The following is a 48,448-nucleotide window of genomic DNA, read 5'->3' as shown; positions in this document are numbered from 1 at the left end:
TGCAAGACCTGCGACATCAAGGACCCGACGCAGAACATCGTGTGGGTCACGCCCGAAGGCGGCGGCGGGCCGAATTATCCGAACATGTAATCCGCCGGAACGCGCCGCCACGCGCGGCGCGCTTTTGTGGACCGCCACAAACGAAACGGGGCGCTGCTTGACGCAGCGCCCCGTTTTGCAATCTTGGCAGGCCGTCAGGCGAGACGCCGCGCCCCGCCCCGCTTGCGTCAGGTCGCGCTGCCGGCAATCTTCGGCGTCGACGTCTCGACATCGCCGCACTGCGCACGATGGCGCAGCGCGTGATCGATCAGCACCAGTGCGAGCATCGACTCGGCGATCGGCGTCGCACGAATGCCGACGCACGGATCGTGGCGGCCGAACGTCTCGACCGTCGCCTCGTCGCCTGCCTTCGTGATCGAACGGCGCGGCGTACGGATGCTCGACGTCGGCTTGATCGCGATCGACACGGTGATGTCCTGCCCCGTCGAAATCCCGCCGAGCACGCCGCCCGCATGGTTGCCGACGAAGCCGCCCGGCGTCAGTTCGTCGCCGTGCACCGAGCCGCGCTGCGCGACGCTGTCGAAGCCCGCGCCGATCTCGACGCCCTTCACCGCGTTGATGCTCATCATCGCCTTCGCGATATCGGCATCGAGACGGTCGAATACGGGTTCGCCCCAGCCGACCGGCACCCCCGACGCGACGACGTCGATGCGCGCGCCGATCGAATCGCCATCCTTGCGCAGCGCGTCCATGTACGCCTCGAGTTCCGGCACGATCGCCGCATTCGGCGAGAAGAACGGGTTCTCGCGCACGTGCGACCAGTCGACGAACGGCACGTCGATCTCGCCCAAGCCGCTCATGTAGCCGCGCACCTCGACGCCGAAGCGCTCGCGCAGCCACTTCTTCGCGACCGCGCCCGCACCGACGATCGGCGCGGTCAGGCGCGCGGACGAGCGGCCGCCGCCACGGTAGTCGCGGATGCCGTACTTCTGCCAGTAGGTGTAGTCGGCGTGACCGGGACGGAACGTCTCGACGATGTTGCCGTAGTCCTTGCTGCGCTGGTCGGTGTTGCGGATCAGCAGCGCGATCGGCGTGCCGGTCGTCACGCCTTCGAACACGCCCGACAGGATCTCGACCTCGTCGGCCTCCTGCCGTTGCGTCACGTGCCGCGACGTGCCGGGCTTGCGGCGATCGAGTTCGACCTGGATGTCGGCTTCGGTCAGCGCCATCCCCGGCGGGCAGCCGTCGATCACGCAGCCGATCGCGGGACCGTGCGATTCGCCGAAGGTCGTGACAGTGAAAAGCGTGCCGAGGGTATTGCCGGACATGATGGAACCGCCCAAAGAGAAATGGGCAAACCGATGCACTGCCAGGGCCGCAGGCAGGCCGATCCGTTTGCCGGTCGAGAAAAAGAGGTAAACCGCTATTATGCCAGCCGTCCCGGACCCGCGGGCCGTGTGAACCGTTCAGACCACACGGGCCGGCCGCGGATAAGGGAAGGTATGAGGCAAGTAGGCGATCGCGGGCCCTCGGCGTTGCGCCCGGGACCCGCCGAACCGGGGCCGCCATCCCGGCCCGATGCGCGGATCGATCATCCCGCGCCGGACCCGGCACCTGCCTACTTCCGCGCGCCGCGCAGCTCGGTCACCGCCGCCTGCAACAACTCGGGCGTCGCGACCGATGCCGCGATCGGCTCGCCGACCGCCAGCGTCAGCCGGCTCATCACGCCGCGCTTGATGGGGCGCGGCATCCGCGCATCGGAATGCCGCGAGAAATAGCTGCCCCACAGCCCGCGCAGCGCCATCGGGATCACGGGGGCCGGCGTGCGGCCCAGGATCTCGGTGATGCCGTGATGGAACGTATTGATGTCGCCCGTCTTCGTCAGCTTGCCCTCGGGGAAGATGCACACGAGTTCGCCTTCCTTCAGCGCGGCCTCGCACAAGTCGTACGCGCGCGCGAGCATCGCGGGATCCTCGTGGCGCGGCGCGATCGGGATCGCCTTCGCATGCCGGAACACCCAGCTCGCGAAGCGCGTCTTGAAGATCCGGTGATCCATCACGAAACGGATCGGGCGCGGGCTCGCGGCGGCCAGCACGAGCGCGTCGACGTAGCTGACGTGGTTGCACACGAGCACGGCCGCCCCTTCCGCCGGGATCCGCTCCGCATGGACGAGGCGGATCCGGTAGAACGTATGCACGAGCACCCACGCGACGAAGCGCAGCAGGAACTCGGGCACGAGCAGGTAGATATACGTCGCGACGATCACGTTCAGGAGCGCGGTGACGAGGAACAGCCCCGGGATGTCGACGCCGGCCTTGGTCAGCCCCATCGCCATCACGGCCGACAGGATCATGAACAGCGCGTTCAGGATGTTGTTCGCGGCGATGATCCGCGCGCGGTGCGTCGGCGCGCTGCGGCTCTGGATCAGCGCGTACAGCGGCACGCTGTAGAAGCCGCCGAACATCGCGAGCAGGAACAGGTCGGCCAGGATGCGCCAGTGGCGCGCACCGGCCAGGAACTCGCCGACCGACAGCAGGTGGCCAGGCGACGGCAGCGCGTGGCTCGCGAAATACAGCTCGATCGCGAACACGCTGATGCCGATCGAGCCGAGCGGCACGAGGCCGATCTCGACCCGCCGCTGCGACAGCCGCTCGCACAGCAGCGAGCCGAGGCCGATGCCGACCGAGAACGTCGCGAGCAGGATCGTGACGACGTCGGGGCTCGCGGACAGCACGTCCTTCGCAAAATTGAAGAACGACGTGAGGAACGTCGCGCCGACGAACCACAGCCACGAGATGCCGAGCAGGCTGAGGAACACGGTGCGGTTCTGGCGCGCGAGCCCGAGGTTGCGCCATGTTTCGCTGAACGGATTCCAGTTGATCACGAGATCGGGCTGCGGCGCGGGCGTCGACGGCACGCGCTGCGCGACGAGCCGCCCCGCGAGCGCGATTGCCACGACGCTTACCGCGAGCACGCGCTCGCCGGCGCCTTCGATGCCCGCGGCCGCACCGCCGATGATCGTGCCGATCAGGATCGCGATGAACGTGCCCATTTCGACGAGGCCGTTGCCGCCGACCAGCTCATGCTCGCCCAGATGCTGCGGCAGGTACGAATACTTGACGGGCCCGAACAGCGTCGAGTGCATCCCCATCATGAACGTGCACAGATACAGCAGCGTCGCGCTGTGCGTGACGAAACCGGCCGCGCCGACGAGCATCAGCACGATCTCGAAGGTCTTCACGAAGCGCGTGAGGGTCGCCTTGTCGTATTTGTCGGCGATCTGGCCGGACGTCGCCGAGAACAGCACGAACGGCAGAATGAAGATCGCGGAGATCAGGAACGCGGCCGTCTTCGCGTCGACGCCGGAGAACCGTGCGGTGTGATAGGTGACGAGCGACGTGAAGCCGATCTTGAAGACGTTGTCGTTCAGCGCGCCGAGGAACTGGGTCGTGAAGAACGGCGCGAAACGGCGCTCGCGCAGCAGGTCGAACTGCGATGCGTGGGCGCGCCGTTCGTCGCGCCGCCCCGAAGTGGCTTGCGTGTGATCGCTCATGCGGAATACGCGCGCGTCGTCTCGGCGAAGCTGCGCGGGCCTCGTGTTGTCGTTGAAAAAACGGCGGCGCAGGACAAGCCTGCGCCGCCGCGTGCCGGATGGCGGCGCCCATGCATCAAGGTGCCGGGCGCGGCATGGTTCACGGCTTGTGCGCTTCGGCTTCCGATTCCGGCCAGTCGCGGATGTACGCCTTCAGCATCCGGTTCTCGAAGCTCTGCGCCTCGACGACCGTCTTCGCGACGTCGTAGAACGAAATGACGCCCATCAGCACCTTCTTGTCGAGCACCGGCATGTAGCGCGCGTGACGCTCGAGCATCATCCGGCGCACTTCGTTGACGTCGGTTTCCGGCGTACACGTGAGCGGCTCGTCCATCACCTTGCGCACCTGGACGTCGCCGATCGCGCCGCCGTTCACGTGCAGGCGCAGGATGATCTCGCGGAACGTCAGCATCCCGACGAGATCGCCGTACTCCATCACGACCAACGAACCGATATCGTGTTCGGCCATCGTATCGACCGCTTCGCGCAGCGGCTTATCGGGCGTCACCGTAAACAGCGTGTTGCCCTTCACTTTCAGAATATCGCTGACGCGCATCGTAGTCCCCTCATGCTTGAATGCAAAATCTCTTTCGATCCTATCGGAAAGCCTGTCAAAAGGAAAGCGCGGCCCGGCGCGGCGGCCCGCCGCCGCTTGCGGACCCGGGCCGGCCGCCGCACAATGACCCTATCGATGGCGGCCCGAGGAGACGGCCATGGCGCATACGCATTCCGAGCAATTCGCCAGCTTCGCTGATTTCTACCCGTATTACCTGAACGAACACCAGAACCTGACTTCGCGGCGGCTGCACTTCATCGGCTCGCTCGGCGTGATCGGCTGCGTCGCGATGGCGATCGCGACGGGCCACTGGCTGTGGCTGCCGGCGGCGATCGTCTGCGGCTACGGGTTCGCGTGGGTCGGACACTTCTTCTTCGAGAAGAACCGCCCGGCCACGTTCCGGCACCCGATCTACAGCCTGATGGGCGACTGGGTGATGTTCAAGGACATCTGCACCGGCAAGATTCCGCTGTAGCGCCGGGCGCCGCCTTCATGCAGGCCGCGGCGGCCGCGCGTGCGGGTCGGGCACGCCGTCGGGTGCCTGCCCGCCGCTCCCGGCCGGCTGCGCGCCCGCGAGCCGGTGCGCGGCGATCAGCGACGCAAGCGACACGTCGAACCGGTCGCTCGACAGCACCGCGAGCAGCGCCGCGCCTTCGACGTGGCTGCGGCGACGCTGCAGCTGATAGGTCAGCTCCGTGCGGTCGATCACCAGCACGTCGAACAGTTGCGCGAGCGTCAGCTGCTCCGGATTCGCGAGCAGGATGTAGCGCGGCGTGGTCTCGCCGCCGCCTTCGAGCCGCGCAATCCACTCGCGCTCCTCCATCGTCGTCAATAACCGCTGCGCGGTTTCCATGTCGCAGCGCAGCATGGTCGCCAGCCGCATTGCCGTGTAGCCGCGCTTGCCGGCCGCGCGCGCTTCGGCCAGCCGCGCGAGCAGTTCGAGCGCGTCGAGCAGGTCGCTGCCCGGATAGTGAATGCGGTGGAACTGGCCGACGCGGATCGCCGGCAGCGCGGACGCCACCATCGCGCCGAGCAGCGCGATGAACCAGCTCAGGTACACCCACAGCAGGAACACCGGCAGCGCCGCGAACGCGCCGTAGACGGCCGTATAGGTCGGAATGCGCCGCACGTAGTAGCCGAAGCCGCGCTTCGCGAGCTCGAACGCGACGGCCGCGAACAGGCCGCCGATCACCGCGTCGCGCCACGCGACCGCACAGTTCGGCAGGTACACGTACAGCAGCGTGAACGCGAGCACCGTCAGCGGCAGCGAGACGAGCGCGAGCAGCCACTCGACGATCGACGTGGACGGCCCCGCGCCGGTGAATGCGAGCGACTGCGTGAACAGGTACGACGAGATCGACAGGCTCACGCCGAACAGCAAGGGCCCAAGCGTGATCAGCGCCCAGTACGCGAGCACGCGCTGCGCGAACGGCCGCGGCTTGCGCACGCGCCAGATCAGGTTGAACGCCGATTCGATCGTCATCATCGTCATCACCGACGTGACGACGAGCACGATCAGGCCGGCCGTCGTCAGCCCCTTGGCCTTCGACGCGAACTGGTTCAGGTACTTGAAGATCTGGACGTTGAACTGCGCAGGCATCAGGTGATCCGCGAGGAAGCCCTGCAGCGAGATCTGGAACGACGCGAACATCGGGAACGCGGTGAACAGCGCGAACGCGACCGTCACGAGCGGCACGAGCGCCAGCATCGTCGTGAAGGTCAGGCTGCCCGCCACTTGCGGGATGCGATCCTCGGCGCTGCGCCGGGCCGCGAACTGCGCGAGGCGCTTGAGGGTGTCGAGATCGACGCTCAACTTCGGCAAACGACTTCTCCTTCCTGATGCCGCGCGCCTCATGGCGCGCCGCCGCCGCGCTGCGCGACGGCTTCAGCCCCTATAATAGCCGCTCGATTCCAGCAGGGGCCGACTGCACCGGGCACGCGCGCGGCCGCATGCGGCTCCGTAGCCCATGAAAGACATCCTCGTCCTCTATTACAGCCGTCACGGCGCCACGCGCGATCTCGCGCTCGCGATCGCAAACGGCATCGACAGCGTGCCGGGCATGCAGGCGCGCATCCGCACCGTGCCGCCCGTGTCGACCGTCTGCGAAGCGACTGCCCCCGACATCCCCGCCGACGGCCCGCCGTACGCCGAGCTGCGCGATCTCGAGGAATGCGCGGGCCTCGCGCTCGGCTCGCCGACGCGCTTCGGCAACATGGCCGCATCGCTCAAGTATTTCCTCGACGGTACGACGCCGCAATGGCTGTCGGGCGCGCTGACCGGCAAGCCGGCGAGCGTGTTCACGTCGACGGGCAGCCTGCACGGCGGCCAGGAATCGACGTTGCTGTCGATGATGCTGCCGCTGCTGCATCACGGGATGATGATCGTCGGGATCCCGTACACGGAATCGGCGCTCAGCACGACGCGCACCGGCGGCACGCCGTACGGCGCGTCGCATGTCGCGCACCACGACCGCACGGCGCCCGGCGGGCTGTCCGCGGAGGAGAAGGCGCTCGCGGCCGCGCTCGGCGTGCGGCTGGCGCGCGCGGCGGCCGCCCTGTCGGCCGCCCAGGCCGCCGAGGCCGCATGAACACCCCCGCCCGCCCCGCCGTCGCGGCCCGGCCGCGCTACGCGCTGGCCGCCGCCGCATGCCTCGCAGCGCTGATCGCGCTGTCGCTCGCGTGGGAACTGTGGCTTGCGCCGCTGCGCCCGGGCGGCTCCGCGCTGATGCTCAAGGCCGTGCCGCTCGCGCTCGCACTGCCCGGCGTCTGGCGGCGTAACATCTATACGATGCAGTGGGCGAGCATGCTGATCCTCGTCTATTTTGCCGAAGGCATCGTGCGCGGCATGTCCGATCGCGGGCTGTCCGCGACGCTCGGCTGGTGCGAGACCGCGCTTGCCGTCGGCTTCTTCGTGGCGGCGCTGGCCTACGTCGCGCCGTACAAGCGCGCGGCGAAAAAGTCGCGCGCCGCGTCCTGACCCTTACGCGACAAGGTGATGATGTCCTCCGAAGCTTTCGTTTCCGCGTGCCGCGACGCGATCGGCGCCGACCACGTGCTGACCGACCCGCACGATACCGAACCGTTCCTGACCGACTGGCGCCGCCGCTACAAGGGCGCCGCGTGCGCGGTGCTGAAGCCCGCGAACACGGCTGAAGTCGCCGCACTCGTGAAGCTCGCCAACACGCACGGCGTCGCGCTCGTGCCGCAAGGCGGCAACACCGGCCTCGCCGGCGGCGCCACGCCCGACGCGAGCGGCAGCCAGGCCGTGCTGAGCGTCGCGCGCCTGAACCGCGTGCGCGCGCTCGATCCGCACAACAACACGATCACCGTCGAAGCCGGCGTGATCCTCGCCGACGTGCAGGCACGCGCCCGCGAAGGCGGCCGGCTGTTCGCGCTGAGCCTCGCGGCGGAAGGCAGCTGCACGATCGGCGGCAACCTGTCGACCAATGCGGGCGGCACCGCGGTGCTGCGCTACGGCAACGCGCGCGAGCTGTGCCTCGGGCTCGAGGTCGTGACGCCGCAGGGCGAAATCTGGGACGGCCTGCGCGGATTGCGCAAGGACAACACGGGCTATGACCTGCGCGACCTGTTCATCGGCGCGGAAGGCACGCTCGGGATCATCACGGCGGCCGTGATGAAACTGCATCCGCTGCCGGCCGCGCAGGTCACGGCACTCGCCGCGCTCGAATCGCCGCACGCGGCGCTCGACTTCCTGTCGCTCGCGCAGCGCGCGGCCGGGCCGCTCCTGACCGGCTTCGAACTGATGTCGGATTTCTGCATGCAACTGGTCGGCAAGCACTACCCGCAACTGCGCTGCCCGTTCGCGCAGACGCATGCGCAGACGGTGCTGCTCGAACTGTCCGACAACGAAAGCGAAGCGCATGCGCGCGCGCTGTTCGAGAAACTGATGGAAGAAGCGTTCGAAGCGGGGCTCGTGGTCGACGCGGTGGTCGCGGAGAATCTCGCGCAGTCGCGCGCGTTCTGGGACCTGCGCGAGCATATCCCGCTCGCGCAGGCCGACGAAGGGCTCAACATCAAGCACGACATCGCGGTGCCGATCTCGTCGGTCGCACGCTTCATCGACGAGACCGACGCGGCGATCCAGCAGGCCGCGCCCGGTGCACGCATGGTCACGTTCGGCCACCTCGGCGACGGCAACCTCCACTACAACGTGCAGATGCCCGAAGGCGGCGACGCGAAGGCGTTCCTCGCGGCGTTCCAGGCGCCGATCAACCGGATCGTGTACGACAACGTGCACCGCCACCACGGCACGATCAGCGCCGAGCACGGGATCGGCCAGCTGAAGATCGACGACGCGCAGCGCTACAAGGCGCCGGTCGAGACGACGCTGATGCGCACGCTGAAGACCGCGCTCGACCCGCGCGGCCTGATGAATCCCGGCAAGGTCCTGCGCTGAAGCCGCCCACTCCGGAGCCCCGCCCGTGAAAGTCCGCGTCCTGTCCGACCTGCATCTCGAAAGCAACCAGCCCGACGTGATCGCGCATGCCGACGCGGATCTCGTCGTGCTGGCCGGCGACATCCACAATCACGCGGAGGGCCTGCGCTGGGCCGCCGAGACGTTCGATCCCTCCGTGCCGGTGGTCTACGTGCCGGGCAACCACGAGTATTACGACGGGGAATTCGGCGCGCTGGAGACGGCGATGCGCGACGCGGCGCACGCGCTCGACAACGTGCATTACCTGAACAACGGCGTCTACGTCGATCCCGAGCAGCGCTTCCGCGTGCTCGGCACGACGCTCTGGGCCGATTTTTCGCTGTTCGGCCGCGACGAAGCCAGCATGGCCGGCGCGATCGACGCCGCGCTGCGCGTGATGCTCGATTTCAAGGGACTGATCCAGGTGACCTGGCCGCACGACGCGGCGCTGCATGCGGCACCGGGTACGCCGGGTGCGCCTGAACGGGATTTCTCGCCGGCCGACGCGATCGCGCTGCACCGGCAAAGCCGTAAATGGCTGGAAACGCAACTCGCGACGCCGTTCGCGGGCAAGACGATCGTTGTCACCCATCATGCGCCGCACCGGCGCTCGCTGGCGGCACGCTATGCGGAAGATCTTGCGTCGGCGGGGTTTGTGACGGACATGGCGGAACTGGTGCAGCCGCCGGTGGATCTGTGGCTTCACGGCCACACCCATACGTCATTCGACTACGTTGCGGGCGGCGGAACACGCGTGGTGTGCAACCCGCGCGGCTACATCCACCGGCGCACCGGCGAACTCGAAAATCAAGCGTTCGCGTGGGACAAGGTCGTCGAGCTCGGCTGAACGCCGGCCCGCCAGGCCGCGTTGCGCGGCCTTCCCGCCACCGCGCGTGACGGCAGGATCAGCGGCCGCGGCCGCGCGGCTCGCGCACGCGCACCGGAACCGGCTTCATCTGCGCCTTCGCCTTCATCGCGCGCAGCAGGTCGCGGGTCGCCGCGGCGGCAGCGGCTGCGCCCAGCAGGACGCCAAGGCCGATCATCAGGTGCGTATCCATTGCTACTCCGGGGTTGCGTATCTCGTTAATTCCCACAGTATCAAACTGTCTGACACGCGTTCGTAAAAAAATGTTGCGTGAAGGACAAATCTCGTCAGATTGCGGTCAACCGCGCTGTCATGTCGCATGCGTGTACTGCTCGAGCGCGGCTTCGTCCGCTTCGAGCGTGAGCGGCAACTCTTCGCGCAGGAAATCGACCCAGGTGCGAATTTTCGCGTCGAGGTACTGGCGCGACGGATACAGCGCGTAGATGTTCATCACGTGCGACCGGTACGCCGGCATCACGCGCACGATGTGCCCGCTGCGCAGCCAGCCGATCGCCGAATAGAGCGGCAACCCGCCGATCCCCATCCCTTCCCGCACGGCCACCGCGAGCGCCTCGGCGACGTTCACGCGAAACGGCGGCGCCGTGATCGGCACGATCTCGTCGCCGTTCGGCCCCGCCAGCGCCCATTCGTCGAAGTGAAAGCCCGGCGCGACCATCCCGAGGCATACGTGCTGCGCGAGATCGGCCGGCAGCCGCGGCACGCCGTGCGCCTCGACGTAGCCGGGCGACGCGCAGACGACGCTGTAGCTCTCGCCGAGCCGCTGCGACACGAGCCCCGAATCGGGCAGGTCGCGGCCGACGACGATCGCGACGTCGTACCCCTCGTCGAGCAGGTCGGGCATCCGCTGCGCGAGCGTCAGTTCGACATGCACGTCCGGATAGCGCTCGCGGTAGCGCGCGATCGCCGGCACCAGGTAGTGCTGGCCGAGGCTCGTGAAGCAATGGACCTTCAGCTTGCCCGACGGGCGTGCGTGCGCGTCGCCGGCCTCGGCTTCGGCCTGATCGACGTACGCCAGGATCTGCTCGCAGCGCTGCAGGTAGCGCTCGCCGGCTTCGGTCAGCGCGATCCGGCGCGTCGTGCGGTTCAGGAGACGCGTGCGCAGGTGCGCCTCGAGATCCGAGACCGCGCGCGACGCGTAGGCGGTGGTCGAGTTCATCTGCTGGGCAGCCGCGGTAAAGCTTCCCGCGTCGACCACGCGAACGAACACCCGCATGTTTTGTAGCGTATCCATCCCATTACCCGTTTGAATCCGGAGGGATTGTTGCACAGGGGCCAACAAATATTATCTCAGGATTCGTAAAAATGACTTGCACCGTTGTCCATTTATTCAGGAATCACTGAAAAATATAATCGCATCCGACTCATCTATATCCGAAAGGGAGAAAATCGTGCAGTCTCCGGCGACAAAAGGGACGCTCGCACTGGCGGTTCTTGCAGTCTCATTAATAATGGCCGGATGCGCGAGCATGGGCGACAACAACAAGCCGCAATCGGCCCGCCTCGAGGCGAACGCGCTCGACGCCGGCGCCGCGATCCGCGGGGCCGACCGCGACGCGGGCTGGCCCGCGGCCGACTGGTGGCGCGCCTATCGTGATCCGCAACTCGACGCATGGATTGCATCCGCCCAGGCCGGCAATCCGACCCTCGCGGCCGCCGAGGCGCGCGTGCGCGAAGCGCAGGCGATGGCGCGCGTCGCCCGCTCGGCCGAACTGCCGCAGATCAACGGCAACCTGTCGCTGACGCGCGAGCACTGGCCCGACAACGTGTTCTACGGCCCGGGCCCGCTCGCGAACGCCGACACCTGGAACAACACGGGCACGCTCGGCCTGTCGTACCACCTCGACCTGTGGGGCAAGGACAAGAACGCGACCGAACGCGCGCTCGACACAGCGCATGCGACCGCCGCCGACGCGCGTGCGGCGAAGCTCGAACTCGAAGTCAACGTCGTGCGCGCGTATGTCGGCATGTCGATGAACTACGCGCTGCTCGACCTCGCGCATGAAACGTTCGAGCGCCAGCGTTCGCTCGCCGATCTCGCGCGCAAGCGGCTGCAGGCCGGCCTCGGCACGCAGCTCGAAGTGAGCCAGGCGGAATCGACGCTGCCCGACTACGAGCGCCAGATCGACAGCTACGAGGAAGCGATCCAGCTCGCGCGCCATCAGCTCGCCGCGCTGGCCGGCAAGGGCCCGGGCGCCGGCGACGCGCTCAAGCGGCCGCAGCTGTCGCTCGATGCGCCGGCCGGCTTGCCGGCGGCGCTGCCGGCCGACCTGCTCGGCCGCCGCCCCGACGTCGTCGCGGCGCGCTGGACGGTCGACGCGCAGGCACGCGGCATCGACGTCGCGAAAGCGTCGTTCTACCCGAACATCGACCTGCTCGCGACAGTCGGCGGCTTCGGCGTGACCGCGCCGTTCACCGACTTCCTGCGCGCGATGAACGGCGGCTGGACGGCCGGCCCCGCGCTGTCGCTGCCGATCTTCGAAGGCGGCCGGCTGCGTGCGCAGCTCGGCGCGGCGAACGCCGGCTACGACCAGGCGGTCGAGCGTTACAACCAGACGATCGTCGGCGCGCTCAAGGACATCGCCGACCAGGTCGTGCGGATCCGCTCGCTCGATACGCAGAAGAAGGACGCCGCGCGCTCGGTGGCCGCCAATGACCGCAGCTACCAGCTGTCGCGCGAAGGCTTCCGCCGCGGGCTGACCGATTACGTGAACGTGCTGGTCGCGCAACAGCAGTTGCTGCGCGCGCAGGAGACGGCCGCCCGCATCGATGCGGAACGCCTCGCCGCGCATGCGCAGCTGATGGCCGCGCTCGGCGGCGGGGTCGAGACGGGCAAGGATGTGCGGGACGGCCATCCGTCGGGAGGCGATCCGTCGGGCGGCCAACCGCCGAAGGACAAGGCCGCCGCCGCGCCAGCCGCCGCGTCGGGCACGAAGCCCGTGGCAGCCGTCGCCCGGCCCGCGCAGGTCGCGACCGCCGGCGCGTCCGGCGTGACGGCCGCACGGTAACGCGGAGCGACCGCCATGTCTGCCTCCTCCCCCGCTTCCGCGCCCGCCGGCGGCCCGTTCGCGGCCTGGACCGCCGCGTTCGGCGACTGGGCCCGCACCGACGGCGCCGCGTGGCTCTACCTGTTCAAGGCGCTGCTCGCCGCGTTCATCGCGACCGGCGTGTCGATGCGGCTCGACCTGCCCGCGCCGAAAACGGCGATGACGACGGTGTTCATCGTGATGCAGCCGCAAAGCGGCGCAGTGCTCGCGAAGAGCTTCTATCGCGTCGCCGGCACGATCTTCGGGCTCATCGCGACGCTCACGTTCGTCGGGCTCTTCCCGCAGCAGCCGCAGCTGTTCCTGCTGGCCGTCGCGCTGTGGGTCGCGCTGTGCACGGCCGGCGCCGCGCGCAACCGCAACTTCCGCAGCTACGGCTTCCTGCTGGCCGGCTACACGACCGCGCTGATCGGGCTGCCCGCGTCGCAGCACCCGGACGGCGCGTTCATGAGCGCGATGACGCGCGTGGCCGAAATCATGGTCGGGATCGTGTCGGCCGGCGTGGTCTCCGCGCTCGTGTTTCCGCAGACCACGGGCGAGCAGATGCGCACGACGGTGCGCAAGCGCTTCGGCAGCTTCGTCGACTACGTCGCGTCGGCGCTGTCGGGCACGCTCGATCGCGCGCATATCGAAACCATCCATACGCGCTTCGTCGCGGACGTGGTCGGGTTCGAGGCCGCGCGCAGCATGGCCGTGTTCGAGGATCCGGACACGCGGATGCGCAGCGGCCGCCTCGCACGGCTGAACAGCGAATTCATGAGCGCGTCGAGCCGCTTCCATGCGCTGCACCAGTTGATGAACCGGCTGCATGCGGCCGGCGCGCAGGCCGCGATCGACGCGATCGAGCCGTACTTCCGCGAAATCGCGCCGCTGCTGCTGACGCCCGCCGGCGAACCCGTGCGCACGTCGACCGACGCCGGTCATGCGGCCGAGCAGCTGCTCGCCTGGCGCGACGCGCTGCCGCGCCACATCCGTGCGACGCGAGCGGCGCTCGAAACGCAGCCGGACTTTCCGCTGCTCGACTTCGATACGGCCGCCGAGCTGCTGTACCGTTTCATCACCGACCTGCACGAGTACGCGGCGACCTACGCGTCGCTGTCGACCGCGACGCACGAACGCGAACGCTGGATCGAGCGCTACGAGCCGCGCACCAACATGACCGCGATGGTGATCGCGGCGATCCGCACCGCGACCGTGATCCTCGTGCTCGGCTGGTTCTGGATCGAGACCGCGTGGCCGAGCGGCGTGACGATGACGCTGACGGCGGCGGCCACCTGCGCGCTCGCGTCGTCGACGCCGCGTCCGACCGCGATGTCCGCGCAGATGGGCATGGGTACCGCGCTCGCCGTCTGCACGGGTTTCCTGCTGACGTTCGGCATCTATCCGCACATCGACGGCTTCCCGCTGCTGTGCGTCGCGCTCGCGCCGCTGCTCGCGATCGGCATCTTCATGACGCTGAAGCCGAAGCTCGCCGGGTACGGGATGGGCTACCTGATCTTCTTCAGCTTCCTCGCCGGCCCGGACAACATCACGCACTACGACCCGACCAGCTTCATGAACGATGCGCTCGCGCTCGTGCTGTCGATGCTGGTATCGGCGATCGCGTTCGCGGTGCTGTTCCCGCCGACCGCGCCGTGGCTCAAGAAGCGGCTGTTCGCCGACCTGCGCCACCAGGCCGTCGCGGCCGGCCATGCGCGGCTCGCCGGCTTGCGCACACGCTTCGAGAGCGGCGCGCGCGACCTGATGTACCAGGCGCACACGCTGTCGGCCGACCAGCCCGACGTGCAGCGCGACGCACTGCGCTGGATGTTCGCGGTGCTCGAAGCCGGCAACGCGACGATCGACCTGCGCCACGAGCTGGCGACGCTGCCGCCCGACCCGCGCTATGCGCCGGCGATGCCGTGGCGTCGTGCGATCGAGACGATGCGCAGCGCGCTGGCCGCGCTGTTCTCGAAGCCGAACGCCGCGCGTTTCGACGCGACGCTCGCCGCGACCAATGCGGCAATCGACGCGACGCGGCAGGCGCTCGACGCGTTCGAGCCGTCGCGCGAGGAGCGCCACCGGCTGCAGCGCATCCTGAGCCATCTGCATTTCGTGCGCACCGCGCTGCTCGATCCGGAATCGCCGCTCGAGCCGCTCAACCGCAACCGCCCCGTGCGTCCCCAACCAGGAGCCTCGTCATGATGCCGCGTGAAATCGCCATTCTCGATGCCTACATGCCCACGGTGGTGCTGATGTTCGTCCTGGGCGCGCTCGCGACCTGGGCCGTCGACCGCCTGCTCGCCTATACGGGCCTCTACCGTCTCGTCTGGCACCCGTCGCTGTTCCGGGCCTGCCTTCTCGTCTGCATTTGCGGCGGACTGAGTCTCGCCGTTTACCGTTGATTCCGAACCATCATGATTCTCAGAAAACTCTTCGGCTTCGTCGCGACCGCCGTCATCCTTCTCGTCGCGATCCTGATCGGGCGCTCGCTGTGGGTGCACTACATGGACGATCCGTGGACGCGCGACGGGCGCGTGCGCGCCGAGATCGTCAACGTCGCGCCGGACGTGTCGGGCGCGATCGTCGAGCTGCCCGTGCATGACAACCAGCTCGTGAAGAAAGGCGACCTGATCATGCAGATCGACCCGTCGCACTACCAGATCGCGGTCGAGCAGGCGCAGGCGGCCGTCGCCGCCCGCCGCGCGGAACTGCAGATGCGCCGCGACGACGCGGCCCGCCGCGCGGATCTCGATGCGCTCGTCGTGTCGAAGGAAAACCGCGAGAACGCCGCGCACAGTGCGTCGAGCGCCGATGCGCAGTACCAGCAGGCGATCGCCGCGCTGGATGCCGCGAAGCTCAACCTCGAGCGCACGCGCGTGGTCGCGCCGGTCGACGGCTACATCACGAACCTGCAGACGTTCAAGGGCAACTACGCGGTGGCCGGCCAGGCGAAGCTCGCGATCGTCGACAGCCACTCGTTCTGGGTCTACGGCTACTTCGAGGAAACCAAGCTGCCGCGCGTGAAGATCGGCGCGCCGGCCGAAATGCGGCTGATGAGCGGCGGCGTGATGAAGGGCCACGTCGAGAGCATCTCGCGCGGCATCTACGATCGCGACAACCCGCAAAGCCGCGACCTCGTCGCGGACGTGAACCCGACGTTCAACTGGGTGCGCCTCGCACAGCGCGTGCCGGTGCGCATCAAGATCGACGACGTGCCGGCCGACGTGGTGCTGTCGGCGGGCACGACCTGCACGGTCATCATCGATCCGGACAAGCAGAAGAAGTCGTAACGGCCGGACGGCCCGGCGCGCTCAGGCCGCGATGCGGAAACGCCCGACCAGCGACTTCAGCGCCTGAGCCTGCTCGTCGAGCGCGTTGGCGGCAGCGGCCGCCTGCTCGACGAGCGCCGCGTTCTGCTGCGTGCCGGCGTCCATCTGCGTGACCGCGCGACCGATCTCGTCGATCCCGGCGCTCTGCTCGTCCGATGCCGCCGAAATCTCGCCGATGATGTCGGTCACGCGCTTCACCGCGCGCACGACGTCGCCCATCGTGCGGCCCGCGTCGTGCGCGAGCGCCGCGCCGTTCGCCACACGCTCGACCGACGCGCCGATCAGCTCCCTGATCTCCTTTGCCGCGGTCGCCGAGCGCTGCGCGAGCAGGCGCACCTCGCCGGCGACCACCGAGAAGCCGCGCCCCTGTTCGCCGGCGCGCGCGGCCTCGACGGCCGCGTTCAACGCGAGGATGTTGGTCTGGAATGCGATCCCCTCGATCGTGCCGATGATGTCGCGGATGTTCTTCGCGCTGTCGTCGATCTCGCTCATCGTCGCGACCACGCGCCCGACGACCTCCCCGCCCGTCTCCGCCACCGCCGACGCATTGGCCGCGAGCGTGCTCGCCTGCCGCGCGTTCTCGGCGTTCTGCCGCACGGTCGACGTGAGCTGCTCCATGCTGGCCGCGGTACGCTCGAGCGCGACGGCCTGCTGCTCGGTGCGGCGCGACAGGTCGAGGTTGCCGGTCGAGATTTCGCCGGACGCGGCCGCGATGGCCTCGGCGCTCACGGCGATCTCGCCCACGGTGGCCGCGAGCCCCGTCTGCATGTCGGCCAGCGCGCGCACCATGCTGTCGCGATCGTGCCGGCCGAGCGTGATCGGCCGCGTGAGGTCGCCGCGCGCGATGTCCGCGGCAATCTCCTTCGCGAGCGCGGGCTCGCCGCCGAGCTGCGACGCGAGGCGCCGCACGACGCGCTCGGCGATCACGATCGCGAGCACGATCAGCGCGGCCGTCATCGCCGCGATCATCGCGAACGACGACGAAAAGATGGTGGCCGATGCATCGAGCGTCGCCTTCGACTTCTCGCCGCGCGTCTTCACGAGTTCGGCGACGAGCTTCTCGAGCTTGCCGGTCTCGACCAGCAGCGACACGTCCTGCGTGCCGACCTGCCAGTTCATCTGCGACAGGTCGAGCGGCTGCGCGCGCACGAGCGTGACGAAATCGCGCAGATGCGCGCTCCATGTGCCGACGGCCGTCGAGAATGCGCGCAGCCGCGCCAAATCGTCGGCATCGGCCGGATCCGCGTAGCGCTGCAGCGTGCCGAGCGCCTGGCCGATCGACGCGAGCCCCGCGCCGACGTCGGCGCCGAGTTCGTCGCGCTCCTTCGCGGTGGTCGCGGTCAGCAGCATCTTCTGCGCGCGACTCGCACGCAGCACCTCGGCCCGCACCTCCTGCGCCGCGCGGCTCGCGACGTGGCCCTGCTCATAGACCGACGCGATCGACGCGTTCAGCCGGCTGATCTGCCACAACGAAAACACGCCGATCGCGAGCGTGCCGGCCAGCAGGATCGCGAACGCGGCGCGCAACGTCGCCTTGACGGTCCATGGCCGGCGCGCGCGGCGCGCCGCGCGCGGGCGCCGTGCGGCGCGACCGGCGGCAACGTCGGGTGCGGCGGCCGCCGCACCGGGCTGTGGATGCAAAGATGCTGCTTTCATCGAACTATCCCCGTATGGATCACGCTGCCGGAAAGGTCGGTCCCGGCAATCCCGCGATGGCAGGCCATGCCGCGCGTCCTGCGCCCGCCCGGCGGGTAGCCGGCCGGACGCGGCGCGCATGTTGTCATTGGGTCGTTCTACGGCCGCCACCGCCGTTTCTTGAGTCCGGTAAAACACCACCGAGCCCCGGCGCAGCCCTGCTGAAGCGGCGGACGCGCCGCCAGCGTTATACCCGTCCAAAAAAGCACGCAGCGGCCAATCCGTCCGATGAATGTCCGATTCGCGATAAAACTTGGCCTGACATTCTCGATACGCCACATTACACTTCTTTGACGCATCAACGAATCAAAGACGCGCCGATCCCCATCAGAGCGCGCCCTCCACCTCAACTCGTTCAGCTCACATGGAAACCAGCCTCGACTCCCGGGCCGGCGCAGCCGCCGCCCAGCCGTCCGCCCCACCCGTCGCCCGCACCGTCTACCCGGTGCTCGGCGCGATCAGCTTCTCGCACATGCTCAACGACATGATCCAGTCGTTGATCCTCGCGATCTATCCGATGCTCAAGAGCCAGTTCGCGCTGTCGTTCGCGCAGATCGGCCTGATCACCCTCACCTACCAGATCACCGCGTCGCTGCTGCAGCCGCTCGTCGGCCTCTACACCGACAAGCGGCCGAAGCCGTATTCGCTGCCGGTCGGCATGGGCTTCACGCTCGCGGGGCTGCTGCTGATGTCGGCGGCGTCGAGTTTCCCGATGCTGCTGGTGGCCGCGGCGCTCGTCGGCTGCGGCTCGTCGGTGTTCCATCCCGAATCGTCGCGCGTCGCGCGGATGGCGTCGGGCGGCCAGCACGGGCTCGCTCAGTCGGTGTTCCAGGTCGGCGGCAACGCGGGCTCCGCGCTCGGGCCGCTGCTCGCCGCGCTCGTGATCATCCCGCACGGCCAGCACAGCATCGCGTGGTTCTCGGCGGCCGCGCTCGTCGCGATGATCGTGCTCACGCAGATCGGCCACTGGTACAAGAAGCATCCGTCGATGAAGAAAAAGGCCGTGCCGGCCGGCCACCCGACACTGTCGCGCGGCCGCGTGATGGGCGCGATCGGCGTGCTGGTGCTGCTCGTGTTCTCGAAGTACTTCTACCTCGCGAGCATCAACAGCTATTTCACGTTCTACCTGATCGACAAGTTCCACCTGTCGGTGCAAGCCGCGCAGATCCACCTGTTCGTGTTCCTCGCGGCCGTGGCGGCCGGCACGCTGATCGGCGGGCCCGTCGGCGACCGGATCGGCCGCAAGTACGTGATCTGGGTTTCGATCCTCGGCGTCGCGCCGTTCACGCTGCTGCTGCCGTATGCGAACCTGTTCTGGACGAGCGTGCTGACCGTGATCATCGGCATCGTGCTGGCATCGGCATTCGCCGCGATCCTCGTCTATGCGACGGAACTGATGCCCGGCAAGGTCGGGATGGTCGCGGGCCTGTTCTTCGGCTTCGCGTTCGGTCTCGGCGGCGTCGGCGCGGCCGTGCTCGGCCAGCTCGCCGATGCGACGAGCATCACGTTCGTCTACAAGGTGTGCTCGTTCCTGCCGCTGATCGGCGTGCTGACGATCTTCCTGCCGAACCTCGAAAGCAGCCGGCGCAAGAAAGCGTGACAAGCCGGCCGCGGCGTGCGCGCCGCGGCCGGTCGAACGGCTGGGAGGGAGAGTACGACGGCGGCTTCAGGCCGCCGTCGTCGCATGCAGCGTCAGGAAACGCTTGAGGATGCCGGACGAATAGCTGCTCGCGATCGCCGACAGGAAGTGCGAGAACGACTGCGTTGCATGATCGTCGGCCGTATCGGAAACGGTGCGCACGAGCGCGAACGGCACGTCGTGCTCCGCGCACACCTGCGCGATCGCGGCGCCTTCCATTTCGACCGCGAGCGCGTCCGGCAGCGCGTCGCGCAGCGCGACGACCTCGCGCTCGCTCGACACGAAGCGGTCGCCGCTGATGATGAGCCCCGCGTGCAGCGTCGCGCCGGCGAGCCCGAAGCGCTCGGCGAACTGCGCGCCCTCTTCCGCGACGAACAGCGTGCACGCGGCACGCAGGCGCGCCGTCAGTGCCGCGTCGGTCGTGAAGCGCGTGATGCCGAGCAGCGGCACCTCGTAGCGCGGAAAGAGCGGCGATGCGTCGAGATCGTGCTGCAGCAGCGTATCGGCCACGACGACGTCGCCGACCCGCACCGTGCGCGACACGCCGCCCGCGACACCGGTGAACACGACGCCCGACACGCCGAACACGTGGATCAGCGCGCTGACCGTCGCGGCGGCCGCGACCTTGCCGATCCGCGCGAGCGTGACGACGCAGGCCGCGCCCTGCACGGTGCCGACGTGGTAATCGCGGCGGCCGAGCGTGACCGTCTTCATCGCGCCTTCGGCGCGCATCGCGGCGATCAGGTCGCCGAGCTCCTCGGGCAGCGCGGCCAGAATGCCGAGCGGCCGGGCCGCAAGCGTGGAATCCATGTCGATGTCCATCATTCCACCGCCTGCAGTTTCGCGACCGCGAGCGCGAGCCACTTCTCGCCGTGCCGCTTGAACTTCACCTGGGCCTTCGCATCGGTGCCGTTGCCTTCGAGCGCGGTGACCGTGCCTTCGCCGAACTTGGTATGGAACACCTGCTGGCCGACCCGGAAGCCTGCGTCGGCTGCGCGCTGCTTGTCCGCGAACGCGGGCAGCGGCGCGGACACGGCCGCATCGACGATCTGCTCGCGACTGCCGCCGCCCGGCCGCGCGAACCAGTCGCGCCCGTACCCGGCGTTGTCCGAACGCCCGCCCCAGCGCGAACCGGCCTCGACCTTCGGCGTCAGCCACTTCAGCACGTGCTCGGGCAATTCGTCGAAGAAGCGCGAACGCACGTTGTAGCGCGTCTGGCCATGCAGCATCCGGCTCTGCGCGAACGACAGGTAGAGCCGCTCCTTCGCGCGCGTGATCGCGACGTACATCAGCCGGCGCTCTTCCTCGAGGCCGTCGGATTCGAGCACGCTGTTCTCGTGCGGGAACAGCCCTTCCTCGAGGCCCGTGATGAACACGGCCGAGAATTCGAGCCCCTTCGCCGCGTGGACCGTCATCAGCTGCACGGCGTCCTGGCCGGCCTGCGCCTGGTTGTCGCCGGCCTCCAGCGACGCATGCGACAGGAAGCCGGCAAGCGGCGTCATCGTGTCGGGGTTCTGCGCCGGGTCCGCGGGCGACTCGGGGTCGAGCACGTCGACCGCCGGATCGTCGGTCGCGGTGCCGAGCTCGGGTGCCGCGATCGCGCCCGCGCGCAGCGGGATCGAGCGGGCCGGCGTATCGAGCCCGTAGCCTTCCTCGGCGATGAACGCGGTGGCCGCGTTCACGAGTTCCTGCAAGTTCTCGAGGCGGTCCTGGCCTTCGCGCTCGCCCTGGTAGAAATCGGCGAGGCCGCTGGCGCGCACGATGTGCTCGACGGTGTCGGGCAGGTTCATGTGCTGGGTATCGGCGCGCATCTTCGCGACCAGGTTCGCGAACCCGCCGAGGCTCGTGCCGGCCTTGCCCGTCACGTACGGAATCGCGGCGGCCATCGAGCAGCCGTAGAGACGCGCGGCGTCGGCGAGCTGCTCGATCGAGCGCGCGCCGATCCCGCGGGTCGGGAAGTTCACGACGCGCACGAACGCCGTGTCGTCGTTCGGGTTGTCGATCAGGCGCAGGTACGCGAGCGCGTGCTTCACTTCCTGCCGCTCGAAGAAGCGCAGGCCGCCATACACGCGGTACGGGATGCCCGACGACATCAGCGTGTGCTCGATCGAGCGCGACTGCGCGTTGCTGCGGTACAGGACGGCCACTTCGCTGCGCGCCATCCCGGTGTTGATCAGCGAGCGGATCTCCTCGACGATCCAGCCGGCTTCCTGCGAATCGGTGCTCGCCTCGTACACGCGCACGGGCTCGCCGTGGCCGGCGTCGGTGCGCAGGTTCTTGCCGAGGCGGTGCGCGTTGTTCGAGATCAGCTGGTTCGCCGCGTCGAGGATGTTGCCGTGCGACCGGTAGTTCTGCTCGAGCTTGATCAGGTTGCGCACGCGGAATTCGTCTTCGAAGTCGCGCATGTTGCCGACGTTCGCGCCGCGGAACGCATAGATCGACTGGTCGTCGTCGCCGACCGCGAAGATCGCGTTCTCGCCGCCCGCGAGCATCTTGAGCCACGCGTACTGCAGCTTGTTGGTGTCCTGGAACTCGTCGACGAGGATGTGCCGGAAGCGCGCCTGGTAGTGCGCACGCAGCGGCGCGTTGTACGCGAGCAGTTCGTAGCAGCGCAGCAGCAGCTCGGGAAAATCGACGACGCCCTCGCGCTGGCACTGCTGGTCGTACGCCTGGTACAGCTCGACGAACTTGCGGTTGAAGTTGTCGGTCGCGTCGACCTTGTCGGGACGCAGCCCCTGCTCCTTCGCGTTGTTGATGAAGTACTGGACGTTCTTCGGCGGGTACTTTTCGTCGTCGACGTTTGCGGCCTTCATCAGCCGCTTGATCGCGGACAGCTGGTCGGCGGTATCGAGGATCTGGAACGTCTGCGGCAGGCCGGCGTCGCGCCAGTGCGTGCGCAGCATCCGGTTGCACAGGCCGTGGAACGTGCCGATCCACATCCCGCGCGTGTCGATCGGCATCATCGCCGACAGGCGCGCCATCATCTCGCGCGCGGCCTTGTTCGTGAAGGTGACGGCGAGCACGGTGGGCGGCGATGCGTAGCCCTGCTGGATCAGCCACGCGATACGCGTGATCAGCACGCGGGTCTTGCCGCTGCCCGCCCCTGCAAGGATCAGCGCCGGTTCGTTCGGCAACGTGACGGCGGCGAGTTGTTCGGGGTTCAGATTGGCGAGCAGATCGGGCATGGAGCGGCAGCTAACGGGCGAGAAAAATGCGGACCCGACATTATAAGTCGGCCGCGCGATGCCGTTCCCGATCCGTTCGGCCGCGCGTGGCGGGCACGTTGCCGGCACGTTGCGGCCCCGTCTCGGCAGGCCCGTGCCGGCAAGGCGATGGCTGGCCGATGGGCATCCATTTATAATTGTCAGATTCGGCATCCAATTCACGCATTTTTCGGCAGATTTCCAACATGAGCGACAACACGCTTGCGAAGAGCTTCGAGCCCCACACCATCGAGTCCCAATGGGGGCCGGAGTGGGAAAAACGCGGCTACGCCGCCCCGGCTTTCGATCCGTCGCGCCCCGATTTCGCGATCCAGTTGCCGCCGCCGAACGTGACGGGCACGCTGCACATGGGCCACGCGTTCAACCAGACGATCATGGACGGCCTCGCCCGCTACCACCGGATGCTCGGCGAGAACACGCTGTGGGTGCCCGGCACCGACCATGCGGGGATCGCCACGCAGATCGTCGTCGAGCGCCAGCTCGACGCGCAGGGCGTGTCGCGCCACGACCTCGGCCGCGAGCAGTTCGTCGAGCGCGTATGGGAATGGAAGGAAAAGTCCGGCTCGACGATCACGGGCCAGGTGCGCCGCCTCGGCGCGTCGACCGACTGGTCGCGCGAATACTTCACGATGGACGACAAGATGTCGGCCGCCGTGCGCGACGTGTTCGTCACGCTCTATGAACAGGGCCTGATCTACCGCGGCAAGCGCCTCGTCAACTGGGACCCGGTGCTGCTCACCGCCGTGTCGGATCTCGAAGTCGCGAGCGAAGAGGAAAACGGCCACCTGTGGCACATCCGCTATCCGCTCGTCGACGGCTCGGGCTCGCTGACGGTGGCCACCACGCGCCCCGAGACGATGCTCGGCGACGTCGCGCTGATGGTCCACCCGGAAGACGAGCGCTACGCGCACCTGATCGGCAAGCTCGTCACGCTGCCGCTGACGGGCCGCGAGATCCCGGTGATCGCCGACGACTACGTCGACCGCGAGTTCGGCACGGGCGTCGTGAAGGTCACGCCCGCGCACGACTTCAACGACTACCAGGTCGGCCTGCGCCACAACCTCGCGCCGATCGAGATCCTGACGCTCGACGCGAAGATCAACGACAACGGCCCCGAGCAGTATCGCGGCCTCGACCGTTTCGACGCGCGCAAGGCGATCGTCGCCGACCTCGACGCGCAGGGCTTCCTCGACTCCGTGAAGCCGCACAGGCTGATGGTGCCGCGCGGCGACCGCACGGGCGTCGTGATCGAGCCGATGCTGACCGACCAGTGGTTCGTCGCGATGACGAAGCCGGCGCCGGAAGGCACGTTCAACCCCGGCAAGTCGATCACCGAGACGTCGCTCGACGTGGTGCGCAACGGCCAGATCAAGTTCGTGCCGGAAAACTGGACGACCACCTACTATCAGTGGCTCGAAAATATCCAGGACTGGTGCATCTCGCGCCAGCTGTGGTGGGGCCACCAGATTCCCGCGTGGTACGGCGAAAACGGCGAGGTATTCGTCGCGCGCAACGAGGAGGACGCACGCGCGCAGGCCGCCGCGAAGGGTTATGCGGGCGCGCTGAAGCGCGACGAGGACGTGCTCGACACGTGGTTCTCGTCGGCGCTCGTGCCGTTCTCGTCGCTCGGCTGGCCCAACGAAACGCCTGAACTGCAGCATTTCCTGCCGTCGTCGGTGCTCGTCACGGGCTTCGACATCATCTTCTTCTGGGTCGCCCGGATGGTGATGATGACGACGCACTTCACCGGCAAGGTGCCGTTCCATACCGTCTACGTGCACGGCCTCGTGCGCGACGCGGAAGGCCAGAAGATGTCGAAGAGCAAGGGCAACACGCTCGACCCGATCGACATCGTCGACGGCATCGACCTCGAGACGCTGGTCGCGAAGCGCACCACCGGCCTGATGAACCCGAAGCAGGCCGCGACGATCGAGAAGAAGACGCGCAAGGAATTCCCGGACGGCATCGCCGCATTCGGCACCGACGCGCTGCGCTTCACGATGGCGTCGATGGCGACGCTCGGCCGCAACGTGAACTTCGACCTCGCGCGCTGCGAAGGCTATCGCAACTTCTGCAACAAGCTGTGGAACGCGACGCGCTTCGTGCTGATGAACTGCGAAGGCCACGACTGCGGCGCCGACAAGCCGGAAGTGTGCGGCGCGGGCGACTGCGGCCCCGGCGGCTACCTCGATTTCTCGGCGGCCGACCGCTGGATCGTGTCGCTGCTGCAGCGCACCGAAGCGGACATCGCGAAGGGCTTCGCCGATTACCGCTTCGACAACATCGCCAGCAGCATCTACAAGTTCGTGTGGGACGAGTACTGCGACTGGTACCTCGAGCTCGCGAAGGTGCAGATCCAGAACGGCACGCCGGAACAGCAGCGCGCGACGCGCCGCACGCTGTTGCGCGTGCTGGAAACGGTGTTGCGCCTCGCGCACCCGGTCATCCCGTTCATCACCGAAGCGCTCTGGCAGAAGGTCGCGCCGCTCGCCGGCCGCTATCCGCAAGGCAAGGCGGAAGGCGAAGCGTCGCTGATGACGCAGCCGTACCCGGTCGCGAACCTGCAGAAGCTCGACGAGGCGTCCGAGCAATGGGCGGCCGACCTGAAGGCGATCGTCGACGCGTGCCGCAACCTGCGCGGCGAGATGAACCTCTCGCCGGCGACCAAGGTGCCGCTGCTGGCTGCCGGCGATGCCGAGCGCCTGCGCTCGTTCGCGCCGTACGTCCAGGCGCTCGCGCGCCTGTCGGAAGTGCAGATCCTCGCGGACGAAGCGGCGCTCGACAAGGAAGCGCACGGCGCGCCGATCGCGATCGTCGGCCCGAACAAGCTGGTGCTGAAGGTGGAAATCGATGTCGCGGCCGAACGCGAGCGCCTGTCGAAGGAAATCGCGCGCCTGACGGGCGAGATCGCGAAGTGCAACGCGAAGCTCGGCAACGAGGCGTTCGTCGCGAAAGCGCCGCCGGCCGTGGTCGAACAGGAGCAGAAACGCGTCGCGGAATTCCAGAGCACGCTCGAAAAACTGCGGGCGCAGCTCGATCGGTTGCCTGCGTAACAAAGGGTAAGGTCGTTTGCGTTCACTATAATGCGAACGTGAACATAGACCGTCTGACAAGTCGATTACAGGAATAAAGGTTCGATCATGCTGAAAGTTTCCAAGGCGGTATTTCCCGTTGCCGGTCTCGGCACGCGGTTCCTCCCGGCGACGAAGGCGAGCCCGAAGGAAATGCTGCCGGTCGTCGACAAGCCGCTGATCCAGTACGCGGTCGAGGAAGCGATCGCCGCGGGCATCACCGAGATGATCTTCGTCACCGGGCGCAGCAAGCGCGCGATCGAGGATCACTTCGACAAGTCGTACGAGGTCGAGGCCGAACTCGAGGCGCGCGGCAAGGAAAAGCTGCTCGAGCTCGTGCGCAGCATCAAGCCGAGCCACGTCGACTGTTTCTACGTGCGCCAGCCGGAAGCGCTCGGCCTCGGCCATGCGGTGCTGTGCGCGGAAAAGCTGGTGGCCGACAACCCGTTCGCGGTGATCCTCGCCGACGACCTGCTCGACGGCACGCCGCCCGTGATGAAGCAGATGGTCGACGTGTTCGACCACTATCACAGCTCGGTGATCGGCGTCGAAGAGATCCCGCCGTCGGAAACGAAGTCGTACGGGATCGTCGACGGCAAGGAATGGGAAGAGTCGATCGTCAAGATGTCGGCGATCATCGAGAAGCCGGCGCCGGAAGTCGCGCCGTCGAACCTCGGCGTGGTCGGGCGCTACATCCTGAAGCCGCGGATCTTCGAACACCTGCGCGCGCTGAAGCCCGGCGCGGGTGGCGAACTGCAGCTCACCGACGCGATCCAGGCGCTGCTCGCCGATGAACAGGTGCTGGCCTACAAGTATCAGGGCACGCGCTACGATTGCGGCAGCAAGCTCGGCTACCTGAAGGCGACGGTGGAATTCGCGCTGCGCCACCCGGAAGTCAGCGCCGAATTCGACGCGTACCTGCGTACGCGCGGCGGCACGCAACCGGCCGCCTGAACGCGGCAAGGGCTCGCCGCGGCGAGCCCGCCCTCACCTCACCGGCCGGCGCTCAGCGCGTTTCGGCCGGCTTCACGGAGACGACGCCCGGCATCCCGCCCGCGTCGTCTTTTTTCGTCTTGACGAGCCAGCCGTTGCCGTCGCCGAACGGCACCTTCGCCAGCGCGCTCTTCACGAGCGCCGGCGCGGCCAGCTGCGTGCCCGGATCGCGATCGCGCAGCGCGGCCGATACGCGGTACACGTCGGCCCCCGATCGTGCGTCGACGAAACGCAGCGTGAGCACGTGGCGATACACGGTGCCCATGAACGGCAGCGCGAGCGGCGCCGGCCCGTCGACCGTCACGCACGCACTGCTCGCGGCGCCGCACCGGTCGGCGATCGCCGTGACCGACGCCGGCTGCGTCGCGTACGCGATCGACAGCCGGTAGCGCGCATCCTTGAGCGGCTGCGCATCGAAGCCGCGGCGCGCGAGTTCGTCGCGCACGAGCGTCTCGATCTGCCGGTACTCGGTGTCGCCCGCCTGCGCGGCCGTCCGCACGAAATCGTAGCCGTGCGCACCGGAGGCAAACGCATCCGGCTGCCCGACCGCACTCACGCCGGTCGTCACGCCGGCGCAACCCGTCAACAGCGACGCCGCCAGTGCGGTCGCTGCCCATTCCTTTCTCATGGCTTTCCCCAAATCCCTGCCGTCGTGCCCGGCCCTGTCAGGCGGACGGCTCGTCGATCGCGGGCAGCGACACCGTCACCGCGGTGCCGACACCCACCTCGCTGTCGACCGACACGCTGCCCCCATGGCGCGTGACGACCGTCTTCACGAATGCCATGCCGAGCCCGGAACCCGAGATCTCGGGCCGCTCGCCGGCATGGAATCGCTTGAAACGCTCGAACAGATGCCGCTGATCTTCCGGCGCAATGCCGTACCCCTGATCGCGAATCGTACAGAACATCCGCTTCGATGCGTGCTCGACCGTCAGCGTACACGTGATCACGGTGTCGGACGGACTGTATTTGACCGCGTTGTTCAGCAGGTTCACGAATGCGCGCGTGATCAGCGAGCGGTCCGCGCGCACCCAGCACATGTCGGTGCCGACCTCGGTGTCGACGCGGATATGCTTCGCCTGCGCCTGCGGCCATACCTCGTCGCTCGCGTCGATCAGCACGTCGACGAGGCTCGTGACCTCGAGCTGGTACGCCTGCGACTCGGCGCGCGCCAGTTGCACGAATTCGTCGGCCAGCGACAGCGCGCGATGCGCATAGCGCTCGATCCGCGCGAGCAGCCCGCGCATCGCGTCGGTGTCGACACGGTCGCGCTCGATCTCGACGAGCGCCAGGATCGACGACTGCGGCGAGCGCATGTCGTGCGACAGCAGGTGCAGCGCTTCCTCGCGCTGCCGCTCGGCCGCATGCAGCTCGGTCACGTCGACGAGGCCGGCGATCCAGCCCGTCACGCGGCCCTGGGCGTTCGTACAGGCCGCGTAGCGTAACAGATGGTCGAGCCCGTCGCGATCGCGCACCTCGATGCCGCGCGCCATCGCGTCGTGTTCGGCCTCGAGCGTCGGGTCGAGCGCGGCTGGCCAGCGCTCGCGGATCGCCGCGTCGTGTTCGGCATTGCCGTCGACGGTCTTCATGAAGGTCAGCTCGCCGAGCGCGTTGCGCAGCGGCCGCCCTTCCGGCAGCGGCAGCGACAGGCGCGACCCGTAGCGCTTCGCCGCGTGGTTCGCGATCAGCACGGTCCCGGCGAGGTCGGTCACGAAAATCGGCTCCGGCATGCTGTCGAGGCTGTCCCACACGAAGCGCTTCATGTCCTGCACGCGCTGCGCGGCCTGCGCCATCAGCGCCATCTGCCGCTCGAGCACGTCGCCGCCGACGCTGCGCGTGCGCGGCGCCTCGGGCAGCAGGTGCGGCTCGTCGGCGAGCCGCTGCAGCTCGCGGCGCAGGTACGACATCGTCATTTCGAGGCGCCGCCAGTTCCAGATCGGGTAGACGGCGATCAGCCCGAAGATCGCCGGTGCCGGCGTCAGCCAGATGCGCGCCTCGAACAGCAGCGCCAGGCTCGCGACCACGGCGAGCACCGCGAGACTCATCGTCAGCAGCAGCGCACGCCACGGCGACAGCATCAGGAAACCGCCGAGCAGCACGGCGAGCGGCAGCAGCGACGCGGCGAACAGCCCCAGGCGCGACGCGGGCGAGATCGCGCTGCCGGTCGCCAGCATGTCGAGCACGTTCGCATGGATATACACGCCGGCCAGCGGGCCGAACTCGCCGGACACGGGCGTCGCGAAGCGGTCGTACAGCCCGGACGCCGTCACGCCGACGACGACGATCTTGCCGCGCAGCGCATCGGGTTTCACGCGCCCTTCGAGCACGTCGTCGAACGACAGCGTCGGATAAGCGGGGGTATTGCGGCTGAACGGGATCAGGTAGCGGCCCTCGCCGGCCGCATCGCGCGACAGGTCGTGCGCATTCGCGCCCGGCACGCCGCCGACCGGATGCAGCCGGCCGGCCTGGATCGCACGGTACACGGGCACCATCAATTGCGGCCAGCGCACGCGGCCGTCGCTTTCGAACAGCGCGACGCTGCGCACGATGCCGTCGCGATCGACTTCGAGATTGATGTGGCCGAGCCCCGTCGCGCGCGCCGCGAGCGCGGCGACCGGCGGATCGACGCTGCGCGTGCCGTCCGCTTGCTCCGGGCTCAGCAGTACGGGCAGGAAGGTCGGCACATGGCTCATCGCGTCCGCAAACGCGCGATCCTCCGGCGACGGTTCGGTGAACAGCACGTCGTAGACGACGGCGGCCGGCTGCGCACGCGCCAGCGTGTCGAGCAGCCGCGCATGCACGTCGCGCGACCACGGCCAGCGGCCGAGCGCCGACACGCTCTGGTTGTCGATGTCGACGACGACCACATCCGGCGACAGCGGCAGGCTGCGCAGCATCAGCAGCCGGTCGTAGATCAGCCCGTCGACGCTCGACGACAGGCGGCCGAGCGCGCACGCGAGGATCACCGCGATCCCGAGGCAACCGATCGCGATCCATTCGATGAGAAAGCGGCGGCCGAGATGCCGCCGCGGGGACACGGAGCGGGGTTTCATGCGCCGCGGGTCAGCGCGACAACGTGAACGCGCTGACGGGACTGGTCTTCTCGTAGAACTTGCCGCCTTCGAATTCCTCGACGGTCACGGCCCAGAAATAATCGCCCGGCGGCAGGTGCGCAACGGTGAGCTGGCGCGCATGCAGGCCGACCTGGTCGACGACCGGCGCGCTCAGGTCCTTCGAGCGCGACAGCACGAACCGGTAGCGCGCATCCTTGCCCGAACCGTTCGGCGACCAGCGGAACTCGTAGCCGCCGGCGCCGGGCGACGCGCTCGCGTCGAGCCCCATCACGCGGCGCTCGAACGCATAGGTGCGCGGCAGCCCCTCGAGACCGTTCGAATCGATCGCGGCGATTCGAACGAAATAGTTGCCGTTCGGCACGTCGCGAAACACCACGCGCGGCGCATCGGTACGCGTTTCGCGGAACAGGTCGAGCAACCCCGCGTCGTGCGCGAGCTGGACGTGATAACCGCGTGCCTGCGCGAGCGGCGCGACGTCGAACGCGACGTCGGACTCGTCCTGCACCTTGTCCGGATGCGCGAGCGTGGGCGGGGCCAGCAGCTCGACGGGCGCGCCGACCGTGCCGGACGACGTCGCGACGCTACCGAAGTTCGCATGCACGAGCGTCGGGTCGGCCGCCTGCCGGTGCCCCGCGACGCCGACGGTGCCGTCGAGGACTTCGACACGCGTCGACGCATTGCCGGCCGCGTCGTAGTTCACGCGGAAATGCGTGCCGCGCACGCCGGCCACGACGGACGGCGAGCGGATCTGGAAGCGGTCGTCGCGCTTCTTCAGATGGGTCACTTCGCTGTCGACCGAGCCGCGCGTGAGTTCGAACTCGCGATCGAGCGTGCCGGTCAGCACGGTACGGCGCAGCGACTTCAGGTCGAGCTGGCTGTCGGGCGGCAGGCTCATGTGCGTGCCGTCGGCGAGCTCGATCGTCACGAAGCCGTTCGGGCCCGTGCGCACGCGGTCGCCTTCCGCGAGCGTCGCGTCGTTGGCGAGCGCCGTGAAAGCGTCGCCGGACGCGCGTTCGGCCGTGCCCTGCACCGCGATCACGCGGGCGGTCAGCTTTTCCTTGCGCAGCCGCGCGACCGGCAGCTTCAGCGCGACGCCGGGCTGCAGGTGCTTCGGCGCGGGCACGCCGTTGATCTGCTGGAGCAGTTGCCAGTCGTCCGAGCCCTGCATATAGCGTGCGGCGACGTCGTACAACGTGTCGCCCGCCTGCGTGCGGTACACGACCATCTTGCCCGCGGCAGCGGGCGGCTGCGCCGCCGCGTGCTGCGCGGCGAACGCAAGCGCGACCGCGCAGGCCGCGTGCAGCGCCGCCGTGCGCAGGTTCGCCGTGCGCTGCGTGATGCCCGTGGTCACTCCGGTTCTCCCTGGCCGACCCGCTCGAGCCGGTAGCCGTAGCCGTAGATCGGCGCGAGGCGATAGCCGTTCTCGGGCCGCAGGCCGAGCTTGGTGCGCAGCATCGAGATGTGCGTATCCATCGTGCGCGACGGGATGTCGGTCGCCTGCTTCCACACGAGATCGAGAATGTGCGCACGCGACAACGGCCGGTCGAGGTGCTGGAACAGCAGCAGCGCGAGCTCGAATTCCTTTTGCGTGAGGCTCACGGCCTTGTCGCCGACATACGCCTGCTTCAGGTTCACGTCGAAACGGAACTGGTCGAACTCGCGGACGGTGGCCTCGGCGTTGACCGGATACGCGCGGCGCAGCAGCGAGCCGATGCGCGCGCGCAGGATCGGGCCCGACACGGGCTTGACCACGTAGTCGTCGGCGCCGGCGTTGAGGATCTGCGTGATCCCCGCCTCGTCGTCGCGGCTCGTCATGAAGATGATCGGCAGGCTGTGCTCGGTCTGGTTCGCACGCACCCACTTGAGCACTTCCTCGCCGGACATGTCGGGCACGTTCCAGTCGAGCACCAGCAGATCGAACGTCTCGCGCTGCAGGCGCTTCTTCAGGGCCTTGCCTTCCTTGAACGCATAGCACGTATGGCCAACGGCCGTCAGCGTTTGGCTGACGAAATCCGTCTGGGCCGGATCATCATCCAGTACAGCAATTCTCATAGCACCCCGCAAATCGAAATCGATTCGTCCATTCAACTCCCGCGCCTGCCCCCGGCCGCGCAGCACGTGCGCGGCGTCCGGATTTCGGCCGGCGAGCCGTCGTTCGCCGCTCGCGCCACTGCGCAAACCGGCGACCCCGGTCCAATATCTCAAAAACGGGGCACGGACGAACCGGCGATTTCATCATAGTAGTATGAAATTCGCCAAGAAATTGCGCGGACTATCGTTCTTTCTTCGAATAATCCTTCCTGCCGCGCAATCGGACGCCTAATCCGCGCCCGCGATGCCGGCCACCGGCTCGGCACAATCGTCCGCCGGCATGCGTGGCGCCGGCCGTTCCGGCAGCGCCGGTTGAACGAGCATCCGCTGCAGCTGGCCGCGCACCCGCTCCCACGCAGGCGCCGCGTAATCGGGCTGGGCTGCCGCCCATGCCTGCGCCAGATCGAACACGCGCTCGATCGTCGCACCGCAGTAGGTCAGGCCCGGGCCGTCGTCCTGCGCGACATCCCGCAGCCGTTCGTCAAGCCACTCGGCCAGCCACGGCATCTCGGCCGCCGCCGAATCCGCGTAGGCCTCCAGTGCGGCACGCGCATGGCGATCCTGTCGCGGATCGAGCTCGATCCGGCTCAATTCCGACGCGCGCGCGGGCGCAATGCATTCCGTTCCGGACGGACTTCGAAAGGTCCCTGGTCTGAAGGACATGTCCTCTCCCCGTTGTACGACGGTAGCGTCAGGCATGGCCCCCGTGCCCGCCCTGCGACGTACCGTGGCCGGCGCGTCCGCTGGGAGCGGACGACCGGCCGGGTCAGTATACGCAGCCCGTCACGCGGTGAGGTTTAAGAATTGTCAGAGAAGCCCGGCCGGCGCGCGGCACGGCGGAGCCGGCGATGCGGGCCGTCAGCGGCGGCGCATCAGGAACACGAAGGTCTTGTCCTGCGTCGTCGATTCGACGATCTCGTTGCCCGTCTGCTTCGCGAACGCGGCGAAATCGCGCTGCGAGCCCGGGTCGGTCGCAAGCACCTTGAGGATCTGCCCGCTTTCCATATCGGCAAGCGCTTTCTTGGCACGCAGGATCGGCAACGGGCAATTAAGCCCGCGCGCGTCCACTTCCTTGTGAATCTGCATCGGCTTTCGACCTTCGAATGACGCGCCCTACGCGGCGCGGGAGGAAGCCGCGATTTTACCGCAGCGCCGCCGCGCCTGCCCGGGCAGCCCGTGGCGCGGCGCACGCGGGGCCGCGCTCACGCGCCGGAAAAGCCGCCCGCGAGCCGCTCGCGCAGGTGCCGCACGAGCGCGCGCACCGCGCTCGGCACGACCGGGCTGTACGGGCGGATCGCGAAGATGTGGTCGCCGAACGCGCCCGACGGCCGCCAGCCGTCGAGCAGCGCGACGAGCCGGCCGGCGTCGAGGTCGCGCTGCGCGCTGAAATCCGGCAGCAGCGCGATGCCGAGCCCGCCGAGCGCGGCCTCGCGCATCGCCTCGCTGTTGTTCGCCGCGAAGCTGCCGCGCACCGGCACGCTGACGCGCTCGCGCCGCCTGCCGTGCAACTCGAAGCTCCAGGCGGCCGGCTCGTTGTCGCGCAGGTAGCACAGGCAGCTGTGATCGACGAGCTCGTTCGGATGGCGCGGGGCGCCCCGCGCGTCGAGATAGGCGCGGCTCGCGACCAGCAGCGAGCGCGTGTCGCACAGCTTCCACGCGACGTGGGTCTGCGGCGCGGTGGTCGTATGCCGAATCGCGAGGTCGAAACCCTCCTGCGTCAGCGAATGCAGCCGGTCCGACAGGTCGAGCTCGATCTGCACGCCCGGATGCTGCCGCAGGAATTCGGGCAGGTGCGGCACGACCTGCTGGCGGCCGAGCGCGACCGGCACCGTCAGGCGCAGCAGGCCGCGCGGCTCGCCGGCCAGATCCTTCACACGCGCGAAATGCTGCCCGATCGACTCGAACGCATCGCGCGTGCTGTCGACGAGCGTCTGGCCCGCATCGGTAAGACGCACGCTGCGTGTCGTGCGGCGCACGAGCGGCACGCCGGCCGCCTTTTCGAGATCGGCGATGCGCTGGCTCATCGCGGCCTTGCTGATGCCGAGCCGCTGCGCGGCAGCCGTGAAACTGCCGGCCGCGGCCAGCACCGTCAGCGAATGGATATGCGGCCAGAGCGCCTGGACATTTTGCTGATTCATCCATTAATTATTCAGAATTCTGAACAGTGAATCAAGTTTCGCGGTCTTCTCCCGCCCTGCCGGTTTCCCTAGACTGGATCCTGTTCCCCCTCATCCCCAGGAGACACGATGAATCCGGTTCCCGCGTATACGTCCGACGCCGACGTCGGCCACTATGTCGACGGCGCGCCCGTTGCCGGCCGCAGCGGCCGCTTCCAGGACGTCCTCAACCCGTCGCTCGGCCGCGCGGTGCGCCGCGTCGCGCTCGCCGACGACAGCGAAGTGCAGCGGGCCGTCGCGTCGGCCCACGCCGCGTTCCCCGCCTGGGCCGCGACGCCGCCGATCCGCCGCGCACGCGTGCTGCACCGCTTCCTGCAGCTGATGAACGAACACCGCGACACGCTCGCGGCAATCATCACGGCCGAGCACGGCAAGGTGTTCTCCGACGCGCAGGGCGAAGTCGCGCGCGGCATCGACATCATCGAATTCGCATGCGGCGTGCCGCAACTGCTGAAAGGCGACTTCACCGACCAGGTCAGCACCGGCATCGACAACTGGACGATGCGCCAGCCGCTCGGCGTCGTCGCGGGCATCACGCCGTTCAACTTCCCGTGCATGGTGCCGTGCTGGATGTTCCCGGTCGCGATCGCGACGGGCAACACGTTCGTGCTGAAGCCGAGCGAGCGCGACCCGTCGGCCGCGCTGTTCATTGCCGACCTGCTCACGCAGGCCGGGCTGCCGGCCGGCGTGTTCAACGTCGTGCAGGGCGACAAGGGCGCGGTCGACGCGCTGCTCGACCACCCCGACGTGCAGGCCGTCAGCTTCGTCGGCTCGACGCCGATCGCGGCCTACGTGCAGCAGCGCGCGGTGCAGTCGGGCAAGCGCGTGCAGGCGCTCGGCGGCGCGAAGAACCACCTGGTCGTGATGCCCGATGCGAACCTCGAACAGGCCGTCGACGCGCTGATCGGCGCCGCGTACGGCTCGGCCGGCGAGCGCTGCATGGCGATCAGCATCGCGGTGCTGGTCGGCGACGTGGCAGACAAGATCGTGCCGGCGGTGGCCGAGCGCGCACGCCGGCTGGTGATCGGCGACGGCATGTCGCCGGAAGTCGAGATGGGCCCGATCGTCACCGGCGAGGCGCTGAAGCGCATCGAAGGCTATATCGAGCAAGGCGTGAACGAAGGCGCGCAACTGGTGGTCGACGGCCGCGGGCTGCGCGTGCCGGGCCGCGAGGCCGGCTTCTTCACCGGCGGCACGCTGTTCGATCACGTGCGCCCCGACATGCGGATCTACAAGGAAGAGATCTTCGGGCCCGTGCTCGGCTGCGTGCGCGTGAAGGATTTCGGCGAAGCGGTCGACCTGATCAACGCGCACGAATTCGGCAACGGCGTGTCGTGCTTCACGAGCGACGGCGGCATCGCACGCGAATTCGCGCAGCGCATCCAGGTCGGCATGGTCGGCATCAACGTGCCGATCCCCGTGCCGATGGCGTGGCACGGCTTCGGCGGCTGGAAGAAGAGCCTGTTCGGCGACATGCACGCGTACGGCGAGGAAGGCGTGCGCTTCTACACGCGCCAGAAATCGGTGATGCAGCGCTGGTCGTCGAGCATCGGCAAGGGTGCCGAATTCGCGATGCCGACCGCGAAGTAAGCCCGCCGGCGTGCCGCCCGCCGATCGAAGTCGCGGGCGGCACGCCGGCAGTCGAGGTCAGCCGGCTTTCGAGCCGTGCGCGCCGTCGGCGGTCGGCAGGTACGACAGCTCGAGCCGGTACGCGAGCGCGACGAACAGGCTCTGCGCGAGACCCATCGTGGCCGTCAGCGCGCGAAAGCCGAACGTCTCGCTGTCCTGCACCATCAGCATCACCTCGGCCTCCCGCGCGAGCGGGCTCATCCGGCTGTCGGTGATCGCGATCACGCGTGCGCCGCGCTGCACGGCCAGCTGCGCGACCTGCACGGTTTCCTCCGCATACGGCATGAACGAAATCACGATCATCACGTCGCCCTCGCGCACCGAGCGGATCTGCCCGAGGTGCATGCTGCCGAGCGCGCTGAACAGGCCGATGCGCTTGTCCGTGTGCTGCAACGCATAGTCGAGATACACGGCGATCGGAAACGCGCGCCGCGAGCCGGCAATCCAGATCGCCTGCGTGTCGGCGAGCAGATCGACGGCCTGCGCGAGCGCCTGCGAATCGAGCGTCTGCCGCAGCTGCTGCATCCCGGCAATGCTGCCCTTGATGAATTCGTCGGCGATCTGTTCGGGCTGCAGGCTCGACGAGCCCGCTTCGATCACGTCGCGCAGCCGCAGGTTGTACGCACGCCCCGGCGCAATCTGCTGCGCGAGCCCTTCGCGGAACAGCCGCTGCATCTCGGAGAAGCCGGAGAAGCCGAAGTGCTTCGCGAAGCGCACGACGGCCGACGGCTGGACGCCGCACGCCTCCGCGAGCGACTGGATGCCTTCCAGGCCAAGCTGGTCCCGATGCGTTTCCACGTGGCGCGCAATCACCTTCAGGCGATTGCTGAGGCAGTCGTACTCCTGCGTCAGGTGCTGCAGGAACTGCTCGACGGTGGCGGGAGGTTTCTCGGATGAACTCATCGGATAGCGCGAAGTTGACGGCCCCGATGCGCACGCGACGCTGGCGGACGCGGCCCGGGGCTCGACTGGAACCATGCATGAAGGGCGAATTTAAACACGTTTGCGGCACGGCCCGCGCCGCACGCTCGCTCCCACGCGCTCGATCATCACTTGCACACGCTCCACGGCAAGACTGGAAGCGATTGTCCAACGCGCTCGCGGCGTCGTAAAGATTAGGGCGTGTACCGAGGCCGGCGGTCGGTGCGCAACGTGACGTCGCCCCCCGCCGCCGGCCCTGCCCTGCTCAGCGATAGTCGACCCACACGCTGCCCGCGTCGGCCGAGCGCACGCAGTTCTCGACCCAGCGGACCCCTTCCACGCCTGCGTGAACGTCCGGATAACGGATCTGCTTCAGGGCCTCGGCGTCACCGCGATCGGCCGCATCCATCGCGAGCGCGAAGCGCGCGTAGAGGTTAGACCATGCCTCGAACAGCCCTTCCGGATGCCCGGCGCCGATGCGGTCCTCGCGCAGCGCCTGCGGATACAGGTAGCCCATCCCGCGATCGAGCACCTGCGCGGGCTGCCCCTGCACTTCGTAACGCAGCTGGTTCGGATGCTCGTCCCACCATTCGATGCTCGCCTTCGAGCCGATCACGCGCACCTTCTGGCCGTGCATCGAGCCGGCGTTCACCGCGCTCGACCATACGTAACCGACTGCGCCGGTGTCGTACTCCATGATCGTGAACGCGTTGTCCTCGAGCGGTGCACGGCTCTTCACGAAGCTCTGCCGCGAACACATCAGCCGCTTGATCTTCAGCTCGGGCACCATCACTTCGGAGATGTACAGCGGATGCGTGCCGATGTCGCCGAGCACGTAGCTCGGGCCCGCGAACTTCGGATCGACGCGCCAGCGCGCGGCCGCGCTCGCGGCCTCGACGCCTTCGCTGTGGAAGCCGTGCGCGAACTGCATCTGCACGATGCGGATCTCGCCGAGGTCGCCGCGCGCGATCATCTCGCGCGCCTGCTCGATCATCTGGTGTCCCGAGTAGCCGTACGCGACGCCGACGATCCGGTTCTTCTCGACCGCCAGCCGCTGCAGCGCCTCGGCCTCCTCGGTCGTGAAGCACAGCGGCTTCTCGCAGACCACGTGCAGCCCCGCGTTCAGCGCGGCGCGGCAAATCTCGAAGTGCGTGTTGTTCGGCGTCGCGATCGATACCGCACGGATGCCGTCCGGGCGGCGTGCCTCGGCGTCGAACATCGTCGCGTAGTCGGGATAGCAGCGCTCGGCCGCGACGCCGAGCTTCACGCCGAACTGGCGGCCGCGCTCGGGATCGATATCGAATGCGCCGGCAACCAGCTGGAAGCTGCCGTCGCGCAGCGCGGCCGACCGGTGGCTGTAGCCGATCTGGCTGCCGAGCCCGCCGCCGACCATGCCCCAGCGAATCGAATGTCCAAGCAGAATCTGTCCGTCAATCATGATGGTGGTGTTCCTGGTGCGGGTTCAGTGGTTCTTGGGTCATGCAAAGCCGGCCGACGCGAGAAACGCGCGGCTCGCGGCAACGTCGCGCAGGCTCGTGCCGGCGTTGCGCGGGTCGCGCTCCTGCTCGATCGTGATGTAGCCGGCATAGCCGATGTCGGTGAGCGCGCGGCGGATCGCCGGGTAGTCGAGCACGCCGGTGCCGATCGGGCACATCACGCCGCGCGCGCAGGCGGCGAAGAACGCGATGTGCTCGCCCATCACCGCGTCGTATACCGCTGCGTCGATGTCCTTGAAATGCACGTAGTCGAGACGCGCCGCATGGCGGCGCAACCACGATTCCGGGTCCATGCCCGAGTAGTACAGGTGGCCGGTGTCGAGACACAGGCCGGCCGTGTCGGCCGCAATATCGCCGACGATCCGGTCGATCTCGTCCGCGAACTCGATATAGCCGCCCGCGTGCGGATGAATCACCGCGCGCACGCCGAACTCGTCGCGTGCGATCGTCGCGATCTGCCGGATATGGTCGACCATCCGCGCCCAGCGCTCGTCGGACAAACGCGGCGCGCGGTCGCCGTGGCCGGCCGCGTAGTCGCGTTCCTCGTGGCCCCAGTCCATCACGACCAGGTACGGCGCCGCGTAGCGCTGGCCGTCCTGCGTCGGCAGCTTCGGCAGCCGCGTGATCAGCGCACAGATGTCGCGCGTCTGGCGCAGCAGGTTCGGCAGGTTCTCCGGCGATACAAGATCGTCGAAGATCGTGCCGGCCGTGATGCTCAGGCGCTGGCGGTCGAGCTCGGCGCTCACCACGTCGAGGTCGAGCGGGATGTAGCCGTACGGCCCGAGCTCGATGCCCGAGTAGCCGGCCTGCGCGGCCTCGGCGAGCACGTGCCGCCACGGCGGCAGATGCGGGTTCTTCACGTCGTCGACGCCCCAGCAGCACGGGGCGCAGCCAATCTTCATCGTCATGTCGGTCGGTCCGGTAAGCAAGCGGCAGGCAAGCCGTGGGTCAGCCGCGATAGAACGCGGGACGATCGGCCATCGCGATCGCCTCGACCGCGCCGCTCTGCTGTGCCCGCACGCATGCGTCGGCCGCGACCGCCGCCGCATAGCCGTCCCACGCGGACGGGCCGGTCAGCGCGCCCTGCCGCACGCCGTCGATAAAAGCCTGCAGCTCGACGTCGTACGACGCGATGAAGCGCTCCTTCCAGTCGGTCATGATCTCGACCGACTGCCGCGCCGCATGCTTGAGCCCGACGGCCGGCGGATCGGGCAGCTTCGCGATGCCCTGCTCGCCGACCACCTCGCACTGGATGTCGTAGCCGTACTGGCAGTTCACGAAGATCTCGACATCGATGCGCACGCCGCTCGCGGTTTCGAGCAGCACGATCTGCGGATCGGCGAGATGCGCGCTCGCATGGCGCGTATTCTTCGGATAGACGACCTGCGCGCTCGTGTAATCCTCGCCGAGCAGCCAGCGCAGCACGTCGAGTTCGTGGATCAGCGTGTCGGTGATCGCCATGTCGGTCGTGTAGCGCTCGCCGACCGACTGGTTGCGGTGCGCGCAATGCAGCATCAGCGGCGCGCCGATCTGGCCGCTGTCGATCACGCGCTTCAGCGCGCGATAGCCTTCGTCGTACGGCCGCATGAAGCCGACCTGCACGAGCCGCTTGCCGTGCGCGACTTCGGCTTCGACGATCCGCATGCAGCCGTCGGCCGTGACGGCCAAGGGCTTCTCGCAGAACACCGGCTTGCCGTGCGCGATCGCGTCGAGCACGAACGCTTCGTGCGTCGGCCCCCACGACGTGACGAGCACGGCCTGCACGTCGGCGGCCGCGACCACTTCGTGGCCGTCGCCGTAGATCTCGGCGTCGAGCCCGTATTTCGTCACCGCGTCGCGCGCCTGCTGCGGATCGATGTCGTTGACGGCCACGACGCGCGCACCGGACAGCGTGCGGGTCAGTCTGCGGATATGGTCCTGGCCGATCGCGCCGCAGCCGATCACGCCGATTTGCAAGGTCATCTACGAGTCTCCAGTCGTTCATCAGCGGCGCGGCCCGTGCCGCGCCGGTCAGCAATCGGTCAGCGGTCAGCGCGCGGCGCGATCGAAATGGCGATCGACGTAGCGCTGGATCTCGTCGCGCATGTAGCGCGACGACGCTTCCGCGCGGTCTTCCCACGCGAACACGCACGACGACATCACGCCGTCGAAGCCGGCCGCGCCGAGCGCGCGGAAAAACACGTCCCAGTCGATCTCGCCCTGCCCGATGTCGAGGTGCTGGTGCACGCGGATCTGGTTCGAGCCGGGCGGGTTCACGATGTAGCGCAGCTGGCTGCTCTTGCGGTGGTCGAACGTGTCGGCTACGCGCACGTGCGCGAGGATCGGCGCGGCGGCCGCGATCATCGCGGCCATGTCGTCGCCGTAGTAGAACGTGTGCGGCGCGATATACGACAGCTTCAGCGACGGCGAAGCGAGGTTCGTGACGATGTCGATCGCCGGCTGCAGCTGCTCTATCCAGTCTTCCGGATGCGGCTCGACCGACAGCACGATGCGTTCGCGCTCGAGAATCGGCAGCAGTTCGTCCATCGAGCGGAACCACGCGGCCTCGCACAGCTCCTTCGGGTTCGCGCCCGGCCGCTCGCCGACCGAACGCTCGGGCGACGCACCACGGCCGAACTCCGACACCATCAGCGTGCACTCCATCTCGACCGCCACCTCGATCGCCTTCTTCCAGCAGCGTACGGCCCATTGCCGCTCGTCCTCGAACGGGCTCGCCCAGCGGTACATCGGCTGCAGGGACGCGAGGCCGACGCCGCTCGCGCGCATCGCCTGGCGGAACGCGGCCATGCGCTCGCGCGTCGCACGCGGCATCACCCACCAGTCGAGAAAGTCGCTGCGCGGCGACAGCTCGATCTGGTCGTAGCCGAGCTCGGCCACCGCGTGCGGCAGCCGGTCGAGCGGCAGGTGGCGAATCATGTAGGGGTCCAGCGCGATCTTCATCGGGTGTCCTTCGTGAAGGGAGATTCGGGGCTCACGCGCGCGCTCAGCGACGCGACTTCTTGTTGCGGTACTGGTCGGCGATCACGGCCGCGACGATGATCGCGCCCTTCACCATCTCCTGGTAATACGCGTCGATGCGGATGAACGTGAAGCCCGACGTCATCACGCCGAGGATCAGCACGCCGATCACAGTGCCTGTCACACGGCCGAGGCCGCCCGACAGCGACGTGCCGCCGATCACGACGGCCGCGATCGCATCGAGCTCGTACATCACGCCCATGCCCGACTGGCCGGAAATCGCACGCGCGGCCGTCACGGTGCCCGCGATGCCGCTCAACAGGCCCGCGATCGCATAGACGAAGATCAGGTGCCGCGTGACGTTGATGCCCGACACGACGGCCGCGTGGCGGTTCGCGCCGATCGCGTAGGTGTACTTGCCGAAGCGCGTGTAGCGCAGCACGACGTGGAAGATCGCGGCGATCACGACAAAGATGATCACCGGATTGGCGCCCGCGCCGATGGCCGCGAACTGGTCGGTCAGCATCGACACCGGCATCCCGTTGGTGAACCACTTCGCGAAGCCGCGCGCGGCGACCATCGTGCCGAGGGTCGCGATGAACGGCGGGATGCCCGTCATCGCGATCAGCGAGCCATTCAGCAGCCCGACCAGCAGCCCGACGCACACGCCGGCCAGCACGGGCCAGATGATCGGCAGATCAGTGAGGTGCGGAAACACCGCGCGCGGGAAATCGGACACCTGCGCGAGGCTCGCCGACACGACGGCCGCGGCCGCGACGACCGACCCCGACGACAGGTCGATCCCGCTGGTGATGATCACGAGGTTCACGCCGACCGCGATGATGCCGATCACGGCCATCTGCAGCACGATGATCTCGAGCCGCTCGGCATTGAACAGGAAGCTCTGGCCGACGACGATCCAGCCGACGATCTCGAAGAACAGGCTGATGCCGACCAGCACGAGGAAGATGCTCAGCTCGGGCGGCCATTTCGTGTGCCGCGACTTGAGTGTCATGGTCTGCGCATCCGCGACCGGGTTCAGGTTGCCCATTTCAGTTGTCTCCAATCTTGTTTCGGCTCAGCGCGACGCGAGATCCATGATGCGGACCTGGTCGGCGTCCTTGCGATCGACGATGCCGGTCATGCGCCCTTCGTGCATCACCATCACGCGATCGCTCATCCCCAGCACTTCCGGCATTTCCGACGAGATCATCAGCACCGCGACACCCTTGCCGGCGAGCGCGCTGACGAGCCGGTGGATCTCGGCCTTCGCGCCGACGTCGATGCCGCGCGTCGGTTCGTCGAGGATCAGGATGCGCGGCTGCGTGAGGAGCCAGCGGCCGATCAGCACCTTCTGCTGGTTGCCGCCCGACAGGTTCTGGATTTCCTCGTGCAGCCCGGGCGACTTCACGCGCAGCATCCGGCTCATTTCCTCGCAGTCGCGCTTCAATTGCGCGTGCTGCACGAAGTTGAACTTCACGTAGCGGTTGCTGAGCACCGCCGCTTCCATGTTCGCGAGCAGGTCGAGATTCAGGAAGCAGCCGGAATCCTTGCGATCCTCGGTGAGGAACGCCATGCCATGCTTCATCGCCTGCGCGGGCGTCGCGATCCGCACCGGCTTGCCGTCGATGCGGATCTCGCCCGAGGTGGCCGGCACGACGCCGAACAGCGCTTCCGCGACGTTCGAGCGCCCCGAGCCGACGAGGCCCGCGACGCCGAGAATTTCGCCGGCGCGCAGCTCGAAGCTCACGTCGCGGAACACGCCGTCGACGCAGAGATCCTTCACCGACAGCACGACGTCGCCGATCGGCACGTCTTCCTTCGGGAACATCTGCGTGATCTCGCGCCCGACCATCATGCGGATGATGTCGTCGCGCGTGACGTCGCTCGACGCGTGCGTGCCGATGTACTTGCCGTCGCGGAACACCGAGAACTCGTCGGCGATCTCGAACAGCTCGTTCATCTTGTGCGTGATGTAGACGATGCCCTTGCCCTGCTCGCGCAGCTGGCGAATGATCCGGAACAGGTGCGTGACTTCCTTGTCGGTCAGCGCGGAGGTCGGCTCGTCCATGATCAGCACGTCCGAGTCGAACGACACGGCCTTCGCGATCTCGACCATCTGGCGGCTCGCGACCGTCAGCGTGCGCACATCGGTTTCCGGATCGATGTCGATCGACAGCCGCTCGAACAGCGCGGCCGTGCGGCGGCGCAGCTCGGCGTGATCGATCAGGCCGAAGCGGTTCTTCGGTTCGCGGCGGATCCAGATGTTCTCCGCGACCGTCATGTACGGCATCAGGTTCAGTTCCTGGTGGATCATCGCGATCCCGCGGTCGAGCGCATCGAGCGGACCGTTCAGCACGACCGGCTCGCCGTTGATCAGGATCTCGCCCTGGTCGGGCGTGTAGACGCCCGCAATGATTTTCATCAGCGTGGACTTGCCCGCGCCGTTCTCGCCCATCAGCGCATGAACGGTGCCGCGGCGCACGCGGAACTGCACGCCGTCGAGCGCGACGACGCCGGGGAAGGACTTGCCGACGCCGCGCACCTCGAGCACGCAGTCGGCCGCGGGAGAAGCCGGCGTGGCGGACGATCCGCCGGACGAGGCGGTCGGTGTATCGCCGCCGGCCATCGGGCGCGCGACCCTGGCTGTAAACATGGACGTTCCTCGACAAATCGCGCGCGAACCCGGTCGCGCCGGGCCCGCGCAGTTCAACGGACCGCCGGTCAGTGCTTGGCGTACTGGTTCATGTTCTCGGGCGTCACGAGCTCGAACGGCACGTTCACGTAGCGGTCGACCGGCTGCTTCTTCGCGAGCTTCAGCGCGGCCGCCACGGCCTGCGCGCCCTGCCCGGTCGCGTTCTGGTACACCGACACCTTCAGCTCGCCGGCCTTCATCGCCGCGAGCCCGTCGGGCGTCGCGTCGATGCCCGCGACGACCGTCTTCGGTGTCAGCTTGCGCGCGGCCTTCAGCGCGTTGATCGCGCCGATCGCCATCTCGTCGTTGTTCGACACGATCGCGTCGAACTTCGTCCCGGAGCTCAGCCAGTTCATCGTGATGTCCTGGCCCTGCGTGCGGCTCCACTTGCCTTCGCGCTTGTCGACGATCTTCATGCCCGAGCAATCCTTCGTCGCGATCACGTCCTCGATGTCCTTGGTGCGGGCGCGCGCCGATTCGTTGGACAGCTCGCCCATCAGCACCAGGAGGTCGCCCTTGCCGCCGAGCAGCTTGCACACCTGGCGCGCCTGCAGCGTGCCCGACTGCTTTTCGTCGGAGGCGACGACCGCGACGCCGGCCGGCAGCTTGTCGAAATCGACCGGCTTGCGGTTCACGTAGATGAGCGGGATCTTCGCCGCGGTCACCATCTTCGTGATCTTCGGCGTCGCGTCGGTATCGACCGGATTCACGATGATCGCGTCGACCTTCTGCGCGATCATGTTCTGGACCTGGCTCAACTGCTTGCCGACGTCATTGCCGCCGTCCTCGATCTGCACCGTCGCACCGTCCTTCTTCGCCGAATCGGCGATGCTGTTGCGCAGGATGGTCAGGAACGTGTCGTCGAACGATGCCATCGTCACGCCGATCTTCTCGGCATGCGCGAGCGGCGCAGCCAGGATCGCGGCGGCCGCGACGGCCATCAGCTTGGTCTTCATGATCAATCTGTCTCCTCATCTCCGGGGGGCGGAAGACGGCGCGTTGCGCGCCGCCGGGCCGAGTCCGATCTGGTCCGATCGGGACTGAAGCATCCGGATGAAACTGTAGATCACTTCCTCGAAAATTTGGAAATTTATTTCTACGTGATTTCACCTAGGGAACTGGATTTCCAAAAAGTCTAGACTGCGTCCGTAGCCCGATTCCCCGCGGCAGGCAGTCTCGCGTCGTGCAGCACCCGCTGCGGACAGCCGCCACAGGATCGGTCCCCTAATCTGCCGGCAACGCCGACCGCCGGCCGCGAGCGTGACACGTGATATGAGCCAGCTGAACTTTCCGAGTGACCGCCCCATCGATCTCGCCTGCCTCGGCCGCGTGGCCGTGGATCTCTATGCGCAGCAGTACGGCAGCCGCCTCGAGGACGCGCGCAGCTTCCAGATGTATCTCGGCGGCTCGTCGGGCAACGTCGCGTTCGGCGTCGCGCGGCTCGGGCTGAAGACCGCGATGATCTCGCGCGTCGGCGACGAGCAGATGGGCCGCTTCCTGCGCGAGACGCTCGAGCGCGAAGGCTGCGACACGAGCCAGCTGCAGACCGACCGTGAGCGCCTCACCGCGCTGGTGCTGCTCGGGCTGAAGGATCGCGACACCTTCCCGCTGCTGTTCGTGCGCGAGAACTGCGCGGACATGGCCGTGCGCGCCGACGAGATCAGCGAGGACTTCATCGCCGGTTGCCGCGCACTCGCGATCACCGGCACGCACCTGTCGACGCCGGGCACGCGCGAGGCGTCGCTGACTGCGTTGACGTATGCGCGCCGCCACGGTGCCGTCCGCATCCTGGACATCGACTATCGGCCGGTGCTGTGGGGACTCACCGCGCGCGGCGCCGGCGAGAACCGCTACGTGCCCGATGCGCAGGTGACGCGGCAGCTGCAGCAGGTGCTCGGCGAATTCGACCTGCTGGTCGGTACCGAAGAGGAATTCCTGATCGCGGGCGGCGTGCCGCACGACCTGATCGGCTCGTTGCAGGCGGTGCGCGCGATCACGAACGCGACGCTCGTCGTCAAGCGCGGCGCGCTCGGCTGCTGCGTGATCGAAGGCGACATTCCGGCCGGCATCGACGCTGCACCGACCTTCCTCGGCGAGCGCGTCGAGGTCCTCAACGTGCTCGGCGCGGGCGACGCATTCCTGTCGGGCCTGCTGTCGGGGCTGCTGCGCGGGAGCGACTGGGCCGACGCGACGCGCATCGCGAACGCGTGCGGCGCGATCGTCGTGTCGCGCCACGCGTGCTCGGCCGCGATGCCGACGCCGGCCGAACTCGCACACTGGTTCGACGGCAGCCGCAATCCGGTGGTCGATGCCGACCGCACGCTCGCCCACCTGCACCGCGTGACGGTGCCCCGCCGCGACTGGGACGACCTGTGCGTGATGGCGTTCGACCATCGCAGCCAGTTCTACGAACTCGCGGTGCAGGCCGGCGCGGACGAAGCGCGCATCAAGACGCTGAAGCGGCTGCTCGTGCGCGCGGTCGAGCAGGTCGAGCGCGAGCGTCATCTCGAAGGCCAGGTCGGCGTGCTGATCGACGGCGGCGCGTACGGCAGCGACGCACTCGCGTCGGCCACCGGGCGCGGCTGGTGGGTCGGCCGCCCGGTCGAGCTGCCGGGCTCGCGGCCGCTGCGCTTCGACGAGACGCGCTCGGTCGGCTCGTCGCTCACGCACTGGCCGACCGAACAGGTCGTGAAATGCCTCGTCCACTATCACCCGGACGACGACGTCGACCTGCGCGTCGAGCAGGAGCAGCGCGTGCTGGAACTGTGGGAAGCCACGCGCGCCAGCGGCAACGAGCTGCTGCTCGAAATGATTCCGCCGCGCGCGGTCACGCCGGCCGGCACCGAGGACGACGCGGTGCTGCGCACGGTCGCGCGCTTCTACAACCTCGGCGTGAAGCCCGAATGGTGGAAGCTCACGCCGCTGAGCGCAGACGGCTGGACCCGGCTCGCCGCGCTGATCGCCGAGCGCGACCCGCACTGCCGCGGCGCGGTGATCCTCGGCCTGAACCAGCCGCTGCAATACCTCGTCGACAGCTTCCGCTCGGCAACCAACCCGATCGTCAAGGGCTTCATGGTCGGGCGCACGCTGTGGGCCGATGCATCGCTGAACTGGTTCGCCGGCCGCATCGACGACCAGGCGCTGATCGACGAAGTCGCCGGCAACTTCACGCAACTGGTCGACGCGTGGCTCGGCCGCCGTGCGGCCGCGCGCGCCGCTGCCGCAGCCTGATGCCCGTGCCCGTGACGACCACCCGACTCCTCTCTATCGACCGACGATGACCACCACCGTGAGACTGACCGTCAGCCAGGCGCTCGTACGCTACCTGGCCGCCCTGCGCGCCGAAGTCGTCCAGCCCGACGGCCGCACCGAAATCCTGCCGTACTGCGGCGGCGTGTTCGCGATCTTCGGCCACGGCAACGTGGCCGGGCTCGGCGAAGCGCTGCATGCCGAAAAAGACCGGCTGCCGACCTTCCGCGCGCACAACGAGCAAGGGATGGCCAATGCGGCCGTCGCGTTCGCGAAAGCGAACTTCCGCCAGCGGATGATGGCCGCGACGTCGAGCATCGGCCCCGGCGCGACCAACATGCTGACGTCGGCCGCGCTCGCGCACGTCGGCCGGCTGCCGCTGTTGCTGCTGCCCGGCGACGTGTTCGTGTCGCGGCTGCCCGACCCCGTGCTGCAGCAGGTGGAAGATTTCGAACAGGGCGACGTCAGCGCGAACGACTGCTTCCGGCCCGTGACGCGCTACTTCGACCGCATCACGTCGCCCGAGCAACTGCTCGTCGCTCTGCCGCGCGCGATCCAGGTGATGACCGATCCCGCGCAGTGCGGCCCCGTGTGTCTCGCGCTGCCGCAGGACGTGCAGACCTTCGCATACGACTGGCCCGAGGATTTCTTCGCGCCGCCGGTGATCCGGATGCGCCGGCCGCCGGCCGACGCGCTCGAACTCGCCGATGCGCTCGACGTGCTGAAGGCCGCGAAGAAGCCGCTGATCGTCGCCGGCGGCGGCGTGCTGTACAGCCAGGCGTGGGACGCGCTGCGTGCGTTCGCCGACACGCACGGCGTGCCCGTCGCCGAATCGCAGGCCGGCAAGGGCAGCCTCGCGTGGGATCACCCGCTGAACCTCGGCTCGATCGGCGTGACGGGTTCGCCCGCCGCCAACCGTGCCGCCGCGCAGGCCGACGTGGTGTTCGCGGTCGGCACGCGGCTGCAGGATTTCACGACCGGCTCGCATGCGCTCTACGGCGACGCGACGCTGTTGAGCCTGAACGTGCAGCCGTTCGATGCCGGCAAGAAACGCGGCCGGCAGCTCATTGCCGATGCGCGCACGGGCCTCGGCCAGTTGTCGGCCGCGCTGGCCGGCTGGCACGCCGATCCCGCGTGGACGGCCGCGAACCGCGATCAGGCCGCCGCGTGGAACGCACGCGTGACCGAGCTGACCACACGAATTCCGAAGGACACGCTGCCGTACGACGCGGAAGTGATCGGCGCGGTGCGCGACTCCGCGGCCGACGCCGGACGCGACAGCGCACGCGACGACCTCGTCGTCTGCGCGGCCGGCACGCTGCCGGCCGAACTGCACAAGCTGTGGCGCAGCGGCGTGCCGGGCAATTACCACATGGACTATGCGTACTCGTGCATGGGCTACGAAGTGGCAGGCGGCCTCGGCGCGAAGCTCGCGCGGCCCGAGCGCGAAGTGATCGTGATCGTCGGCGACGGCTCGTACATGATGCTCAACGCGGAGCTCGCGACGTCGGTGATGCTCGGCCGCAAGATCATCGTCGTGATCCTCGACAACCGCGGCTACGGCTGCATCGAGCGGCTGCAACTCAATTGCGGCGGCGCAAGCTTCAACAACATGCTCGACGACTGCGTGCCCGAAGGCGGCGAGCGCTCGACGATCGATTTCGCGATGCATGCGCGTGCGATGGGCGCCGAAGCCGTGCACGTGCGCGACGTCG

The 48,448-nt window shown here is 68.1% G+C and carries 40 protein-coding genes (1 of these 40 running past the window's edge); 16 read left to right on the top strand and 24 right to left on the bottom strand.

The genetic code is table 11. The features are described 5' to 3' along the window. A partial coding sequence (locus DIE03_RS30790; protein WP_143031905.1) for a 4Fe-4S dicluster domain-containing protein occupies positions 1 to 90 on the top strand: 90 nt, incomplete at its 5' end. Between the two features lie 137 nt (positions 91 to 227). Here the strand turns inward: DIE03_RS30790 and aroC are convergent. The 3 genes from aroC to DIE03_RS30775 all read right to left on the bottom strand — a co-directional run bounded on the left by aroC (position 228) and on the right by DIE03_RS30775 (position 4,148). Beyond that, complete coding sequence (gene aroC / locus DIE03_RS30785; RefSeq protein ID WP_124455984.1) at positions 228 to 1,328, bottom strand: chorismate synthase; 1,101 nt, start codon at positions 1,326 to 1,328, stop codon at positions 228 to 230. A gap of 290 nt (positions 1,329 to 1,618) precedes the next feature. Then, on the bottom strand, positions 1,619 to 3,553 hold the full coding sequence (locus DIE03_RS30780) for an MFS transporter (RefSeq protein WP_124455983.1): 1,935 nt from the start codon (positions 3,551 to 3,553) through the stop codon (positions 1,619 to 1,621). Between the two features lie 139 nt (positions 3,554 to 3,692). Further along, entirely contained in the window at positions 3,693 to 4,148 is a 456-nt protein-coding gene (locus tag DIE03_RS30775; RefSeq protein ID WP_006488504.1) for a CBS domain-containing protein, read from the bottom strand. Positions 4,149 to 4,305: 157 nt separating this feature from the next. Between DIE03_RS30775 and DIE03_RS30770 the strand changes: the two genes are divergently transcribed. Then, entirely contained in the window at positions 4,306 to 4,623 is a 318-nt protein-coding gene (locus tag DIE03_RS30770) for an Mpo1-like protein (protein ID WP_069256448.1), read from the top strand. Between the two features lie 15 nt (positions 4,624 to 4,638). Here DIE03_RS30770 and DIE03_RS30765 read toward each other — a convergent pair whose 3' ends face one another. Further along, positions 4,639 to 5,970 carry a YihY family inner membrane protein gene (locus DIE03_RS30765; protein ID WP_124455982.1) on the bottom strand — a complete coding sequence of 444 codons (1,332 nt, stop codon included), beginning with the start codon at positions 5,968 to 5,970 and terminating at the stop codon, positions 4,639 to 4,641. A 145-nt stretch (positions 5,971 to 6,115) separates the two neighbouring features. Between DIE03_RS30765 and wrbA the strand changes: the two genes are divergently transcribed. From wrbA to DIE03_RS30745, 4 genes are read left to right on the top strand one after another with little or no spacing between them, the layout of a single operon-like run. Further along, complete coding sequence (gene wrbA / locus DIE03_RS30760) at positions 6,116 to 6,736, top strand: NAD(P)H:quinone oxidoreductase (RefSeq protein ID WP_124455981.1); 621 nt, start codon at positions 6,116 to 6,118, stop codon at positions 6,734 to 6,736. Next, entirely contained in the window at positions 6,733 to 7,125 is a 393-nt protein-coding gene (locus DIE03_RS30755) for a DUF2069 domain-containing protein (RefSeq protein ID WP_124455980.1), read from the top strand. The genes wrbA and DIE03_RS30755 overlap by 4 nt, the downstream gene beginning before the upstream one ends. A gap of 18 nt (positions 7,126 to 7,143) precedes the next feature. Continuing rightward, entirely contained in the window at positions 7,144 to 8,565 is a 1,422-nt protein-coding gene (locus tag DIE03_RS30750) for an FAD-binding oxidoreductase (protein WP_124455979.1), read from the top strand. Between the two features lie 25 nt (positions 8,566 to 8,590). Then, a complete protein-coding gene (locus tag DIE03_RS30745) occupies positions 8,591 to 9,430 on the top strand; it encodes a metallophosphoesterase (protein WP_124455978.1) in 840 nt (279 codons plus the stop codon). A gap of 58 nt (positions 9,431 to 9,488) precedes the next feature. Here DIE03_RS30745 and DIE03_RS38445 read toward each other — a convergent pair whose 3' ends face one another. Further along, entirely contained in the window at positions 9,489 to 9,641 is a 153-nt protein-coding gene (locus DIE03_RS38445) for a hypothetical protein (RefSeq protein ID WP_185658256.1), read from the bottom strand. Positions 9,642 to 9,758: 117 nt separating this feature from the next. Beyond that, the gene (locus tag DIE03_RS30740) at positions 9,759 to 10,700 is read right to left on the bottom strand and encodes a LysR family transcriptional regulator (protein WP_124455977.1); all 942 of its coding nucleotides are present in this window, start codon (positions 10,698 to 10,700) and stop codon (positions 9,759 to 9,761) included. A gap of 157 nt (positions 10,701 to 10,857) precedes the next feature. Between DIE03_RS30740 and DIE03_RS30730 the strand changes: the two genes are divergently transcribed. Genes DIE03_RS30730 through DIE03_RS30715 form a run of 4 tightly spaced genes read left to right on the top strand, consistent with a single transcriptional unit; the run spans position 10,858 to position 15,782 of the window. Further along, positions 10,858 to 12,474, top strand: a complete 1,617-nt coding sequence (locus DIE03_RS30730) for an efflux transporter outer membrane subunit (protein ID WP_124455976.1) — start codon at positions 10,858 to 10,860, stop codon at positions 12,472 to 12,474. Positions 12,475 to 12,489: 15 nt separating this feature from the next. Then, on the top strand, positions 12,490 to 14,694 hold the full coding sequence (locus DIE03_RS30725) for an FUSC family protein (protein WP_124455975.1): 2,205 nt from the start codon (positions 12,490 to 12,492) through the stop codon (positions 14,692 to 14,694). Then, complete coding sequence (locus tag DIE03_RS30720) at positions 14,691 to 14,894, top strand: DUF1656 domain-containing protein (RefSeq protein WP_011351756.1); 204 nt, start codon at positions 14,691 to 14,693, stop codon at positions 14,892 to 14,894. The genes DIE03_RS30725 and DIE03_RS30720 overlap by 4 nt, the downstream gene beginning before the upstream one ends. A 12-nt stretch (positions 14,895 to 14,906) precedes the next feature. Continuing rightward, positions 14,907 to 15,782, top strand: a complete 876-nt coding sequence (locus DIE03_RS30715) for an HlyD family secretion protein (RefSeq protein WP_011351755.1) — start codon at positions 14,907 to 14,909, stop codon at positions 15,780 to 15,782. Between the two features lie 21 nt (positions 15,783 to 15,803). Here the strand turns inward: DIE03_RS30715 and DIE03_RS30710 are convergent, their stop codons facing one another. After that, the gene (locus tag DIE03_RS30710) at positions 15,804 to 17,477 is read right to left on the bottom strand and encodes a methyl-accepting chemotaxis protein (RefSeq protein WP_124455974.1); all 1,674 of its coding nucleotides are present in this window, start codon (positions 17,475 to 17,477) and stop codon (positions 15,804 to 15,806) included. 403 nt (positions 17,478 to 17,880) lie between these two features. On the opposite strand from DIE03_RS30710, the gene DIE03_RS30705 reads away from it, so the two are divergent. Continuing rightward, the gene (locus tag DIE03_RS30705; RefSeq protein WP_124455973.1) at positions 17,881 to 19,116 is read left to right on the top strand and encodes an MFS transporter; all 1,236 of its coding nucleotides are present in this window, start codon (positions 17,881 to 17,883) and stop codon (positions 19,114 to 19,116) included. Positions 19,117 to 19,182: 66 nt separating this feature from the next. Here the strand turns inward: DIE03_RS30705 and DIE03_RS30700 are convergent, their stop codons facing one another. Further along, positions 19,183 to 19,980, bottom strand: coding sequence for a 5'-methylthioadenosine/adenosylhomocysteine nucleosidase (locus DIE03_RS30700; RefSeq protein ID WP_124455972.1), 798 nt, complete (start codon positions 19,978 to 19,980; stop codon positions 19,183 to 19,185). Further along, positions 19,977 to 22,340, bottom strand: a complete 2,364-nt coding sequence (locus DIE03_RS30695) for a UvrD-helicase domain-containing protein (protein ID WP_124455971.1) — start codon at positions 22,338 to 22,340, stop codon at positions 19,977 to 19,979. The genes DIE03_RS30700 and DIE03_RS30695 overlap by 4 nt, the downstream gene beginning before the upstream one ends. A gap of 224 nt (positions 22,341 to 22,564) precedes the next feature. Between DIE03_RS30695 and DIE03_RS30685 the strand changes: the two genes are divergently transcribed. Together DIE03_RS30685 and galU are read left to right on the top strand one after the other, a co-directional pair. Beyond that, entirely contained in the window at positions 22,565 to 25,432 is a 2,868-nt protein-coding gene (locus tag DIE03_RS30685; protein WP_124455969.1) for a valine--tRNA ligase, read from the top strand. A gap of 87 nt (positions 25,433 to 25,519) precedes the next feature. Continuing rightward, the gene (gene galU / locus DIE03_RS30680; protein ID WP_124455968.1) at positions 25,520 to 26,404 is read left to right on the top strand and encodes a UTP--glucose-1-phosphate uridylyltransferase GalU; all 885 of its coding nucleotides are present in this window, start codon (positions 25,520 to 25,522) and stop codon (positions 26,402 to 26,404) included. A 52-nt stretch (positions 26,405 to 26,456) separates the two neighbouring features. Here the strand turns inward: galU and DIE03_RS30675 are convergent, their stop codons facing one another. The 7 genes from DIE03_RS30675 to DIE03_RS30645 form a co-directional block, all read right to left on the bottom strand. After that, complete coding sequence (locus DIE03_RS30675; protein WP_124455967.1) at positions 26,457 to 27,071, bottom strand: DUF4136 domain-containing protein; 615 nt, start codon at positions 27,069 to 27,071, stop codon at positions 26,457 to 26,459. Positions 27,072 to 27,108: 37 nt separating this feature from the next. Next, positions 27,109 to 29,496, bottom strand: a complete 2,388-nt coding sequence (locus tag DIE03_RS30670; protein WP_124455966.1) for a CHASE2 domain-containing protein — start codon at positions 29,494 to 29,496, stop codon at positions 27,109 to 27,111. 10 nt (positions 29,497 to 29,506) lie between these two features. Beyond that, complete coding sequence (locus DIE03_RS30665; protein WP_124455965.1) at positions 29,507 to 30,868, bottom strand: FecR domain-containing protein; 1,362 nt, start codon at positions 30,866 to 30,868, stop codon at positions 29,507 to 29,509. Further along, positions 30,865 to 31,569 (bottom strand): response regulator transcription factor, encoded by a 705-nt coding sequence (locus DIE03_RS30660; protein ID WP_006490421.1) that lies wholly within the window; start codon positions 31,567 to 31,569, stop codon positions 30,865 to 30,867. The genes DIE03_RS30665 and DIE03_RS30660 overlap by 4 nt, the downstream gene beginning before the upstream one ends. 267 nt (positions 31,570 to 31,836) lie before the next feature. Beyond that, on the bottom strand, positions 31,837 to 32,271 hold the full coding sequence (locus tag DIE03_RS30655) for a peptidase (protein WP_124455964.1): 435 nt from the start codon (positions 32,269 to 32,271) through the stop codon (positions 31,837 to 31,839). Positions 32,272 to 32,466: 195 nt separating this feature from the next. Continuing rightward, positions 32,467 to 32,694, bottom strand: coding sequence for a sulfurtransferase TusA family protein (locus DIE03_RS30650; protein ID WP_006402122.1), 228 nt, complete (start codon positions 32,692 to 32,694; stop codon positions 32,467 to 32,469). A 116-nt stretch (positions 32,695 to 32,810) separates the two neighbouring features. After that, positions 32,811 to 33,746: a LysR family transcriptional regulator gene (locus DIE03_RS30645; RefSeq protein WP_124455963.1), complete on the bottom strand. Its 936-nt coding sequence runs from the start codon at positions 33,744 to 33,746 to the stop codon at positions 32,811 to 32,813. Between the two features lie 108 nt (positions 33,747 to 33,854). On the opposite strand from DIE03_RS30645, the gene DIE03_RS30640 reads away from it, so the two are divergent. Further along, positions 33,855 to 35,375, top strand: coding sequence for a CoA-acylating methylmalonate-semialdehyde dehydrogenase (locus DIE03_RS30640; RefSeq protein ID WP_124455962.1), 1,521 nt, complete (start codon positions 33,855 to 33,857; stop codon positions 35,373 to 35,375). 57 nt (positions 35,376 to 35,432) lie between these two features. Here DIE03_RS30640 and DIE03_RS30635 read toward each other — a convergent pair whose 3' ends face one another. The 8 genes from DIE03_RS30635 to DIE03_RS30600 all read right to left on the bottom strand — a co-directional run bounded on the left by DIE03_RS30635 (position 35,433) and on the right by DIE03_RS30600 (position 44,440). Then, positions 35,433 to 36,317: a MurR/RpiR family transcriptional regulator gene (locus tag DIE03_RS30635; RefSeq protein WP_124455961.1), complete on the bottom strand. Its 885-nt coding sequence runs from the start codon at positions 36,315 to 36,317 to the stop codon at positions 35,433 to 35,435. A 283-nt stretch (positions 36,318 to 36,600) separates the two neighbouring features. Continuing rightward, entirely contained in the window at positions 36,601 to 37,773 is a 1,173-nt protein-coding gene (locus tag DIE03_RS30630; protein WP_124455960.1) for a Gfo/Idh/MocA family protein, read from the bottom strand. 39 nt (positions 37,774 to 37,812) lie between these two features. Beyond that, the gene (locus tag DIE03_RS30625) at positions 37,813 to 38,739 is read right to left on the bottom strand and encodes a TIM barrel protein (RefSeq protein WP_124455959.1); all 927 of its coding nucleotides are present in this window, start codon (positions 38,737 to 38,739) and stop codon (positions 37,813 to 37,815) included. A 40-nt stretch (positions 38,740 to 38,779) separates the two neighbouring features. After that, complete coding sequence (locus tag DIE03_RS30620) at positions 38,780 to 39,793, bottom strand: Gfo/Idh/MocA family protein (protein ID WP_124455958.1); 1,014 nt, start codon at positions 39,791 to 39,793, stop codon at positions 38,780 to 38,782. A gap of 66 nt (positions 39,794 to 39,859) precedes the next feature. Beyond that, positions 39,860 to 40,771 (bottom strand): sugar phosphate isomerase/epimerase family protein, encoded by a 912-nt coding sequence (locus DIE03_RS30615; RefSeq protein WP_124455957.1) that lies wholly within the window; start codon positions 40,769 to 40,771, stop codon positions 39,860 to 39,862. 43 nt (positions 40,772 to 40,814) lie between these two features. Beyond that, positions 40,815 to 41,840 carry an ABC transporter permease gene (locus DIE03_RS30610; protein ID WP_124455986.1) on the bottom strand — a complete coding sequence of 342 codons (1,026 nt, stop codon included), beginning with the start codon at positions 41,838 to 41,840 and terminating at the stop codon, positions 40,815 to 40,817. 27 nt (positions 41,841 to 41,867) lie between these two features. Beyond that, complete coding sequence (locus DIE03_RS30605; protein WP_124455956.1) at positions 41,868 to 43,445, bottom strand: sugar ABC transporter ATP-binding protein; 1,578 nt, start codon at positions 43,443 to 43,445, stop codon at positions 41,868 to 41,870. 68 nt (positions 43,446 to 43,513) lie between these two features. Beyond that, entirely contained in the window at positions 43,514 to 44,440 is a 927-nt protein-coding gene (locus tag DIE03_RS30600) for a sugar ABC transporter substrate-binding protein (protein WP_124455955.1), read from the bottom strand. Positions 44,441 to 44,756: 316 nt separating this feature from the next. Here DIE03_RS30600 and iolC point away from each other — a divergent pair, with 316 nt between their 5' ends. Together iolC and iolD are read left to right on the top strand one after the other, a co-directional pair. Further along, the gene (gene iolC, locus DIE03_RS30595) at positions 44,757 to 46,715 is read left to right on the top strand and encodes a bifunctional 5-dehydro-2-deoxygluconokinase/5-dehydro-2-deoxyphosphogluconate aldolase (protein WP_124455954.1); all 1,959 of its coding nucleotides are present in this window, start codon (positions 44,757 to 44,759) and stop codon (positions 46,713 to 46,715) included. Positions 46,716 to 46,761: 46 nt separating this feature from the next. Further along, positions 46,762 to 48,448 carry the 5' portion of a 3D-(3,5/4)-trihydroxycyclohexane-1,2-dione acylhydrolase (decyclizing) gene (gene iolD / locus DIE03_RS30590; RefSeq protein WP_124455953.1) on the top strand. It continues 197 nt past the right edge of the window, so 1,687 of the gene's 1,884 nt are visible here — the first part of the coding sequence; its start codon is at positions 46,762 to 46,764; the stop codon falls past the right edge of the window.

It is taken from the genome of Burkholderia sp. Bp8992, assembly GCF_003853705.1.
Taxonomy (GTDB): Bacteria; Pseudomonadota; Gammaproteobacteria; order Burkholderiales; family Burkholderiaceae; genus Burkholderia.
This window is presented reverse-complemented; position numbering and strand designations above follow the sequence as displayed.

Excerpts from the sequence above, each read along its gene's own strand:
- DIE03_RS30740 (WP_124455977.1), bottom strand. The coding sequence starts at position 10,700 with ATGGATACGCTACAAAACATGCGGGTGTTCGTTCGCGTGGTCGACGCG.
- DIE03_RS30750 (WP_124455979.1), top strand. The coding sequence starts at position 7,144 with ATGATGTCCTCCGAAGCTTTCGTTTCCGCGTGCCGCGACGCGATCGGC.
- DIE03_RS30700 (WP_124455972.1), bottom strand. The coding sequence starts at position 19,980 with ATGATGGACATCGACATGGATTCCACGCTTGCGGCCCGGCCGCTCGGC.
- DIE03_RS30720 (WP_011351756.1), top strand. The coding sequence starts at position 14,691 with ATGATGCCGCGTGAAATCGCCATTCTCGATGCCTACATGCCCACGGTG.
- DIE03_RS30630 (WP_124455960.1), bottom strand. The coding sequence starts at position 37,773 with ATGATTGACGGACAGATTCTGCTTGGACATTCGATTCGCTGGGGCATG.
- DIE03_RS30640 (WP_124455962.1), top strand. The coding sequence starts at position 33,855 with ATGAATCCGGTTCCCGCGTATACGTCCGACGCCGACGTCGGCCACTAT.
- DIE03_RS30610 (WP_124455986.1), bottom strand. The coding sequence starts at position 41,840 with ATGGGCAACCTGAACCCGGTCGCGGATGCGCAGACCATGACACTCAAG.
- DIE03_RS30675 (WP_124455967.1), bottom strand. The coding sequence starts at position 27,071 with ATGAGAAAGGAATGGGCAGCGACCGCACTGGCGGCGTCGCTGTTGACG.
- DIE03_RS30770 (WP_069256448.1), top strand. The coding sequence starts at position 4,306 with ATGGCGCATACGCATTCCGAGCAATTCGCCAGCTTCGCTGATTTCTAC.
- DIE03_RS30660 (WP_006490421.1), bottom strand. The coding sequence starts at position 31,569 with ATGAGAATTGCTGTACTGGATGATGATCCGGCCCAGACGGATTTCGTC.
- DIE03_RS30625 (WP_124455959.1), bottom strand. The coding sequence starts at position 38,739 with ATGACGATGAAGATTGGCTGCGCCCCGTGCTGCTGGGGCGTCGACGAC.
- DIE03_RS30605 (WP_124455956.1), bottom strand. The coding sequence starts at position 43,445 with ATGTTTACAGCCAGGGTCGCGCGCCCGATGGCCGGCGGCGATACACCG.
- DIE03_RS30705 (WP_124455973.1), top strand. The coding sequence starts at position 17,881 with ATGGAAACCAGCCTCGACTCCCGGGCCGGCGCAGCCGCCGCCCAGCCG.
- DIE03_RS30685 (WP_124455969.1), top strand. The coding sequence starts at position 22,565 with ATGAGCGACAACACGCTTGCGAAGAGCTTCGAGCCCCACACCATCGAG.
- DIE03_RS30670 (WP_124455966.1), bottom strand. The coding sequence starts at position 29,496 with ATGAAACCCCGCTCCGTGTCCCCGCGGCGGCATCTCGGCCGCCGCTTT.
- iolC (WP_124455954.1), top strand. The coding sequence starts at position 44,757 with ATGAGCCAGCTGAACTTTCCGAGTGACCGCCCCATCGATCTCGCCTGC.
- DIE03_RS30715 (WP_011351755.1), top strand. The coding sequence starts at position 14,907 with ATGATTCTCAGAAAACTCTTCGGCTTCGTCGCGACCGCCGTCATCCTT.
- aroC (WP_124455984.1), bottom strand. The coding sequence starts at position 1,328 with ATGTCCGGCAATACCCTCGGCACGCTTTTCACTGTCACGACCTTCGGC.
- DIE03_RS30615 (WP_124455957.1), bottom strand. The coding sequence starts at position 40,771 with ATGAAGATCGCGCTGGACCCCTACATGATTCGCCACCTGCCGCTCGAC.
- DIE03_RS30635 (WP_124455961.1), bottom strand. The coding sequence starts at position 36,317 with ATGAGTTCATCCGAGAAACCTCCCGCCACCGTCGAGCAGTTCCTGCAG.
- DIE03_RS30600 (WP_124455955.1), bottom strand. The coding sequence starts at position 44,440 with ATGAAGACCAAGCTGATGGCCGTCGCGGCCGCCGCGATCCTGGCTGCG.
- DIE03_RS30655 (WP_124455964.1), bottom strand. The coding sequence starts at position 32,271 with ATGTCCTTCAGACCAGGGACCTTTCGAAGTCCGTCCGGAACGGAATGC.
- DIE03_RS30650 (WP_006402122.1), bottom strand. The coding sequence starts at position 32,694 with ATGCAGATTCACAAGGAAGTGGACGCGCGCGGGCTTAATTGCCCGTTG.
- DIE03_RS38445 (WP_185658256.1), bottom strand. The coding sequence starts at position 9,641 with ATGGATACGCACCTGATGATCGGCCTTGGCGTCCTGCTGGGCGCAGCC.
- DIE03_RS30775 (WP_006488504.1), bottom strand. The coding sequence starts at position 4,148 with ATGCGCGTCAGCGATATTCTGAAAGTGAAGGGCAACACGCTGTTTACG.
- DIE03_RS30780 (WP_124455983.1), bottom strand. The coding sequence starts at position 3,553 with ATGAGCGATCACACGCAAGCCACTTCGGGGCGGCGCGACGAACGGCGC.
- DIE03_RS30755 (WP_124455980.1), top strand. The coding sequence starts at position 6,733 with ATGAACACCCCCGCCCGCCCCGCCGTCGCGGCCCGGCCGCGCTACGCG.
- wrbA (WP_124455981.1), top strand. The coding sequence starts at position 6,116 with ATGAAAGACATCCTCGTCCTCTATTACAGCCGTCACGGCGCCACGCGC.
- DIE03_RS30695 (WP_124455971.1), bottom strand. The coding sequence starts at position 22,340 with ATGCCCGATCTGCTCGCCAATCTGAACCCCGAACAACTCGCCGCCGTC.
- galU (WP_124455968.1), top strand. The coding sequence starts at position 25,520 with ATGCTGAAAGTTTCCAAGGCGGTATTTCCCGTTGCCGGTCTCGGCACG.
- DIE03_RS30620 (WP_124455958.1), bottom strand. The coding sequence starts at position 39,793 with ATGACCTTGCAAATCGGCGTGATCGGCTGCGGCGCGATCGGCCAGGAC.
- DIE03_RS30710 (WP_124455974.1), bottom strand. The coding sequence starts at position 17,477 with ATGAAAGCAGCATCTTTGCATCCACAGCCCGGTGCGGCGGCCGCCGCA.
- DIE03_RS30725 (WP_124455975.1), top strand. The coding sequence starts at position 12,490 with ATGTCTGCCTCCTCCCCCGCTTCCGCGCCCGCCGGCGGCCCGTTCGCG.
- DIE03_RS30645 (WP_124455963.1), bottom strand. The coding sequence starts at position 33,746 with ATGAATCAGCAAAATGTCCAGGCGCTCTGGCCGCATATCCATTCGCTG.